Genomic DNA, 56,034 nt, shown 5'->3' on the forward strand with positions numbered 1-56,034 from the left:
TACCCTGCGGGCATCACAAGCATCTGAAGTCGACCAACATGCTGGAAAGACTCAATGAAGAGATCAAACGTCGGACATTGGTTGTCAGGATATTTCCCAATGAAGAAAGCTGCTTACGTTTGATCCGAGCCCTTGCGGTAGAGACGCATGAGAACTGGATCGAGGCAAACAGATACCTGGATATGAGCCTGCTCACAGAGTTAAAGAAGAAAGCATTGATGGAACTGGTTGCTTAATGGAGAACGCATCTGGCGACCTCCGACGAGCTCTGGGTGGGCCCATTCTCGGTCGCCAGCTGCTTGAGGTTACCCATCATGTCGTGGAAGAATTTGCAGAACTTGACGCACACAACTACGCGGCAATCCAGTTTTCACGATCTTTACTCGATGTAGGTCGGCGCAAGTCGAAGATGGATCGCGCGCTGCGCACGCGATGGCGGGGCATGTGTGATGATGCGCTCGGAGCGACGCTCGACGACGTCGGTGGACAGACAATTATAGCCTGGACGCTTTAACCGGATGAGCCAAAAAAAAAAGCCCCGGGAAACCCCGGGGCTTCGCGAGGGGAGATTCCCCTGAAGAGCCTAGTTGGCGCTGGCCTTGAATTCGTCGCGACGATTCTTGGACCAGGCGGCCTCGTTGGAGCCCTGCACGGCGGGGTATTCTTCGCCATAGCTGATGATGGACATCTTGGAAGAGTCCACACCCATCAGGACCAGGAACTCGTAGGCGGCGCGAGCTCTGCGTTCGCCCAGGGCCAGGTTGTATTCGTTGGTGCCGCGCTCGTCGCAGTGACCTTCGATCAGCAGGTTCAGGCCGGGAGTGGACTTCAGCAGTTCAGCCTTGTCCGTCAGGATCTGACGGGATTCCTGGCTCAGCTCGTTGGAATCGAAAGCGAAATAGATCCGATCCGCAGCGATCTTCTCGATGGCCTGACGCTGCAGTTCGGCCAGGCGCTGGGCCTCGAGCTGCTCGGCGGTCAGACCGCCCTGCGTGCCGTAGCCGTCACCGGAACCGGCAGCAGTCGCGCCGGCAGGAGTGGACGCCACCTTCTTGGAGCAGCCGCCGGCCATGGCCAGGCAAAACACCAACACGATCAATCCAAAAATACCTAACTTCTTCATAACTTCCTCCATTAACGAAAAAAAACCAAGCCTTAGCCACTATAATTTCCCCCAGGCCGGAGAGCTCGCCTCACCTGGCCCGGTTGGAATCAAAATAGGTTCGTCCCCGTGCTTCGTCGTCAGATAAATCTGCTTCGGTCCGGATCTGCTGGACGAAAACGCGATGAAATACCCGTCCGGGGACCACGTCGGATCTTCATCACTGCCCCCTCCAAATGTCAACTGGCGTTCCTGCCCGGAGATCAGATCTGCAAGAAATAATTTATGAACTCCGTTGACCATATGGGCGAAGACGACCTGCGTGCCGTCCGGGCTGATGCTCGGACCGGTGTTGTACTTCCCGGTCATGGAGACGCGTTTGACCTCTCCGCTGCCGAGATTCTTCAGGAAAACATGCGGATTCCCCAATCTGTTGGAAACAAAGACCATTTTCTGCCCGGAACGATCGAAGTCGGGACTGACGTCGATGCCCCAGTTCTGTTCCAGGGGCCTGCCGACGCTGTAGTCGGGCTTGAGCTCGTAAATCTCGGGGTTTCCGCTCATGTCCAGGCTGATGGCCACGGAACCGGACTTGGTGAAGGCGGGCGCGATCAGCGTGTTGCCCGGCAGCCTCTTCTTCTCCAGCGACCTGGTCTGGCGATCCCAGACGCACAGGTTGTGGAACTGCTTGTCCAGGAAGACGAACACGAGCTTCTGGCCGTCATGGGACCACGAGGGGCTGACGCAGATGCCGTCGAGATTGGTGACCTTCTGCAGGTTCAGGCCCTGGGCCGTGCACATGTAAATCTGCTTGCGGTTGCCCTCCTTCTTGACGAAGGCGATGTTGGACCGGAAGAAGTCACCCTGGCCCGTCAGGGCCTCCATCAGGTCCGCGCAGAAGCGGGCCGCCACCTCAGGCACCTGCTGGTTCGTGTTGACGCTGTAACCTTTGCCGACGATCAGGCGGCCCGTGTAGACCTCGTAGGCCCGCAGTTCGACCTCGCCCACTCCGCCGGGTCGCGGCGTCCAGGCCGCGGTGACCAGCACGTCGGCGCGGGAGAGCTGGAACTTCTTGAGATCGAGGTTCGGCGTCACGTACCCGCCCGGATTGGGCCCACCGACGATGTCCCTGCCCCCGAGCATGTTGAAGAAGGGCAGAAAGGCGCAGTTGGCGTGAATGCGCTGCTGCAGTTCAAGGGGAGCGTTGCCCGGGATGGCTCCGAGAGGCCCGACGCTGTCCTTGGACAGCGGGTCGGCCACGAACAGGTTCACCCTCGACTGGCCCGGACCGAAGATGTCGATGCTCATCACGTCCGCGCCCCAGACCGGAGCCGCGACGACGCACAGGAGCACCACAAGCAAAGAGAGTTTTCTGATCAAGACCGTCTCCTACCCGTTTTCCGTATTGTAAAAAGTTATCCTGAACGTTGTCGGCAGCGTTTCGGGAAGCTCCGGCAGTTTCCTGGTGTCTTCGATGGCCCGCATGACGGAAGCGTCGAAGTCCGAGCGCCCGGAACCGTTGACCATGCGCGAGCCGAGAATCTCGCCGCCCTTGTTGACCCGCAGTTCCACGGTCGTGGCCAGGACCACGTTGGACAGGCGGGGGAATCTCCAGTTCTGGCGGATGACCTTGATGACCTGGGACGCGTAGAAGTCCTCCAGGCTGCCCGTGGATTCACCTTCACCCTCGCCGTCCTCGGCCGTCCCGTCACCGCTGGTACCCCGTCCCGAGACCTCGCGGCCGGCATCGGCCAGGGCATCGGCCAGGGCGTCCTTGGAACCGCCCTTGGTGGAACCCTTGGCCGCACCCTCGGCACCGGGTCGAGTCTGCTTGGCGGTCTTAGACACGTCGCCCAGGGCCTCGGCCAGGATATCCTCCTTGCTGGGCGCCTTCTTGGCCTTGTCGTCCTTGGCGTCCTTCTTGGGTTCTTCCTTCTTGCCCTCGTCCTTTTTGGCTTCGTCCTTCTTGGGCTCTTCCTTCTTCGGAGCCTCCTTTTTCGGCTCCTCTTTCTTGGGTTCTTCCTTCTTGGGCTCCTCCGGCTTGGCCTCGGCCACCGTGGCGTTCTCTGTCGGCACGGGCTTGGCCGTTTCCGATGGGACGGCCTTTTTCTCGGGCTTCTTGGGTTCCTCGGGGGCCTTGGCCACCGGAGCTTCCTTCGGGGCCGCCTTCTGCGGCGCGGACTCGGGCGTCACGGCCTGTCTGGGAGCGCTCTTGGCGCCGGGCTTGCCCTTGTGCGGCGGCCCGACGAGATTCACCTCATACATCCGCTTGTTGAGGTTGAGTTTGATATGGGAATCGGTGGAAACGTAGACTCCTCCGATGAACACTGCAAGGTGCAGGGCAATAGAGAAGACCCAACTCAGATGACGCAGGGAATACGACACGACAACGCCTTGAGCTTAGAGCTTCTCTTCTTCAGGTTCCGCAACGACGCCGAGTTTCTGCACCCCGGCGGCCCTGACCTCGGCCATGACCTTGACGACCACGCCGTAGGCCACATCCTTGTCCGCCTGGAGATACAGCAATTTACCCTTCTGCATTTCCATCCGTTTGAGATGGTTGCCTAAATCCTCGATCTTGACCTCGTACTTGTCCAGCTTGATGGTCCCATCCTTGAGGACGTGCAACACGACCGTGTCGCTGTCCTCAGGCAGGGTTTCCACCGCCTTGGTTTCCGGAAGGTCGACTTCCACTCCCTGGGTCAGCATGGGCGCCGTCACCATGAAAATGATGAGCAGCACCAGCATGACGTCCACAAAGGGCGTGACGTTGATCTCGGCAAGGAAGCCCTTGCCGGAGTTTAACTGCATGCCCATGGCCTATTCTCCCCGCTTGTTCATCCAAGGCAGTTCGAGCTGGGCGCGATTGAGGAATTCGCTGGCAAAGCACTCCATCTCCGACTGCACCGTGTTGATCATGCCCAGAAAGGTGTTGTAGGCGATGGTCGCAGGAATGGCGACGCCCAGGCCGATGGCCGTGGCCACCAGGGCTTCGGAGATGCCGGGGGCGACGGCGGCCAGAGCCGCGGTCTTCATCTGCCCGATGGAGTGGAAGGAGTTCATGATGCCCCAGACCGTGCCGAAGAGGCCGATGAAGGGGGCGGAGTTGGCGCACGTGGCCAGGAAGGCCAGGGACCGGGACATGTCGCCCAGGCTTTCGGTCACGCCCTGCTCGAGCACGCGCCGCAGGTTGTCGCCGGCCACGCGGAACTTGAGGTTGGGATGGATGACGGACTGTTCCAAACGGCGGAACTCCTGCAGCCCCTTCTTGGCGATGGGGTACAGGGCCGAGTTGCCCTGCTCGCGCAGGGTCTGCACGCCGTCGGCCAGGTTCGTTGCGTTCTGGAACAGGGCGCGCTCCTGCAGAGCCTTGCGCCGGCCAAGGTTGATCTGGATTATCTTGAAGAAGATGATCGACCAGCTGATGAGCGACATCAACGCCAGGAGCGTCATGACGCCCTGCACCACGACCGTCGCGTTGGCGATCATTTCCCAGAAGCTGAACTGCGGCATGCCGCCGAGTTGCGTCGCGGCACCCAGCTGCTGCATTGAATCCAAGGACTGCGTCATGTTTATCGGGTCAACAACGCCTGTCTGCGCTACTGCATCCATAAGTTTCACCTTTTTGAACTACGAAAGTTTTCGACGAAATAACAAATTTTGATTCACTACTGCGAAAGGCACCGGGACACAAGAGCCCAGGCATGGTCATCCGCGGCGCGATATTCCTCTTCCGACATGCCGCACCCCAAGGCGATCCGGCGGCGCAGATCCGCCCCGACGAGGTCGCGGGGCTCGTGGGCATCGTTGTTGAGTACGAACCGGGCCCCGAAGGCGCGTGTCAGGGCCAGGACATGGCCGTTGGCGTACCCGTGTCCGGCCCTGGTAGTGATTTCGAGGAGCACGCCTTTCTGGGCCGCCAGACGGACCTCCTCGGGGGTGATCAGTCCGGGGTGAGCCAGCACGTCGACCCCGGCCTCGATGGCGGCGAGATTGGTGCCCCGCTCCACCGGCTCGACGATGGTCTCGCCGTGGGCGACCACGATCTGCGCCCCGAGGGTCCTGGCGCGCTCGACCTCCTGGGCCATGAGGGCCGCGGGCACGTGCGTCAGTTCCACGCCGGGGACGATGGCGATGTCCATGTACACGGAATACTCCCTCGCCATGGCGGCCAGTCGCGGCACCACGAGGTCCATGTTCGACGCGTCGGCGTGGTCAGTGATTGCCACGGCGCGGTATCCCGCAACTTTGGCGCGTCGCGCCAGTTCTGCCGGAACGAGGACCCCGTCGCTGAAGATCGTATGGGTATGCAGGTCGATCACGGACGCGTCACATCTTGTACTTGATGTCGTCGAGGCTGTACTTGGAGAGGATGTCCGTCCACTTCTCGCTGTCCTCGCCCTTGACCACCTCCTGGAACACGCCCTTCTGCAGGGTCTTGTTCAGGGCGATGACCTCCTTGGAGACCCGGATAGGCACCTCGGCCCGCAGGGCCAGGGCAATGGAGTCCGACGGACGGCAGTCCACGCGTCTCTCCCCGCTTTCGGAGCGCAGCACCAGTTCGGCGTAGTACGTGCCCTCGTGGATCGACACGATCTCGACGGCCTCCAGCCGGGCGGCCAGCTTCTCCAGGATGTTCAGGATCAGGTCATGGGTCATGGGCCGGGGCACGGGCACCTTGTTCAGGGCCATGGAAATGGACATGGCCTCCATGGCTCCGATCCAGATGGGGAAAATGATGTCCTCCGTCGTGTCCTTGAGAATGAGGATCGGCATCTGCGAATCCTCGTCCAGGGCCAATCCGAATACCGTCATTTCTACCACGGTTCACCTCGGGTCTCCCCTGTGAGGGAGTGTTTCTTCGCAGCCAGGATGCGCACGCGAATCATTTTGCCCGTCAGGTCGGGCAGGGGCGAAGGAAAGTTGATGATGCGCCCCCCGCCGTCCCGGCCACGCCAGAAAAGGGCCGCGCCGTCCTGCATCCTGCTCGTGCCCTCCACCAGGACGTCGACCTCGGCGCCGACCCGGGACTCGAGCTCCTCGGCGGTGATGCGGTTCTGCAGGTCCTGCAGCACGGCCAGCCGCCGGGCCTTCTCCTCCTCGGGCACCTTGAAATTCATCTTCTCGGCCCGCACCCCGGGCCGGTCGGAGTACTTGAACGAAAAGCTCGACTCGTAGCGGACTTGCCGCATGAGTTCCAGGGTATCCTCGAAATCCCGTTGCGTCTCGCCCGGGAAGCCGACGATGATGTCCGTGGTCAGGGCGATGTGCGGGCAGGCCGCGCGCAGATCCCGGACGATACCCAGGTAGCGCTCCCGCGTGTACTTGCGGCCCATGGACTTCAGCATGGCGTCGGAGCCGGACTGCACGGGCAGGTGCAGTTGCGGGCTCAGGTTCGGCAGTTCGCCGAAGGCCGCCACGACCTCGGGAGCGATGTCCTTGGGGTGAGACGTCGTGAACTTGAGCCGCGCCAGGCCCGGAATGGCCGAGATGCGGCGCAGCAGGGAGGCGAAGGTGGTGCCGTCGCCGTGCCCGTCCTGGCCGTAGCTGTTCACGTTCTGCCCCAGCAGGGTCAGCTCCCTGGCCCCGCGCCGCACCAGGGACTCGCACTCAGCCGCGATGGCGTCGGAAGAGCGCGACTTCTGGCGGCCGCGGGTGAAGGGCACGATGCAGTAGGCGCAAAAATTGTCGCAGCCCTGCATGATGTTGACGAAGGCCTGGGCGCCGACGCGGCCCTCCTCGGGCTGCTCGCGCTCGGGGTAGTGGTCGAGGAAGTCCAGCAGACTGACGCGCAGGGCCGGGTCCTCGACGAGGCGCTCAAGCGCCTGCGGCACCATGGCCGTGCCGTCGGTGCCGAAGACCAGGCGCACGAAGGGAAAGCGGTTCCAGAACTCCTCGCCGATCTGCTGCGCCACGCAGCCGCCAACGCCCACGAAGACGGCAGGATCGCGGTCGGCGTAGCCCTTGAGGCGGCCAAGCAGGGAATAGACCTTCTGTTCGGGCTTCTCCCGCACGCTACAGGTGGTGACCAGGAAAACCTGGGCGTCTTCCTCCGCGGATTCGGTCCATCCCCGCGAAATCAGAGCCTGGGACAACCAGTCGGAATCGGCCACGTTCATCTGGCACCCGAACGTCAAAATGTGAAACCTCACGAAACCTCTTCTCCTCTTCGGATCATGCGTTGCGCATTGCTATGAACGAATTTTTTGCCCAGTCAACTCATTTCATGGGCTCCGCCGGCCGCCCCCGTCTGTTCGTCGATCCAGCGCAGGAAGGGGGCGTGTCCGCGGTCGATGTCCAGGGCCACGATACACGGAAGTTCATAAGGATGCATCCCGAGAACGCAAGCTTGCAGGCGCTCGTAGAGATCCCCCTTTGTCTTGACCACAAACGCCGTCTCGACCTCGGACTGCACGGAGCCGTCCCACCAGTACATGGACTCGATGGACGGCAGGATGTTGACGCAGGCTGCCAGGCGCCGCTCCACCAGGGTCCGGCCGATGCGGCGCGCCGTTTCCAGGTCCGGGGCCGTCATGTAAACCAGGATTTCGCTCATCTCGCGCCTCCGTGCAAAAAACTTGAGGTTGCGGAAAAAAACTGTCAGGCACGTTCACTCGGGGTCCGACATCCGCACGAGGTATCCGCCATGACCAAACCGAACATCCCCGCCAGGGCCGAGGCCATCCGGGAACGGCTGGCCCGCCGCTACCCGGTCCCCAGGACCGAGCTGCACTGGTCGTCGCCGTGGGAACTGCTGGCCGCTACGGTGCTTTCCGCCCAGTGCACCGACGCGCGGGTCAACCAAGTCACTCCGCATCTCTTTGCCACGTGGCCGGACGTGGAGCAAATGGCAAATGCCGAAGTGGGGGAAATCGAGGTCGTCATCCGCTCGACGGGCTTCTTCCGCAACAAGGCCAAAAACCTGCGAGCCGCCGCGGCCAGGATCGTCGAGACCTACGGTGGCCAGGTCCCCCGGACCATGGAGGACATGCTGACCCTGCCCGGCGTGGCGCGCAAGACGGCCAACGTCGTCCTGTCCAACGCCTTCGGCGTCCAGGCCGGCATCGCCGTGGACACGCACGTAAGGCGCATCTCCTTCCGCCTGGGCCTGACCCGCGAGACCGTGCCGGACAGGATCGAGCGCGACCTGATGAAACTTTTCCCCCAGGACGACTGGGGCGCCGTGAACCACTACCTGGTCCTCTTCGGCCGGGAGGTCTGCACGGCCCGCAAGCCGGCCTGCCCGGTATGCGAACTCGAGGACCTGTGCCCCAAGGCGGGCCTGGACACCAAAACCGCAACGAAACGAAAACCGAAATGAAACCAGGAACATTCACCATACACCACACCGACGGCGCGTCCCGGGCCGGAGAACTGCACACGGCCCACGGCGTCATCCCCACCCCCATCTTCATGCCCGTGGGCACCCAGGGGACCGTCAAGGCCGTCTGCCCCGAGGACCTGAAAAACCTCGGCGCGCGCATCATCCTCGGCAACACCTACCACCTGTGCATGCGTCCCGGCGACGAGATGATCGCCCGGCGCGGCGGCCTGCACAAATTCATGAACTGGGACCGCCCCATCCTCACGGACTCCGGAGGCTTCCAGGTCTTCAGCCTTTCGGGACTGCGCAAGCTGACCGAGGACGGCGTTGCCTTCTCCTCGCACCTCGACGGGTCCAAGCACTTCTTTTCGCCCGAAAAGGCCATCTCCATCCAGCGCAACCTCGGCTCGGACATCATGATGGTCCTCGACGAGTGCGTGCCCTACGGCGCGGACTACGACTACACCAAGAAGTCCCTCGGCCTGACCACCCGCTGGGCGGAGCGCTGCCGCAAGGCCTATCCCCAGGGCAGCGGCGGGCAACTCCTCTTCGGCATCGGCCAGGGCGGCTTCTTCAGGGATCTGCGCGAGGAGAGCATCCGCCAGCTCATCGACATCCCCTTCGACGGCTACGCCCTGGGCGGCCTGAGCGTGGGCGAATCCAAGCCCGAGATGATGGACATCCTCTATCACAGCGCCCCTCTGCTGCCCGCGGACAAGCCGCGCTACCTCATGGGCGTGGGCACGCCGCTGGACATCATCCGCGGCATCGACGCTGGCATCGACATGTTCGACTGCGTGCTGCCGACGCGCAACGCCCGCAACGGCACCCTGTTCACGTCCCTGGGCAAGGTCAACATCAAGCGCGCCGAGTACACCGAGGACGACGGCCCCCTGGACCCCGAGTGCTCCTGCTACACCTGCCGCAACTTCAGCCGCGCCTACCTGCGCCACCTTTACCAGGCCCAGGAGATCCTGTCCTACCGCCTGAACACCATCCACAACCTCGCCTACTTCCTGCAGGTCGTGACCGGCGCCCGCAAGGCCATCGAGGACGGGACGTTCCAGGCGTACAAGGCCCGATTCGAAAACATCTACGACACGTGAGGAGGCACACATGCTCAAGGACATCGTCGCCGCCAGCCGCAGCTACCGCCGTTTCGACACCAGCGTCGCCATCCCCATGCAAACCCTCGAAGATCTGGTCGGACTGGCCAGGCTTTGCCCGTCCGCGGCCAACAGGCAGCCCCTGCGCTTCATCCTGTGCAACGCGCCGGCCGACAACGAGGCCGTCTTCGCCTGCCTGAAATGGGCGGCCTACCTCAAGGATTGGGACGGGCCCGCGCCGTCCGAGCGTCCGGCCGCCTACGTCATCGTGGTCAACACGGCCCATGACTGGGACATGGCCAGGATCGACCTTGGCATCATGGCCCAGACCATGCTGCTGGGCGCGGTGGAAAAGGGTCTGGGCGGATGCATGCTCGGGGCCATCGACCGCGACCGGCTGCGCGCGCACCTCGGCCTGGCGCCGGAACTGGAGATCAGCCTGGTCCTGGCGCTGGGCAAGCCTGCGGAGGACGTAAGCGTCGTGGACGTGCCCGCGGACGGCTCCATCAGGTACTGGCGGGATGAAGCCGGAAGGCACTTTGTGCCCAAACGCCCCATGACGGAGCTCATTCTGGGGAAAAGAGAGGGATAAGGAGGAGCCGCTTCCCGAAGGAAGCGGCCGATCTGGAGGCTGCCGAGCGGTGGACCTCAGCCCTTGCGGCTAATCAGCTCGCCGAGGCGGTAGGAGTCGAGGGTGTTCATGAGGACATTGCTGGCCTCGATCCACACGAACTGGGTCACGCATTCCCCGGCCAGGGAACACTCGCCGCAGATGGGCTCCCCTTCGGCGCACTGGGTCAGGGCGACCTTTTCCTCCAGGGCGCGCACCACGTCGCCGACTGTGATGTCCAAGGCGGGCTTGGCCAGCTTGTGCCCTCCGAAGGGGCCGCGCTTGCTCTTGATGAGCCCGCCGCGGCGCAGGCCAGTTATCAGCTTCTCGATGTACTTCTGCGATATGTTCTGACGCCGGGCGATATCCGTCGTGTTCACCCACCCTTTGTCCTCGTTGAGGGCAATGTCCAGGAGAAGTCTGGTCCCGTAGCGGCTTCGCGTTGTCAAACGCATGCGTTCCTCCGAATATTCATGTCCACGCCCCTAGGACCCCGCCTTGAACTGGCCATTGTCGCCGTTTGGTGCGGGCTGGTCTTTCTTTACATATTTGCGCGGCAGCTCGACGCGAAATTCAGTTCCCTCGCCGACAGTGGAATCGACGACAATCTGTCCCCCATGCTGATGCACCACATCATTGGCGATATAAAGGCCAAGCCCGGTACCCTTGCTGCCCTTGGAGGAAAAGAAAAGGGAAAACATCTTCTCCTGGGTGGCCCTGTCGATGCCCGGCCCGTTGTCCCGGATGACGAAGGAAACCTTGTTCTTGTCGCCTTCGACGATGAACGTCACCACGTGCCGATCCTTGGACTCGTCTTCGATGCATGCGTCCACGGCATTTTCCAGGATGTTGACCAGGCCGGCGGAGATGACCTCCGGGTCGATCTCGAACCGGCCGAGATTGCCATGGAATTCCTTCTGAAAACGGATATCGTGCTTAGTGGCCTTGGGCTCCACGAAATTGGCCACGCCGTCGCCGAACGTCTGCACGTCCAGGGTCTGGATGTTCAGATCGCGGTCCTTGGAGTAATAGAGCATCTCCAGGACGGAATTGCGAATCCGCGAAATCATCAGCTTGACCCGCTCCGCACCGTTGGCGACCAGGTCCATGTCGTTGTTCTGGATTCCCTTCTCAAGCCTGTACAGCCCGCCGTCCAGTGCGGTCAACATGCCGCGCACGCCGTGGGAGATGGAACCGATGAACAGCCCCAGCGACGTCAGGCGGTCCTGCAGCTCGCGGATCTGGGTGATGTCCGTGGCCAGTTCCATGACCTCGTTGATCTCCCCGTGGTCGTTTTTCAGCGGGGCCGTCAGGGTCAGCACGATTTTCTGCTGCCCGGTGCGCGTGGTGACCACTTCCTCGGTCTGATGGACCATGCCGTCGCGGAACGTCTCTTCCACCGGGCATTGGGGGCACGGGTGCGTGCGGTGCTTGTAGATCTCGTAGCAGCGCTCGCCGAGGCAGGACCCGAAATCGAGCTTGAACTGCCTGTTGGCGCGCACGATGCGTCGGTCCTTGTTCTGGACCGAAATGTAGCACGGCACCTCGTCGAAAAGCTGTCGGCAGAGCTGATGGCTTGATTCGAGAATTTTGCTCTTCTCGACCAGAAGGTCCCGGTCCCTCCGCATCTCGATGAAGGTCAGGGCACGGTCGAGGGCGATGCGCAGCGCCCGCTCCGAAACGGGCTTGAACAGGAAATCCGACGCGCCTTCCTCAAGAAAATCGAGCCCCATCTGATACTCATCCTCCGGGACGAGCACGATGATGCGCACTTCCGGAAAGCTCGTTCGTATCTTGCGCAGGACGCCCTGTCCCAGCCTGCAATCGCAGATTCCGAGCACGGCCAGGCGAGGCCGGACCACGCTTACGGTCACAAGGGCGTCATCGTAGTCGCAATTCGATGGCTGATACCCGTATTCGTGGAGGATATGCCCCAGAACCCTGCCGTGCTCGGGGTCCTGGGTGATGATCACGATGGATTCGGAAATGACGATGTTGTGCATGGCGCAAAGAAGGCGTCCTTGTCCGTGTTTAGACGGGACAAGGACGCCTGCGGGTTGAGTTTGGCGTTACCCGATGTTTTCCTTGATCGCCTTCAGCAGCTCCTCGCGGTCGAAGGGCTTGGTGAAGGAGGCGACCGCCTTCTGGATCGCGTACTTGTTGCCGGCCAGTCCGCTGATGACGATGACAGGAATGTTCTTATACTCGTCTTCCTGGCTCAGCTCGCGGTAGAAGCGCGGGCCCCATTCTTTGGGCATTTCCAGGTCCAGGGTAATCAGATCGGGCTTCTCCTGCTTGACCACTGCCAGGGCGTCGGCGCCGTCGGTGGCCTTGCAGGTCGAGTAGCCCGCATCCTGGAAGATATCTTCCAAGTAGGTGACAATATTGGGATCGTCGTCAATGATCAGGATTTTCTTGGCCATCATACACCCCCAACAATGATAAAGAGTTACACGTTTTGAATCTTATCCGGACGGTTGACCGATGCGACAGGGCACGTTGCGCGCAGAAGCACCTGCTCCAGGGTGTGGCCGAAAGCCGACTCCTCATCGCCCACATCCTTGGAATGGTGGGCCATGATGATCAGGTCGGCCTGCTTCTCGCGCGCATACTTCACGATTTCGACATACGGGATGCCTTCCCAGATGTCGGCCGACACGTTCTTGAAATCCCCGGTCTGAATGAGATATTTCCGGCGCATCCGATCCCTGGCCTCGATCATCTGGTCATCGAGCTGCTTCTGGGAGATCAGGCTGTGCGTGGAACCGATGTCGATGGCGTGGAAAACGTGCAGCTTGGCGTCCAGTTCCTTGGCGGTCTTCAGGGCGAACTTGAAGGCGTGCTCGGAAGCCTTGGAGAAGTCGGCGCCGAAGACGATGTTGGTGAAGCCGCCCCAGAAGGAGGCCACCGGACGGTTGACTACCAGGACAGGAGCCTTGGAAGCCTTGGCCACGCGCTGCAGGGTGGAGCCGGCGAAGTGACGCTGGTAGGCGTCGGCGTCGGCCTCGCAGCCAGTGGTGCTGGCGCCCATGACGATGAGGTCCACGTCCTCCTGCCGGGCCTTGCGCAGCACCTCGCGGTGCGGGATGCCGACGGCCGTGTCGATCTCGCAGTCCACGCCGCTCTTCATCTGGCGGTCATAGGTATTCTTGAGCTCATCCTTGACCCACAATGCGTAATCCTCGTCCAGCTCGACCTTCTCGCCCGTGCGTACGTCGACCACCACCTGGCTGAACCCGCGGCTGGGTACGCCAAGGACATGGTAGACGAAGAGTTTGGCATTGTAGCGCGCGGCCAGATCGAAGGCGACGCGAGCGGCGGCATCGCAGCAGGGAGAGCCGGAGGTGGCGAACAGAATCTTTGTAAACATGTGTTAACTCCCGTTCTGTTTGCGGCCTGCCGTGCATGGCACGGCAGGCCGATGACTCGTCAGACCTATTCCTGAGGCAGGAGGTGTTCGGGCACCTCGACCATCTTGAGCAGAAGGGGCTTCAGGAAGCTCCAGCGGATGCCGATTTCGAATTCCTCTTCCAGGTCGCGGATGGCATCCCAGCAGTTGTGGCAGGGGGCGATGACGAACTTCGCGCCCGTGGCCAGGATCTGCTCGCGCTTCATCTTCAGCGCGACGTTGCGCTGCTTGCGATAGCGGCCGATACCATTGAAGCCTCCGCCACCGCCACAACAATAGTTGTGTTCCTTGTTGGGCGCCATCTCGCGGAAGTCTTCGGCGATGTGCTTCATGATGATGCGCGTGCAGTCGCGCAGGCCGGCGTTCCTGACGTAGTTGCAGGAATCCTGAACCGTGACGGGCTCCTTGATTTTCTTGGCGGGGTCGATCTTGAGCTTGCCCAACTCAAGGGCTTCGGCCATCCACTCCACGTAGTGAATGCACTCCACAGGCGGCTTGCCGTCGGGGCGTCCGGCCCAGTACGGGCCTTCGATGACCGTAGCGCGGTAGGCGTGACCGCACTCGGTGGCGACCATGCGCTTGGGGCGCAGGCGCTCCATGGCTTCATAGACCGTCTCGACCTGCATCTTGCAGGCCTCCCAGTCGCCGGCGAACATGGACAGGCTGGTCATTTCCCAACCGGAGGACGGCATGGTCCAGTTCTCGCCTGCGATGTGGAAGAGGATGGCCGCCTCGACGATGTCCTCTGGGTAGTGTTTCGCCTCGCGGGCGTTGATCATGTAGACGATGTCGGCGTCTTCCTTGTCGATGGGTATCTCAAGGCAGGGCCACTCTTCGAGGGCCTCGTCGACCATCCATTCGCAGGTGTCGACGAACTCCTCGACGGTGACGTCCATCTGAGCGCGGAACAGGCGGTGCATGCCCGAGCCGATCTTCAGCTCCCACGGCACGAAGCCCTGGGAGTGCAGCAGGCCGCGCAGGTAGCTGAACATGACACCCATGTCGATGCCGTAGGGGCAGAAGGAGCCGCAACGGTTGCAGCAGGTGCACTTGGACCAGGCCGTGTCCATGCACATGCGCATGAACTCGTTGGACACCTTGCCTTTCTGCTTGACGATCTCGCCCAGGGTGGACTGGATCTTGTAGGACGGCACCTGCTTGGGGTCGCGCTCGTTGACGCTGTACAGGAAGCAGCTGTCGGCGCACAGGCCGCAGTGGGCGCAGATGTCGAGCCAGGTTTTGGTTCTGGACTTCATGGTCTTCTGGATGGTCGCCCACAATGCGTCAGCGTCCACGTCCAGCTGTTCCATTTCCGCATAGTATTGTCTGCCGTTGCTGTCGGAGAGGAGCGCATCCAGCTCCTCGCGGCAGGAAACGGGCTTCTTATTGCAAAGTTTTCCTTCGGGCATGTTGTATTCCTCTTGGCTTACCAGTCAAAATTGGACTTCATTCCGCCGCGCTTGATCCCGAAATCCATGCCCAGCTGGATACGCGTGCAGAAAAAGAGCGCGATGTGGGCCAGCTTGGTGAAGGGTGCGGTCAGAAGCACGATCACGCCGCACAGGATGTGCAGGTTGATCCAGAACGAATACGTGTCGGTGTGGTACGAGGCCATGATGCCGGAGGCCAGCAAGGTCAAGGTCAGGACCAGCAGCATGACGTCCTTGAAATCCGTCAGGATGCGCACCTCGGGCAGCAGGAACCGACGCACCGCGATGCCGATGCCGCCCATGAGCGCCGCGATGGCCAGCACGTCGGCCAGAATCTGCGGCATGGACGGCCAGTCGATGCCCAGGCCGTTTCGGATCATCACGGCGTGGCCTTCCAGGAAGATGGGCACGATGACGAGCCCGATGTGGAAGGCGAAGAACATGATGGTGAAGATGGGCTTGGCGCGCCAGCTATGGGTGCCGAAGGGCAGCAGCCAGCGGTACACGGAGCGCACGGCGCCCTTTATGCCGTAGTTCATGTGCGGCTTGTAGGCCACGCGGTCCAGCCGCCAGTCCAGCCCCTTGAAGTAGAGCACCACGCGGGCGGTCAGGCCGACAAAGAATACCGCAAAGGAAATCCAGAGCAGCGGACCAGTCAATATCTCATACATACGAATACTCCTTCATTGGTCGAAACGGACCGAGCCTATTCCTCTTCCTTGTCAGCGAACCTGTCCTCGTCCCGTTCGGTCACGAACAGCCAGAAGGCCAAGAACGCCACCAGACCAAGGCCCATTCCGACATAGGCCATGCCCTTGGTCCAGAACATGAAGTCATGATACGTCATGAATTCCATTGTACGCCTCCTTTAATGGGCTTCCTTGAATTCGGGGTGTTCGTGCAGGATCGGCAGCTTGCTCAGGCAGAAACGCAGGACCGTGATCTCCAGGGTGACGATGAACACGGTGATCATGATCTCTTCCCAGGCAGGAACGTAACGGAATTCGGACGGCAGCTGCCAGTTGAAGGCCACCAGGGAGATGTTCAGGCGGTTCAGGACGATGCCCAGGACCGTGACGATGGACGCCCAGAAGGCCAGCTTCTGGTTCTTCTCACGGGCGGCCACGGCGTACATCAGGCAGGGTACCAGCACGAAGCCGATGACCTCGACCAGGAACCAGGCGCCCCAGCCCGTGGCCAGATAGTGCCAGTTGTCGTCAATGGCCACGCCGATCCACTTCAGGTTGAAGTAGCCGAAGAGAACCACGGCCGCGGCCTTGGCGAAGCCCAGCGTCACGCCGGGCGCTTCGTCGATGTGGGTCTGGTCCATCTTGTGGTGCAGGAACTTGTGGGACAGGCCGCCCTCGAAGATGACCATGGACAGGCCGGCCGGGATGCTCGAAACGAAGAAGAACAGGGCCAGGTAAGGCGAGTACCAGAGCGGATGCAGCTTGGAGGGGGCGATCAGGTACAGCCCGCCCAGGGAAGACTGGTGCAGGGTCGACAGGATGACGCCGAAGATGGTCAGGACCAGGGTCAGGCTGTGGGCATAGTGCCGCATCTTTTTCCAGCGCAGGGTCTCCCAGACCGCAGGCGAGAACTCGATGGCCAGGACCGTCAGGTACAGGGCCACGCACAGGCCTACCTCGAAGAGGAAGGACGTGGGGCCGGGGTAGATGGTCAGGGGGTACGGCAGCCGGTAGTAGCGACCCAGGTCGTACAGCAGGGCGAAGACGACGAAGGCGTAGCCCAGGAAGGCCGTGGTGATGGCCGGACGGACCGCCGAGTGATACTTCTTCATGCCGAAGAGGTACACGGCCGCGGAGGTCGTGTAGCCGCCGGCGGCCAGGGCGACGCCGCAGAGCAGGTCGAAGCCGATCCAGATGCCCCATGGGTTGTCGTCGGTCAGGTTGGTGACGGAACCGATGCCCATGGTGAAGCGCTTGACGGTCAGCACCAGGCCGACGGCCAGGATGATGGCCGTCAGGATGTTGGCCGGGGTCCAGAATTTCTTGTCGGGTGTGGTGTGGTGAGACATCGCCACTCCTCCTTATTGCTCGCCCGCGTCGGCGGCTTCGGCTTCTTTCTTGCGAGCCTCTTCCGCGTCCTTCAGGGCCTTTTTCACTTCACGATCGACGGCTGCCTGCTTGTCGCGCTCCGCCTTGTCCATGGCCGCCTTGAGCTTCTTGGCCGCTTCGGCCTGGGCGTCGGCCACGGCTTCCGCCACGGCGTGGTGCTGCTCTTCCTCGGAGATCTTCTCCTTGCGCTTGGTCAGCGCGTAGGCGCCGGTCAGGAACACGGGCCACAGGCCGACGATGGCCGGGACCACGCCCAGGGGACCGGAGGTGAACTGCGGAGCGGGCGTGATGCCCAGATCCTCGCGCAGGCCGATCTGGGAGAAGGGAGCGCCCGAGATGTAGAGCCAGCTGGTGCCCCCCATCTCGTTCTCGCCGTAGATGTGGTTGATGTACGTGTCGGGGTGCTTGCGGATGCGCTCGCGGGCGATGCCCAGCAGATCCTCGCGGCGGCCGAAGACCAGGGCGCCCTTGGGGCAGTCCTCGACGCAGCCGGGGAGCTTGCCTTCCTCGATGCGCGGCTGGCACATGGTGCACTTGCGCACCCGCGGCGTGACCGGGTCATGATACTCGTACGTGGGAATCTCGAAGGGACAGGCGATCATGCAGTAGCGGCAGCCCACGCACTTGGAGGCGTCGTAGCTGACGGCGCCGGTCTTGTCCTTCTTGAAGGCGCCGACGAAGCAGGCCGAGGCGCAGGCCGGTTCGAGGCAGTGGTTGCACTGCTGCTTACGGTAGACCGGCTTGTCGCCGACCGCGTACTTGTTGACCACCGTGAAGGTGTCGTGGTGTGTGCGGCGACGCTTGTCCATGACCGTCAGGTCGTCGAAGGGCACGGGCTGGGCCGGCAGTTCGTTGACCTTGTTGCATGCGGCTTCGCACTTTCTGCAGCCGATGCATTTGGTGCTGTCAAAGAGCACCCCAAAGCTCTCGGGATATCCCGTGAAATGATGAGTTCCACCGGCACTGGCCGAAGACGCCGCCAAACAGGCCCCTGCGCCAGCCAGCATGCCAATGAATTTTCTGCGTTTCATAGTAGCTCCTCGTTATTGCGACCTTGCAGGCAGGTTACTTTTTCGCGGCGTGGCATTCGGTGCAGGCCGTGGCCGCCGGCTTCTCGATGCCCATCTCCGTGTGGCAGCCGATGCACTGCTGGTGATAGGCGGTCTTCAGATCTGGCTTGGCCTCTGTCAGGGGGCCGGCGCCCTTGCCGTGACAGCTGACGCACTTGGGCGGGTTGGCCGAAGCGGGGCTGTTGTGGTGACAGCCGGAGCAGACGGCGTTGGGGCTCGCGTGGAAATACGCAGCCATGGCGTCGTCCTTCATGCCTTCCATGATCTTCTGCACGATCTTGCGGTGCGGGAACTTGCTGGCCTGGTATTCATTGGCCAAAACGCCGATCTCGATGTTTTCGGGGATCTCGTCGATCTTCACGACCGTGTCGGACTTTGCACGGGTATCAAAGAGCATGGCCGCGGTGTTGACCTGCATGGTCTTGTCCTGAGCCATTTCGGGGCCGGCCGTGATGCTGACGTGGCACTTGGCGCAGCTGGCCTCGGTCTTCTGGCCCGTGCGGCCCATGAAGGTATGGCAACCGGCGCACTGCTTCTTGTCCTGGGCCTGGGCGTGGCAGCCCACGCAGCTGGCCTTGGCGGTCACGCGGTGCATGGCCTGCTCGGTGGTGATGAAGGCGCCCTCTTCCTTGCCAAGGGAGGTGTGGCACTGGGAACAAGCCACCACGCCCTTGGTCGAGGAGGTGTGATGACAGACCGAGCAATTCTCGTTCGTTTCTTCGTGCTTCTTGTGGTTGAAGGGCACGGCGTTGACGAGGGCCGGCTCTGCGGAAGGCTTGGCGGGTTCGGCCATGAGCAGGGCGAAATCGGACTGGCCGGCTTCGAGCCTGGGCGCGTCGGCGACTTTCTTGAACGTGGCGCGAACGGTCGCGTCATGGCAGCCGGAACACTCCACGGGGCCGCTGGGCTGCTTGGCCTTGGCTATCTCCATGTGGCAGGACACGCACTTCTCGTGCGACTGGTCCTTGTTTTCGGCAAAGGAAAGATTGCGTTTTTCGGGCTTGTCCTGGGTGTGGCACTTGGAGCAGTTGTCCTTCTGGCCGGCCGGGGCGGGGACCATCTTGGACGACTGGTGCCTGTAGTGCAGGGACTTGTCGAAGGTCGGCAGCGTGCGGGACGTTTCCGCAGGCCCGGCATGACATGTCCGGCACTGTCCGCTCTCGGGCCCGCTCTTCTTGCCGGCCTTGGACGTGTCGGTGTGACACTTGATGCAGTTGTCGTGGTAAACGGCCTTGAGTTCGGCTGCGGTCGTGTCTGCCTCGCGCTTGAACTTGGCCGTGACCGTGTTCCCGGTCACCTTGTGGCAGGATTCGCACTTCCCTTCGACGGCCTTGGTGTGCTTGTCATGCTCGAACCGGACAACTGGGTACTCGAGATCACCGAACTGCTTGAGCGTATCGATGGTGACGAGATCGGCGCCCAATTGCTTCGTAGCGACCTGTTCCTGCTTTCCCCCAAGAGCGTTCAGACCGATTCCGGCCACTGCCATGCTTACGCACAGGATTCCGACCCATCGCAGCATTGGTCTTCCCTTCTCCATGTGAAAATTCCTTTGTTGAAATCCACTCCGGAAAATTCCGGCAACCACCCTCGCCAAGAGGCACCGCCTCCCGGCGCCCTCCTCTGTCCCGGAAAAAACCAGACCGCGAACACGTCCGCACGAAAGCCGGACAGGAAATTTGAAACAGACTGTTCAGGTATGATTTATTCCGACCTCGGAGGTATAGAATTCCGAAAATCTCGTCAAGGCTTAATCCATTTTTTCACAATCTAATCCAAACTTGGAAAGACCCCGCGCAATTCGAATTATAGCGCATAATGTCAATGACTTACAAATATGCAATGCGAACAAATACACAAAAGCACAATGCCGCACCGAAGCCCAAAGGCCCCCAAAACGGCGGTAAGAGGTATAAAAAAAGCCCGGTCTCCAAGGGGAAACCGGGCTTTTTGAACGGAACCGAAAAGAATTATTTCTTCACATGGCATTCGCCGCAGGCCACAGGGCCTTTCTTCTTTTCGACGTGACACGACTTGCACTGGCGGTGGTACGCCATGCGCAGGCCGGGCTGGGAGCCCTGGGCTTTCAGGGTATGGCATTCCGAGCAGGCCTGATCTTCGGAACTTTCGCCCTCCACGAGCTTGCCGTCCTTGTAGACGTGATGGCATGCGGCGCAATCTTCGATCGCCGCCTTCTCGTTGTGGGTGTCATGATCGAAGGCGCTGACGGGTCGTTCCAAGGTTCCGAAGGCCTCGACCTTCAGAACCGTGTCCTCCTGGGAAAAAGCCGGAACGCTGCACAGCGTGACGCAGAGCGCGACGAAGCAATAGATGGCGTATCTGTATAGTTTATGTCTCATCACTCACCCCTAGACAGCATTTGGTTTTTCCATGCAATCGTAGATAATCTCACCAAGGAACTTGAGCTGCATGTCCAGTTTGTACTTGTGGATAATATCCTCAAGTCCACCGTGACAGTTATGGCACGGGGCAATGCACACCTTGACGCCGGTGGCCTGAAGCTGTTCAGCCTTGACTCTGTTGCTTTCCACGCGGGAGTTCTTGAATGGCGGCCCGCAGTTGATGACACCGCCGCCCGCGGCGCAGCAGTAGTTGTGTTCCCGGTTGGGCGTCATCTCGATGAAGTTGGGGCAAAAGGCCCGCACCACTTCGCGCGCCTTTTCGTGCAGACCTCGGCCGCGCACGACGTTGCACGGATCGTGGAAGGTCACGGGCTCCTCGAACAGCTTGGCGACCTTGATCTTCCCTTCGTTCAGCAGGTCCCAGTAAAACTCCAGGGCGTGCACGACCGGAATGGGGGGCATGCGCCAGCCGAGAACGCGGTTGCCCGTATCGTATACGGAGCGGAAGGCGTGACCGCACTCGCCCATGACGATCTTCTTGACCCGCAGCCTGGCCGCCGTTTCGAAATGCAGGCGCTTCAGGCGTCCCATCATCTCGGAGTCGCCCGTGTACATGGCCATGTCGGAGTTGTCCCAGCCGGGGGTAGCCGGCATGGTCCAGTCCATGCCCGCCTCGTTCATGATGGCCGCGGCCTGGTAGATGAGCTGGGTCCGGAACTTGGGCTCGGGCCCGATGACCGAGTACATGATCTCGGCCCCTTCCTTCTCCAGCGGGATGCGCGCGTTGGGCAGTTCTTCGCGCATCTCGTCCTCCTGCCAGTGCAGGGCGTCGATCCACTCGTCGTCCTTGACCCACATCTGGTTCATGGTCGCAGAATGGGAATGAGCCGTATCCTGGATGTAGAGCGGCGTGATCTCCAGTTTGTGTGAAATGCGGCGCACCAGCGACATCATGTAGGCGATATCGATTCCGAAGGGACAGTACTGCACGCAGCGGCGGCACATGTTGCACTCGGTCTGCGCCACCTGCACGGCCTGCTTCATGAATTCGGTCGAGACCTTGCCCTTCTTGTCGAGCATCTCCCAGATGGTCTGCTTGACCTTGCCCACCGGCGAGAACCGGGGGTCACGGTCGCGGGAGAGGTAGAAATGGCAGGCCTCGGAGCACAGTCCGCAGTGAGCGCACGTCTCGACGTACGCCTTCAGGCGGGACCCGGCCTCATTGTCGAGCACCTGATTGATCGTCTTCTCGATCCTCTCGGGGGTCAGCTTTTCGGCCCCCCTTTCAATACCTTCGTCCTTTATCCAGACGCGTTCTTTCATAGCGTTCTCCTCTTTTTACCAATCCTTGACGTGGCGCACCATGCCGAACTCGGAACCGATGTATGCCCTGGTCAAGGGAGCCAGAAGCATGTGACTCAGACGCGTGAAGGGGATGGCCACGAGCAGGAGCTCGGCGCACAGCATGTGCAGGATGACCATGGTCATGTAGTCGCCCAGCTGATGGTAGGCGAGGACGCCCGTCACGAACGGCGAGGCCACGAGGGCGAGGAGGGCGAAATCCGTCCAGTCGGTGACATATTTGACTTCGGGCCGCACGACCCGGCGCACGCCGAAGAAGATGCAGGCGCCGATCACGGCAAAGGCGATGATGTCGGCCACGGCGTCGGGGATGGTCACCCAGCCGATGCCGAAGCCTTCCTCGATCATGATCTGGTGCGCGGACACGAAGATCAGCAACGCAAAGAAGGCGATGTGAAAGAAGAACGCCACGCCCGTGAAGACGGGGTGCAGCCTCATGTTCACGGTGTTGAACGGGATGGACCAGTTGATGATGGACCTGAGCCCGTACTTGAGGGAAACGTAGTTGAGAAGGACCTGGTCCTTCTGCCTGGCGACGCTCAGGGTCGACCAGATCTTCCAGATCGACCCCAGCGCGAAGATGGTCCACGCCGCCCAGGCCAAGGGGCCGGATACCAGCAAATAAATGTCCTGCATGTCGGGCCTCCTTATCCGATGATTTTTGCGACGGGTTCGACGATTCTCATGTACTTCCCGTCCGCGATGGCGCGAATGAGGACCTTGCTTCCATCCGGACTGAAGGTGGGATCGAAGCACTGGTCGAAGCCCTGGCCGTAGTCCTTGCCGTCCACCGCGATGGTGAACTTGCCCTTCTTCTCGACCCGGGCTGCGACATGCTTGCTGTCGGGGGAGAATACCGGGGCGAAGCACATGTCGTACTGGCCGCCCCAAGGCTTGTCGTCGGCGAAGACCGTCCACTTGCCGTCCTGCTTGCCCAAGGCGGCAAGGCGCTTTCCGTCGGGGCTGAAGGTCATGTCCATGACCATGTCGCCAAAGGTGGTGTTCCAGGGCTTGCCGTCCACGGCCAGGGTCCAGCGGCCGTATTCGGGGCAGACGATGGCGGCCAGCTTGTCGCCGGACGGGCTGAACTGCTGCTGCCAAGTCTGGAAGAACGACGGCTGCCAGATGACCTTGCCGTCCTGGGCCATACCCCATTTGCCGGACAGGCGCACCGGCGCCACCACCGATTTGCTCTTGGGATGGAACAGGGGCTCCCACACCTGGTTGAAGATGGCGTTCCAGGGCTTGCCGTCCACGACGATGGTGTAGTCGAACAGGTTCAGACGCACCTGCGCGGCCACGGACGAATTGTCGGCGCTGAAGCGCGGGCTCCAGGCGTTGACGAAATTGACGTCCCAGGCTTCCCCATCCACGGCCACGGAAAAGATGCCGTCCTTGAACTTGAAGACTTCGGCCTGCCCCAGGGGGATGGTCTGCACCACGGCGGCGGATTTCTTTCCGTCGGCGCTCAGATGAAAATTGTTGGCGTTGGCGTAGAGGTTTTCCCAAGCCACGCCGTCCACGACCATGCCGTACGTCATGGAGTCGGCGACGCAGCAGGCGATGACCGATCCGTCCTTGGAAAACATGGTGTTGAACAGGAAGCCGAAGCTTTCCTCCCACTGTTCGCCGTCGACGCACATGGTCCAGTCGCCCTGGTCGTTGGCCAGACCGGCCAGACGCCCGTCAGGTGAGTACCGCAGATACCAGATACGCTCATACCTGGGTTCCCAGCACGATCCGTTGACGCAGACGCTGAATTCGCCCTCGCCGGTCTTGACGACTGCACCCACCTGCTCGCCGTCCGGGCTGGCCTGGTTTTCCTCCCGCCACTCAACGTCGCAGTCACATTCGGTCAAGTCGGCCACGGTTCTGGAGCCTACGCCCCAATCCCAGGCAGAATAGTCACTCATACACACCCTCCTTACCAACTTGGTTACGCCCAAAACTTGTCACGGTCGCCCGATGATCACGGCAGAAATCCGTCCCGGGTCCCGTCATTTCCTGTTATGAAATTACCCCTCCAGCACTGCTTTACTACCCATTTTTTTTTGTGATCCCGCTATCATGGTAATCAGAGTCTGTAAACACCATTTTCATTTCAGACTCTTTGAGTCTACAACTTTTCGGATTCACCTTGTACGAATATAACGCCACAACAACGCTGAACGAACGAATTCCGACTGGGCATATCAATATTACATGCGATAGCAGCCAACAAACCAGAATTGTTGAACACGACAGTGCGTTCCAGACGAATTGAGCGTCGACGAACACGCGTTGAAATAAAACAACCCGGTCAAGCCGGGTTATTCGGAGGGCGGAAGGGCCGAAAGAAAAAAAGCGGGTTTGGTCCGGCCGCAGGCTGCGGCAGACCGGTCAGAGGGAGTCGGACTTGTCCTCCAGGATATCGACGGGAGGCGCTGAAGGCAGGCCCTTGGGCGTATCGGCGGTGACATCGATGGGCTTCGGCGAAACCACCGCGCCCTTGCTGTCGATCATTGTCCGTTCGTCGAGGATGGCGATCCCCAGACGGTCCATGACCTCGCGCTTGTAGTCGTATTCCATGTTCTTCTTGCGCAGCTTGTAGTTGAGCACCATGCGCACCACCCCGAAGATGGTGCCCGCGGCCAGCACGCAGCCAAGGCCGATGAGCAGGAACCGGGATGCGGCCTCGCCGAATCTGGCCAGAAAGTCCATGATGGCGCCCATGTTGTACACCACGCCGATCAGGGCCCCCAGGAGCAGAAGGGTCAGCAGAAAAGGCAACTGGAAACAGAAGTTTGCGGTTCTGGCCAGCTTCCCGGCGAACCCTTCGAGCCCGTCCTCCTTGAAGACCGCCTGACCGCGCTGGCCGTAGAGAAAGGAATTGAAGGCCACGACCACGATCCCGGTGAGGAAGGTCAGGGCCACCGGTGCGGCGAAGGACACCAAGAAATAGGCTTTCCAGGGAAAGGGTACGTCGACGGGCTTGCCCGTGACCGCCACCTCGTCGATGCCCAGCTGGTAGACCCAGCAGACGAGGAAGATGAGCACCTCGACCACGATCAACAGCTGGACGTACCTCCTGAAGAGGTCCTTGATCTCGTAGTCGTCGAAGAGCGAGGCGACTCCCTTTCTTCTACCGCCGCTCTTGGTCTTCTGATTGTCCTGCATTGTATCTCCGTGTTGCGCCGGCCGTCGGCGGGCGGCAACTTCGCGTCTGAAATCCGAGTGTTCCGGTTCCTGTTGCGGCTGGACCGCGCCGTCACCGCCGCATCCGACGGCGAGGCGCCCAGCTGGTTTCCGGCGCCAAGCCGCCGGACAGTCCTGAGGGTTGAGTTCCGCCCTGCTTCGGATTAGGCATGAGAGCTTCGTTCACGAATCCCAACAATAGCCTTAGCGGGTATTTCCATGAGCCATTTTGACATCATTGTCATCGGGGCGGGACCGGGCGGTTATGCCGCAGCTCTTCTCGCCAGTCAAAGAGGAAAAACGGTCGCCCTCATAGAAAAAGAACACCTCGGCGGGACCTGCCTGAACTGGGGCTGCATCCCCACCAAACTCTACCTCGGCGCCACTGCGCCCCTTGAGGGGCTGCACGCCCAATCCAGGCTGCGCCTGTGCAGCGGGTCCATCGCAGTTGATATGCCCGCGCTGAAAAAACGCAAGGGCGCCTTCGTCTCGGCCACGCACAAGGCCATGTCCTCCCGCCTCGAAAAGGACGGAGTGGCCCTGATCCGGGGCGCGGCCGAGCTGACCGGGGCCACGACCCTGCGTGTCGCCGACGAATCGGTGCGCGAGCTGTCCTTCTCTGCGCTCGTCATCGCCACCGGCTCCTCATCCAACTGGTTCCCCGGCCTTGAGCCGGACCACGAGCGCATCCTCGACTCCACGGACCTGCTTGATCTGGAAGAGGCGCCCGAAAGCCTGGCCGTCATCGGCGCCGGGGCCATCGGCCTGGAAATGGCCGACTTCTGGAACCGCCTGGGAACGCGCATCGACCTCGTCGAAGCCGCGCCGCGCATCGCCCCGGCCGAGGACGAGGAGATCGCCCAGACCCTGCACGGCATACTCAAACGCAAGAAGTGGAACATCGTCACGGGCAAGCGCGTGGCAGGCATCGTAAACGAAGGGGATGCGGTGCTGACCCGTCTGGAGGACGGCACGGAGATCCGCAGCGCCAAGGCCCTCGTGGCAGTGGGCCGCAAACCCAACACGGCCGGGCTCGGACTCGGGACCGCCGGAATCGACACGCGCGGAGGGGGCTGGATCGCCACCGATGATTGCCTGCTGGCCGCGCCGAATATCTACGCCATTGGCGACGTCAACGGCCGCACCCTCCTGGCCCATGCCGCCGAACACCAGGGGCACTACGCCGTGCGTCACGCCCTTGGCGAGTCGACCGCGCCCTACGAACCGGGGCCCATGCCGGGCTGCATCTACGGTTCCATCGAGGTCATGCGCGCCGGCGCCACCGCCGCCGAACTGATGGCCGCCGGCACGCCCGTCCAGGTCTCCCGCGCCAACCTCGGAGCCAACCCCATCTCCCAGGCCCACGGCCAGGCCCAGGGCCTAGTCAAGGCCGTATGGTCCGACGGCGTGCTGCGGGGCCTGAGCGCCGTGGGGTACGGAGCCTCGCACCTGGTCACCCTGGCCGAGATCATGGTCCGCGACGGCTGGACCCGCGCCACGGCCCACGAGCACATCTTCGCCCACCCGACCCTGGACGAGAGCCTGCGCGACGCCCTGACCGCCCCCCTGGAGGACAAGTGAGCCAGGGCCCGTTCCGCGCCCGCAGGCCCCTGGTCCTGGCCTCGGCCTCGCCCCGCAGACAGGCCCTGCTGGCCGGGCAGGGGCTGCATTTCGAGGTCGTCCCCAGCGCCGTGAAGGAGCCCGCGCCCGAACCCGTCGAAGCCCCGTCCGACTACGCGGCCCGCATGGCCCGCATCAAGGGCGCCGACATCGCCGCCCGCCACCCCGACAAGGTTGTGCTCTCGGCCGACACCATCGTGGTCCGGGGAACCGACATCCTCGGCAAGCCGCAGGACTGCCGCGAGGCCGTCGACATGCTTTCGTCCCTGTCCGGCGGCTGGCACGAGGTCATCACGGGTTTCTGCGTGCTGTGCGAACGCGACGCCCTGGCCGTCTGCCACACCGTGACGACCAGGGTGCACATGGCCGCCAACTCCCCGGAAATGCTCGCGGCCTACGTGGCCACGGGCGAACCCATGGACAAGGCCGGCGCCTACGGCATCCAGGGCATCGGCGCCTTCCTGGTGGACGAGGTGCAGGGTTCCTACACCAATGTAGTCGGTTTGCCCCTGCGTTCGATCCTGAACATCCTCCTGGAAATCGGAGCCATCGGAGTGGCCGATGCCTGAAACCAAACCCGAACCACTCTCCTCCCGACTGGCGACCCATCTGGCCACCCTCGGCCCGGCCGGGCGCATGCCCAAGGCCCCGGGCACGTGGGGCTCCCTGGCGGCCGCCGCCGCGGCCCCCGTTCTGTTCCTGCCCCTGCCCCTCTGGGCGCGCCTCGCGGTCCTGGCCGTCCTCTTTCCCGTCGGAGCCTGGTGCGCCGGACGGACCGAAAAGTGTCTGTGCTGCAAGGACCCGTCCTGCGTGGTGGTTGACGAACTGTGGGGGCAGTGGATCGCCCTGCTCCCCCTGGGCGCGGCCGAGCCGCTGTGGATCGTCCCGGCCTTTCTGCTCTTCCGCCTCTTCGACATCGCCAAGCCCTGGCCCGTGCGGGCCTCGGAGCGCTGGCTGCCCGGTGGCTGGGGCATCATGATCGACGACGGGCTGGCCGGCCTGTACGCCCTGCTCGTCCTGCTGGTCTGCCGCGCCCTGTTCTAGACCATGGCGTCCACGCTCCCGCCGCTACCCCCGCTGCCCATTGACGTAGTCCTGCCCGAGCTGTCTCATGCCCTGCGCACGGACACGGCCTGCGTGGTCCACGCCCCACCGGGCAGCGGCAAGACCACTCGCATCCCCCTGGCCCTCATGGACGCCCCCTGGGCCGCCGGGCGCAAGATCCTCATGCTCGAACCCAGGCGCCTGGCCGCGCGCGCCGCGGCCAGGCACATGGCGGGCCTACTGGGGGAGAAGGCCGGGGAGCGCGTCGGCTACCGCACGCGCCTGGACATCCGGGTCTCGTCCTCAACCCGTGTCGAGGTCGTGACCGAGGGCATCCTGACGCGCATGCTGCAGCACGACCCGGAACTCACGGGCTACGCCTGCGTCATCTTCGACGAATTTCATGAAAGAAGCCTCCAGGCCGACCTGGGTCTGGCCCTGTGCCTGGAAGTCCGCGCCGCCCTGCGGCCCGACCTGCGCCTGGCCGTCATGTCCGCCACCCTCGACGTGGAGGCCGTGGCCGCGCTCCTGGCCCCGTGCTGCATCCTGTCCTGCCCGGGACAGGTCCACGCGGTGGAGACCCGCTACCTGCGCCTGCCCGAACGCTTCGTCGAGGAACGCATGGCACGCGCCGTATCCCTGGCCCTGGCCACGGAAACGGGAAGCATCCTGGCCTTCTTGCCCGGTGCGCGCGAAATCCGCCGCACGGAGGAACTCATCGGCGCGCCATCCCCCGGCGTGGAGGTCCACCCGCTCCTGGGCGCCCTGACCGCGGCCGAGCAGGACAGGGCCATCTCCCCGCCCCCGGCCGGGACGCGCAAGGTCGTGCTGGCCACGGCCATCGCCGAAACCTCCCTGACCATCGAGGGCGTGCGCGTCGTCATCGACAGCGGCCTGGCCCGCCTGCCCCGCTTCGATCCCAGAAGCGGCATGACGGTCCTGGTCACGGAGCCCGCCTCCCTGGCCACCGTGACCCAACGGCAGGGCCGCGCCGGCCGCACGGGGCCGGGCGTGTGCCTGCGCCTCTGGGACCCGGCCGACGAGGTCAGCCGCAAACCCTTCCCCGCCCCGGAAATGCTGGAGGCCGACCTCACCCCCCTGGCCCTGGACCTGGCCCTGTGGGGTGCAGCCTCCCCCGCGGACCTCGCGTGGCTGACCCCGCCACCGACCGGAAATTTCCAGAGTGCCAGACGCCTCCTGCGGGAACTCGGCGCCCTCGACGACACAGGACGCATCACGGCCCACGGCCGCGACATGGCCGCCCTGCCCCTGCACCCGCGCCTGGCGCACATGGTCCTCGCAGCCAAACGCATCGGCCACGGCCCCACCGTGGCCCACCTGGCCGCCATCCTGGGCGAACCGGGCCGCATCATGCGCTCCTCCCCGGACCTGCGCGAAGCCGTGCGGCCGCGGGGGCTCTCCGACACGCTGCGGGCCTCCATGGAGCAGATCGCCCGGCTCGCCTCCGTCAAACCCGGGCCCGTCGACCCCGAATCCGTCGGACTGCTAACTTCCCTGGCCTACCCCGACCGCATCGCGCGCCGCCAGGAGGACGGGTCCTACCGCCTGACCAGCGGCCGCAAGGCCGTCTGGCCGGGACCCAGCACCCTGTCGGGCCACGAATTCCTGGCCGTGGCGCAACTGGACGGCAGCGCCGACAACGCCCGGATCTGGCAGGCGGCCCCGCTCTCCTGGCAGGAACTGCACAAACATTTCGGGAATCTCATGCTCTTCGAGGACGAGGTGCGCTTCGACCCGCTCCTCGACCGCGTGGTCAGCCGCCGAAAACTGATGCTCGACGCGCTCTGCCTGCGGGATGAACCCCTGGCCGCCGACCAGGATGCCGTGACCAGGACCCTCCTGGCCGGGCTCAAAGACGTCTCGCGCCTGCCCTGGGATGACCAGAGCCGCGCCCTGCGCGACCGCGTGCGCTTTCTGCGCAGCCTCGACGAGACAACCTGGCCCGACCTGTCCGACGCAGCCCTCCAGTCCTCCCTGACTGACTGGCTCGGACCCTTCGCTCCCGGCATGCGCTCCACGGCGGACCTCGCCCGGGTCCCGCTCCTGGAGGCCCTGAAAAACCTCATCGGATGGGAAAAACTCAAACTCCTGGACCGCCTGGCCCCGGAATACCTCGACGTTCCCTCGGGTGCCCGGCGCCGCGTCGACTACTCACCGGAATCCGGCCCCGTCCTGCCCGTCAAGCTCCAGGAAATGTTCGGCTGCGCCGACACCCCCACCCTGGCCGGCGGCCGCCACCCCCTCGTCCTGCACCTGCTCTCCCCCGCCGGCCGCCCCCTGCAGGTCACCCGCGACCTGCCCTCCTTCTGGAAGAACGGCTACCCCCTCGTGCGCGCCGAAATGCGCGGCCGATACCCCAAACACCCCTGGCCCGAAGACCCCGCCAACGCCATGCCCACGGCCAAGACAAAGAAGACCATGACGCCGAGATAAGAACGCCTCCGGCGGGTAGGGGACGCGCCCGCTGCACCCCATTCATGTCTTTCGCTTCTCACACCCTTCCGCCCCGCCTCAAGCGGTCCGTCGCGGACCGGGCAAGAGCCGTCGGCTGTCCGACCGAGCCAAGCACCATTTGCTCCCCGGCCGTCAAACGGTCAACGCGCCGCCCTCTGCCCGAAGCTCAAGGCCGGGAAGCATTACGAGGCCCTCAAGGAAGTTCCGGCAGTCCTTGCCCGGCCCGCGACTCCCGGAAAAGACAGCTCATTATACTGATAATGCCCAATACCACTCCCTAGCATCACGCATTACCTTCTCCGCTACAAGAATGTTTGACGCCCTCAGAGACGGGGGCAGGACACTGCTACGCAGGAGGTCAAATTGATGGAGGTCATGAATGCCTGCGGCGCGCTCCGACGTGTCGAAAACCCGGGTGCGCTTCTGCAGGAAACCCGCGACAAAGGGTGCGCGTTCTGGCTGATTCTGGACCCCCTGTGTCACCAGGAGGCCCTGGCCCAGCTGTACGACAATGAGCCCGACACGGAAAAAACCATCCTATTCCTGAAAACCACGCTGGCGGAATCAAGCGAGGTTTCACCCTGGCTTGCGGCCCTTTCCCTGAATTCCCCCATGGAGCGTTGGATCAACGAATCCAAGGCATCAGGATGGGGGTTCTATTTCACTTCGGACGCCCCCTTCTCCGAAATACTCGCCCATCTGCGCAGCCTGGTCTTCATCAAGAGGGGTGAGAAACGGGTCATCTTTCGCTTTTGGGATGGACGCATACTTACACGCATCTGCCAAGGCATACCCGAGGACATCCCCATGCTGCTGGGGCCCATCCGCCGCATCCTGACCCAGGACGAAGGGGACGGGTGGATCTGCATCGACAGGGACGGGGACGCGTACATGGAAGAAGCGCATCGTCCGGGAACGGTCCTGCCCAGCCCCTGGTACGCCTTCACGGACCGCCACGACCGGCTTTTCCACGGCAAGCGCCCCGGGATCGTCGCCAGGAACATCGTCGAGTCCCTGTTCAATGAAAAAATGGAGCATGGCCTCGCCCTGCCACCAAACGAGGCGCTCTCGGCCTTTGTCGCCCGCCACGTGAACCGTGGTCTGGCCCTGGGGCTTTGGGGGTTGGAGGCCCTGGAACTCTTTGTCCGCTGCTGCCTGCGTCACGGCGAGTGTTTCCCCGACGCGCAGGCCATGCCGGTCCTTTCCCCCCTTGCCCGCACACCGCTCGACGAGGACGCGGCCGTGGCCGTCATGCGCCGCTTCTGCAACCAGGGAGGTTCCCATGTCTGACCCAGGAATGTGTTCTGTCTGCCCCAAGTTGAAACGCGTCGGCTTTGCCCTGGAGACACAGGGCAGCGAGCCGCCCGTGCCCCTGCCAGGAGGGGTAATACATGCCTTCAGTGTCGCGGCAGAGGGCGAACGGCAGGAACTGGGCCTGTTCCAGACCGTGGTCTGGCTGGGCCCCGAGGACGACCCGCAGGCCACGACCGAAGGCCATCCCTGGCGTGACTACACCTACGCCCAGACCACGACGGTGCACCAGACAGACGACCTCGATTACATCCCCATACTGCCGCGCGGAAAAGGCGGCCGGCCATGACCCGGGGCCGAACAGCCCCCCGCAGCGGCTCCGCCGTCAGCGGAAGCCCCATATCCCGTGCGCAGCGTTGCGCACTGTGCTTCCTTGCCATCCTGACACTTCTTCTCGCCGGAGGTTGCAAAACCATGCAGCACACCACAACAAGCCAGCCCCCCCTGCCTGTGCCCCTCTACCCCGTGGGACGCTTCCTCTTCCCCGTGCCTCAGGGGCTGGAGTTCCAGGGCAGGATCATAAACATCAACGATATGTCCATCGAAGAAACGGACTGGAACTCCGGGGACCGCGCAAAGCAGTTTCGGGCCCTCTGGGAACCGGTCCGCGACGAGGCCAGGAAGCACTACGACGTGTACAAGAACACGCCCGTCGTCCGAGGCGGGTTCGTCCAGGAGGACGTCAGCGAACACTTCGGCCACCCGGCCGTCCTGCTCTGCTACTCGGCCCAAAACGGCGCGCACTGGATCGACACGTTCGTGGCCTTGCCGGACTGGATCCTGCGCATCAAGGAGGAAACTGCCTATGAGATAGGCAAGGAATGCTTGGGCGACCTGAAAGGGACGACCCTGGACTTTTTCAGGCACTACCGCACGGACAGGTCAGATCTCCCGGCGGACATGTTCTGGACGGGGAGGGGGTGGATGCGGGGGATGAAGACATGGGACGAGAGCGCAGATGCCTACGCACGGCGCGAAGAGACGGATACTGGGCCGAAAATATCGCTGAATCTAAGGACGTACACGATCTCGACTCCTGATGAACCGGCCAAATCGATCAAATCGATACGAAAAATTCTTGATGGAAATAAGATCGATCTCAAAATCCTGCGTTCACGCCACCGCACCTTCGAGGGCATGCCCGGTCTGGAGGAAGTCGTTATCCTTTCCGGGCATGAATGCGGCACACCAAAATCGACACTCTTTGCCAAGTGGGCCATCGAAGCAGAAGCCAAAAACCCGCAAAGACCTACGATCTACCTGGAGATGAGCTGCGACGCAGCAGCTCAGGACGATGCTTTGCGCTTCTGGGACGCGTCAATAAATAATTTTATATCCATTCAAGCATGGCACGCCAAGATGAGAGGAGGAAGATAATGCGCAACAATACACCCAAAGTACCCTACGACGATCCACTGCGACACAGGAAGACCCCGCGGGAAATGCTTAAGGAACCGATTTCCACAGAATGCGAGGCCTGCAGGGACAACATCATCCAGGTCCTGCGTGACACCATCGCAGTCATCTTCGTGCCCGGCATCATGGGCTCAAAGCTGAAAAATCCCAAGAATGCTCCCGCTTGGAATCCGGACGACCTCTCGTTCATGTCGGGTACATACATGTGGGCAAAGCCAAAAGATCGCTACAACCTTCTCATCAAAAATAAACCAAGCCTCTTGAACGAGATCACCGAGAAACACATCAACTACCCCAAAGCCGAAGAACGCGGCTGGGGCAGCGTGGCCTGGAGCTTTTACGGGGACCTGCTGACCTCCATCCAGGACTGGGCCACGCCCCTCAAGGTGCTGCTGGACCTGCCCGTCTACGCCTTCGGCTACAACTGGCTGGAGTCAAACCGCGTGTCCGGGGAGAAGCTGCGCGAATTCATCCACACCATCAAGGCCGAAAAGGTCATCCTCGTGACCCACTCCATGGGCGGTCTGGTGGCGCGCTGGGCCTTGGGAGGCGATGAAGCCGGGGACGTCGCAGCAAAGGTCCTCGGCGTCGTCCATGGCGCGCAGCCCGTGCACGGCGCCCCGGTGGCTTACCGGCGCATGATCGCCGGGCAGGAGGTGGACGGCTTCTTCAACATCCTGGGCATGCTCGGCGCCAAGGTTCTCGGGTCCGACGGCCCGTCCATCACCGCCATCTTCCCCCACGCCGAGAGCGCCCTGGAACTCCTGCCCAGCCAGCATTACCGCACCAACGACGGCAGGCGGGAATGGCTGCACGTCCAGGATCCAGGCTCGCCGGACGGGCTTCAGTCCTACCCCAAGGGCGACCCGTACCGGGAAATCTACGCCAGAAGCAGCCATCGCGACTTCTGGGGCATGATCCACGGCGGCTGGTTCCAGCCGGACCCTCTGGAGGAAGGGGCCTTGGGCCGCGTCTTCCATGGCGAGGCGACAGAGGCGGATCCCGACTCAGAAATTCGGGCCAGGATATTTCTGAACAGGCTGGAGGCGGTTCGGAGTTTTCACGCCACGATCGGCGACTACAGCCATCCGCGCACCATGCAGCTCTTCAGCAGCGGCGGCCAGGACACGTGTTCGGAAGTGAGCTGGCTGGCCAGGGACGTGACCCTGACCGTGGCGCGCCGCCCCGGCGACATGCGCGGGGACAGGGACATGAGGGACAGGTATTTCGCCCTGCGGCACATCCCGGGCATCCTGGAACGCAGCCGGGGCGAATACAGCGAGGTCCGCTGGGTCGAGGCCGACGGATCCCACGGAAAAACGGTGCCCTGGGACACGCCCTTTGCGGAACTGGACAGAGGAATCAGGGAAGGACGGCGGCTCATCCTGCTACGAGTGTCAGATTTCGGCGACACGGAACCGGGCATGGCCGACACATGCAACCTGGGCGACGGCACGGTGCCGCTCAGTTCAGCGACAGGCCTCCAGCCGGATTGCACCACCTGGGGCAACGCAACGCACACCCTTCCGTTCTGGCAAAACGCTTGGCACTCCATGATCGCCACCGGTTGTCCCACAAACGCGAACCATTCGGGATTCTTCGACCAGAGTTCCATCCAGGCCACCATCAACACCATCCACAACCTCTGTCTGGGATGGCTCCGGGAAGAGTACGACTAAAAGCACGGACTGCTTTCCTGCGCTGGACGATGGGACGAAGGAGATTGGAGTGCAGGGGGTGCACCCCCTGCACTCCATGCACCTCTTTCTTTCTCCACGCACTTCCGCCCCGTCTCAAGCGGTTCGTCGCGGGCCGGGCAAGGGCTGTCGGCTGTCCGACCGAGCCAGGCATCGTTTGCTTCCCGACCGTCAACCGCTCAACGATCCCCCTCTGCCCGAAGCTCAAGACCGGGAGGCATTACGAGGCCCGCGAGGAAGTTCCGGCAGGCCTTGCCCGGCCCGCGACGGATCGCGACTCCCTCCCACCAAAATGAAAAATCCCCGCCAAAGCGGGGACTCTTCACATCGCACAAACAAATCGGACCTAAACCATCACCTTTTGCGCAACTGCCTCTTGTCCCCGATGCGCATGGTGAGCTTCTCCTTGTCCAGGTACTCCAGAACCGGGATGGCGAACTTGCGGGTCAGCTCCGTCAGGTCCCGGAAATCCTGCGGGCCCATCTCCTGGTTGGATCCGAAGAAGCCCCGCACGCGGGCGATGATGTCGTCCATGGCCGTCTTGGCGTAGTAGAATTCCTCGCTGACCTTGATGAGCACGCCCTCTTCCATCAGCAGACGGTACATCTGGGCCACGTCCTTGGCGGCCAGCCCGTTCTCCTCCAGAAACGCCTTGGTGGTCGGCGGCATGAGGCCTGCCTGGACATAGGCCAACTCCATAAGCGCCCGCAGGCCCGACTGGTCCGAGGCCAGGGAGACCACGTGGCCCGGCAGGCGCAATGTGTCGCCTTCCAGGACCACCTGGCCGGACTTGACCAGCCGCTCCACCAGGAAGTGGACCAGCTTGGGGTGCATGCCCCGGCCAAAGCCCGAGAGGAGCTCGGCCCGGGACAGGCCCTGCCGCATGGGCTCGCGCCTGTGGTACTCGCCGAGGTAGGCCAGACACTCCGCGCCCAGGGTTTCGAGGACGTCGGCGCCGACATAGCGCTTGTCCTCGCGATCGAACTGAAAGGCGAGCTGCCGGCCGCCCAAGAGCTGCAGGGTCTTGTCCAGGAGCTTGGACTCCATGTCCGTCATGATGCGCAGTTCCGCCACGGTCAGGCCCGTGCGGCCGGCCAGGCGCAGCTGGGCCAGGAGGAGTTCCTCGCCGCCCATGGCGCCCAGGGAGTTCAAGGTCTCAAGCTCGCGGGAGTGGCGTTTGACCTTACGGCCCAGGGGGTTGACGATGCGCCCGCCGGCAACTGTCTGCAAAGGTGAGAAGGAGCGCACGATGCAGCGGTCCCCGAACACGCCGGGCAGGGGCGTGGGGAATCGCACCTGGCAGACGGCCGTCTCGCCGGGCTCCAGCTTGTCGCGGTCGAGGAAGAAGAGGCGCGCCAGTACCTCGCGCGAGCCGTGATGGAAATGGACCTCGGTGCGGTGCTTGAGGGGATTGGGCGACGACGACAGGCAGGTCATCTCCACGTCCCAGACCAGAGACGGGAAGAGGGTCTGGGGATGGGCCAAGACCTCGCCGCGCTCAAGGTCCGCCACCTCCAGGCCGTAGAGATTCACAGCCGTGCGCTCGCCGGCCCGGGCCGTGTCCGTGGTCACGCCGTGGACCTGCAGGCCGCGCACCTTGGAGCGGTGGCCCGAGGGCACGATCTCGATCTCCTCGCCCAGGCGCAGGACACCGGAAATGGACGTGCCCGTGATGACCGTGCCGTGGCCCTTCATGGTGAAGACGCGGTCCACGGGCAGGCGGAAGAGGTCCGAGCGGCGGTCCGGAGAGAACGTCGTGGCCAGCTCCAGGATGGCGGCGCGCAGCTCGGGCAGGCCCGCGCCGCTGTGGGCCGAGACGGGCATGATGGGCGCGCCCTCCAGGAACGTGCCCTGCAGGTAGGCGCCGACTTCCTCGCGCACCAGTTCGAGCCACTCCTCCTCGACCATGTCCGTCTTGGTCAGGGCCACGAGCCCGGCCCGGATGCCGAGCAACGAGCAGATTTCCAGATGCTCGCGGGTCTGGGGCATGATGCCCTCGTCGGCGGCGATGACCAGCAGCACGAAGTCGATGCCCGCCGCGCCGGCCACCATGTTCTTCACGAACCGCTCATGGCCCGGCACATCGATGACGCCCAGGCGGATGTCCGGGGTCAGGTCCAGGTATGCGAAGCCCAGTTCGATGGTGATGCCGCGCTTCTGCTCCTCGGCCAGCCGGTCGCAGTTGATGCCGGTCAGGGCCTTGATGAGGCTCGTCTTGCCGTGGTCGATGTGCCCGGCCGTTCCCATGATGACAGGCATGCCGTCCTCCTAGCTGCGGTAGAATGCTGAGTAGGCCAGAACCGTCGCGTACAGGTCCGCCTTGGAACTGATCTCGAAGGGGCTGTGCATGGACAGCACGCCGGGGCCGAAATCGATGATCTCCATGCCGTAGACGGCCAGATCCTTGGCCACGGTGCCCCCGCCGCCCTCGTCGACCTTGCCCATCTCGGCCATCTGCCAGGGGATGTCCTCGGCCGCGAGCAGGGCGCGGAACCAGGCCACGTACTCGCAGTCGGCCTCGCTGGCCCCGTACTTGCCGCCGTGGCCCGTGAACTTGGAAAAGACCGGGCCATGGCCCAGGAGGGAGGCGTTGAATTTGTCGTGCACGTCCTGGTAGTCCGGGTCCAGGGGGCAGTGCACGTCGGCCGACACGGCCTTGGTCCGTCCCAGGACGTGGCGCAGGCGGGTCTGCGGCTCCCAGGCGTCGAGGATGTCCTCCAGGGCGTGCTCCATGAAGCGCGACTTGGCGCCGGTCGCGCCGTCGGAGCCGATCTCCTCCTTGTCGAAGAGGAGCAGAACCTGGGTGTGCTCCCCGGCCGAGGCGTCCAGAAAGGCCTTGACCGCCGTGAATACGCACAGGCGGTCGTCCTGACCGTAGCCGCCCAGAAGAGATCGGTCCAGGCCGACGTAGCGCGCCCGGCCCGAGGGCACGACCTGCAACTCGGCGCTGAAGAGGTCCTCCTCGCCGATGGCGTAGCGCGCGTGAAGGAGTTCAAGGACCTTTCGCCTGACCTTGGCCTCCTCACCGGTCGTGGCCGGTTCGTGGCCGAAGGCCAGGTTCAGCTTCTCGCCGACGAAGGCTTTCTCCACGGTCTCCTCACGCTGCTTGCGCGCCAGATGCGGCAGCAGGTCCAGGACCGTGAACACGGGATCGGAATCATCCTCACCGATGCAGACCGGGATGACGCGGCCGTCCAGGGCCACCACGGTGCCGTGCAGGGCGAGGGGCCTGGCCAGCCACTGGTATTTCTTGATGCCGCCGTAATAGTGCGTCTTCATGAGGGCCACCTGACACTCCTCGTGCAGCGGGTGCTGCTTGAGGTCCAGGTGCGGCGTGTCGGCGTGGGCGGTGATGAGCCGCAGGCCCTGCGCCATGGGTGCGCGCCCCCGCCGGGCCAGCAGCACGGCCTTGGAACGGAAGGGAATCATGGCCAGGCCGTTTGACAGCCCTGCGGAAAATCCCGCGACCGCGCCCTGCTCGAGAACCCAGGCGACGGTCTCCCGCTCGGTCTTGCACCGCGTCAGGAATTCGAGAAACTCATCGGCCAGCGCATCCATCCGCGCCCTGTCGCCGTCCGAACCGTAGCGCTCCCAGCAGTTCTTCGCCGTGTACTTCAAGACCTCGTCCATCGCGTTCTCCTCGAAAATCCATTCAACAGAAAAAAAGGGAGCGGAATCGCTTCCCGCTCCCCACGAACCCGAAAACCGTCAGCCCTCAGCCCATCTTCTCGAAGTATTCCTTTTCCGCACCGCACTTGGGGCAGACCCAATCTTCGGGCAGGTCTTCGAAAGCGGTCCCCGCCGGAATGTTGTTGTCGGGGTCGCCTTCAGCCGGGTCGTACACGTAACCGCACGGGCATTCCCATCGTTCCATGGCCATGGTCGCCTCCATCGGAGTTGAAGTGAACGGGTTGAAATCCTTAAATGACCTAGCTCTTCTTCTTCAAGGCCTTGGCCAGAACATCGCCCAGGGAGCCCATGTCACCGCCAGCCTGGGGCTTGTAACCCTTCCAGTCGGAGACCTCGTCCTTTTTCCCGGTGCCCAGGCTGATCTTGCGGTCGCGCAGGTTCACGCTCTCGATGCTGACCACGACCTTGTCGCCGGCCACGAGCTTGTCATACTTCACCTCGCCCTCGGCCTTGGCCATGACGGACTGGGGCAGAAGCCCGGTCACGCCCGGCTCCAGGTTGACGAAGAGTCCGAACTGCTGGCGCTTCTCGACGGTGCCCTCGAAGGTCTGGCCCACTGGGTACTTGTCGGCCACGGTCAGCCACGGGTCGCCCTCGGCGTCGCGCATGCTGAGCGAAATGCGCTGCTTCTCGACATCGACCTGCTTGATCACGGCCGCGACCATGTCGCCGACCTGGACTACGTCGCCGGGCTTGTGGATGCGTTTGGCGTAGCTCATCTCGCTGACGTGGACCAGGCCCTCGATGCCGGGCGCGATCTCGACGAAGGCGCCGAACTCCATGAGCTTGACGACCTTGCCCGTGACCTTGTCGCCTTCCTTGAAGCGCTCGGACACAGTCTTCCACGGGTCGTCCTGGGCCTGCTTGATGGACAGGGACAAGCGGGTCTCGCCGGGCTTCTTGCCAGCGCTGGTGCCGAGGTACTTGACCCGCACGCGGTCGCCCACGGACAGGGCCTCATCGGGGCTCTGGATGCGCGCCCAGGAGATTTCGGAGATGTGCACCAGGCCTTCCACGCCCGGCACAAGCTCGACGAAGGCGCCGAAGGCCGCCAGGCGGGTGACGGTGCCCTCGACCACGTCGCCGGGCTTGACGCCGTCGAAGAACTCGGCGCTGGCCTGCTGCTGCTCCACCTCAAGCAGGGCGCGGCGGGAGACGACGATGTTGCGTCCGCCCTCGGTCAGCTTGGTGATGCGGAACTGCAGGGTCTGCCCGACGTAGTCCTCGGGGTTGGCCACGTAGCGCGAGTCGATCTGGGACACGGGACAGAAGGCGCGGCGCTTCATGATCTCGACATGGAAGCCGCCCTTGATCTGCTCCTTGACCTTGCCCTCGACCGGAACTCCTCCCTCGTAGGCGTCCTGAAGCATGTTCAGCCCGCCGGCACCCGTCAGCGCCTTGGACAGACGCACGCTGTCGTCGGTCAGGCCCACCACGTAGAGCTCCAGCGTGTCGCCTTCGGCCACGGTCAGTTCGCCGGCGTCGTTCAGCAGTTCCTCGCGGTCCACAATGCCGTCCACGGACGCGCCGCAGTCGACGAACACCGACTTCTGGCCGATGGAGATGACCGTTCCGGATACCTTGTCCCCTGCCTTGAGGGCTGCCTTGCGCTGGGATTCGTAGGAGGCGAACAGCTCGGCAAAATCTTCGCTCATGTTTGATTACCTTACTTCAACGTCTTGCGTCATTCAAAACGGGTAATGGAGTTGATGGACACCTGGTCGGCGGGTGCGTGTTCGTGGTCGCCCTGGGCTTTGACCCGGACTTTTTCAATTTTCTTGACCACATCCATCCCGTCAATGACCTGACCGAAAACGCAGTAGCCGAACTCGCCCTCGCCCTGATGATCAAGGTCCGGGTTGTCGACCGTATTGATGAAAAACTGGGCGCAGGCACTGTGCGGGTCCGCGGTGCGGGCCATGGCCACGGTGCCTTCGAGGTTCTTGAGGCCGTTTGCGGCCTCGTTGGCGATGGGCGCCTTGACCGGCTTCTCGCGCATCATGTTGTCGAGGCCGCCGCCCTGGACCATGAACCCCTTGACGACCCTGTGAAACAGGGTGCCTACGTAGAAATCCTCATCCACATAACTCAGAAAATTGGCCACGGTCTGCGGGGCCTTGTCCACGAAGAGTTCGACCAGGAATTCCCCCTTGGTCGTGTCCACCAGGACCACCGGATTACTCATTCCTTCCTCCAGAAAATGGTCTCAACAAAAACGGAGCATAAAAATATACGGCTCCGGGCCGTTTGGCAAACCCTTTGCCGCTGTCCCCGAACGCCGGGCACCGCCCGCCAAAGCCGCATGGTGCCGGACCGGCCGCAACCCGCCGGGACAGCGGGGACCGCGTGCAAAACGCTTTTTCAGACGCGAAGGGTCATTGGGTCTTGCCCTTGCGATACCCGCTCTTGAAATCGCCGGCCGCGTTCTCGACGCTCTTGACCGTCTTCCCGGTCCATTCGCCCATGGTCGAACAGCCAGCGCCCAGGAAGGCAATCAGACACACCGCGACAATCCAGCATCTCCACATGGCGAACCTCCCGTCCCGTGCGCCGGCCGTATCGGAAGCGCAGCCCTTCATTTTTCCTCCTGCTGGCAGCGTCTGTCGCACAGCCCGCCCACCTTCCAGCCGTCAAAGGAGGCATGGTCCTCCCGCGGCTCAACGTGGATGGTGATCTGCGCCCCGGGCAGGACGGCGCGGATGCCTTCCTCCACGCCGCAACAGAGGTCGTGGGAATGCTGCACCGTCATGGAGCCCGGAACGAGCAGGTGGAAATCGACAAACCGCACCGCACCGGCCCTGCGCGTCCGCAGGGCGTGATATTGAGTCCCTTCCCCCGCCACCTGCCCGATGGCTTCGACAATGGCGTCGACTTCGCGGGGCGGGAGGCCTTCGTCCATGAGGCCCGCCACGGAGCGGCGCACGAGGGAAATGCCGGTCCAGACGATGTTGACGGCCATGACAAAACCCAGCACCGGGTCCAAGATCTGCCACGAGGGGGGCGCGAAGAGCATGACGCCCAGGGCGGTCACAAGCCCGGCCGAAGTCCAGACGTCCGTCAGCAGGTGTTTCGCGTCGGCCTCGAGCACGATGTTGTCGTACTCCCTGGCGGCGCGGAGCATGACCCTGGCGGCGATGAAATTCACGGCCCCCGCTGCGGTGGCCACGACAATACCCGTCCCAAGAGCCTCCAGGGGCTGGGGATTGAAAAACCGCTGCGCCGAGGCGTAGGCGATGCCCACCGCCGCGACGCAGATCAGCGCCCCCTCCATGCCGCTTGAGAGATACTCGGCCTTGCCGTGTCCGTAGGCATGGCAGTCGTCGGCGGGCCTGTGGGCCGTGACGATGGCCAGAAGCGCGATGACGCCGGCCGTCAGGTTGACCACGGACTCCACGGCGTCGGAGAAGAGGCCCACGGAACCCGTCAGGAAAAAGGCCCCGAACTTCAGGGCCATGGTCAGGACCGAAGCGCCGATGGAAAGATAGGCATATCTGCGGGCGTGGATCTGCACAGTTGGCCCCGACTAGATTTCCGGCGCCCCGGAAGGGATCAGGCACAAAAATGTCAACGGCGCCGAACCCGCGTTGCGGATCTGGTGCTCCTCCTCGCCCGGAACGAAAACCGCGTCGCCGGGGCCCACCGGCACCCATTCGCCCGCCCGGAAAACCTCGCCCTGGCCGGCGTGGAAGAAGATTTCGTGTTCCCAGGCATGGGTGTGGCGCGGTGTGTGACCGCCGGGGGCGAGGTCGAAGCGGCGCATGCAGAAATTCGCCGCACCGTCGCGGTGGCCGATGACCACCCGTCCGGTGACGCCGCTGGCCGGGCCGGAATTGAAGTGGACCGGTTCGGTGGCCGTGGTGGATACGATTTTCATTGTCGTTGCCGTCCTTAGATCAAGAAATTGTTTGCGTTCAGTAATTCCAGACGTCGAAGAAATTGAAGCCGATGAGCACGTGCACGTCCTTGCGGGCCGACAGAAGCACGCTCCCGCGCACCGGGCTGAAGGAGAACATGCCGTTGTCGAGCATCCAGAAATCGTCTGGCGCGTCCTGGACGATGGCGAAGGAGTGCCGCCGCCCGGCAAACTCCACCGAGACCACACCCAGCGCGTCGTCGGGAAAGCCCGCGTCGCGCAGCCGGTGCATGATGGCTATGGACTGGTCCAGGCTGATACCCCTGCCCTTGTCCAGTGTCACGGAGGACGGCCGCCACAGATCGCCCATCTCGTGCTTGATCTCCAGGAGCGTGCGGCGGTGGATGCGGCGCATGAGAGCCAAGTCCACGGTGCCTTTCAAGGCCTTGACCGGGCGGTCGTTCTCGAAAGTCATGGACTCCATCTGCGTCTTCTGCCATGTGCAGACGTCGTCGTACAGGGGGCTGTTGCGCACGCGGTCGTTGCGCACGAAAGGACGCTTCCCGGGCCGCAGCGCGTATAACCAGCCGCGAACCGTCGAGAGCGTGTATCCGAACCAGTATTTCAAAACATGCATGACGTTCTCCTGCCTGTCGGTGAACGCCTCTTATTCAGGATTGGGCCTTCCTTTGTCAATTTGCGCGGTCATCTGCGACGCCCCCCTCCTCGTTGACAAACAGCCCGGGCCCTCATATTGATTGGGTATTCAATTTAATATGTTACGACGAGCTCATCTCTCGGGCCTGTTCATGGCACCGGGAATTTGCCGCCAGCATCATCAGGAGAACGGGAACACACCATGGCCACCGGACCGACCAAGAAGGAATTGCTGCTCAAGGCCGCCAAGGAACTTTTCAGCGAACACGGGTATTCGGAAACGACCTTCAAGAAGATTTCCGACCGTGCCGGCGTCGCGCTGGGGTTGCTCACGCACCATTTCGGCAACAAGGAGAAGCTCTTTCTGACGGCCGGGCTCGACGTGCTGCACGAGCTCATCCAGACCATCAAGACCAACCTCCAGGGAGTGCCCAACGGCCTCGAAGCCGTCCGCATCTTCGCCAACACCTACTTCGACTTCGCCCGCAACCCCCGGCAGGACTTCATGGTCCTCGTCCGCTGCTCGCCCTTCAGCGACCTCAAGACCACCGAGGACAAGGAGTTCATGGTCCGCACCTTCTCGGAACTCTACGACGTCCTGCGGGACTGCGTGGAACTCGGCGTGAAGGACGGCACCATCCGCCCCGTCGACCCGCAGCGCGCCTCCGTGGTGGTCTTCTGCAACCTCGTCGGCGGCATCAGGCACGGCCTGCTCACGCCCTACGGCGACGACAACCTCTTCGACGACATCGTCGAATTCGTGATCTACGGCCTCAAGGCCCGATAGGCCGATCCTGCGGACGCGACTTTCCCGTGGCATTTCGGTTCACGGGCGTATATGGTGGGCGGGCATCTTCCCATCGACGGAAGATCGTCCCATGCGTCCAAAGCAGGAGGCATCCATGCCGGAAAAACGAAAATCGCAGCGAACCGCATGTCTCGAAGAGTGTCTCGTGCGGAGATATCCCGTCGACTCGGCGTCATGCCGGTCACGAATCCTGAACTACAGCCAGAGCGGCATCAAGATCGAGACCGAATGCCCGTTGCGCAACGACGAGCACATCAAGATATGCGGCCTCGGCATTGCCTCCGACGCGATGGTGGCCGGACTGGGCCAGCGTGTCGGCAAGGTGCGCTGGTGCTCTGCCGGACCGCCGCCCGACACGGGTCTCTATGAGGCGGGCGTCACGGTGATCGGCGGCGTTTCCGAGAATACCGACCGGCGAAACTCCTCGAAATAGCTCCGCCACGGCGGCCGTCCCTGTCCGGCCGTCTGCGACGCCGGTCCGGAAAACAAGTGCTTGAGCTTGGGCGCGGACGAAGCTAGGGTGCATGACTGTTTCGGCGGACGACGCAAAGATCCGTCCTCCTGACGGGCATCCGAGTGCCGCCCTCGCCAAACCTCAACGCCACGCAAGGACGCATGACCAGAAAGAGAAGAAACACCCACCGCAGGCAGTCCAATATCTTTCGCCAGCATTCCAAGAAGTCGTCCCGCGCTGCGCTGCCATTTCTCGCGTTCCTTGGAATCCTGATCATCGGCGGCGCCATCGCCTTCAACTTCCTGGCTCCCGAGGAAATCCAGTCGAGCATCGACTACAGCGCCATGGGCGTCGCTGCCCGACATGACGTCCAGCCCTCGGAAAACGCCGAGGCGCAACCCCTCGACCCGCGTGACCTCCCGGTGGCGGAAGCCCCGCGCGAACCTGAAATCACCCGCATGACCGGCATCATCAAGAACGGCGACACGCCGTCGTCCCTGCTCGAAGGCTGCATGGCCCTGCCGGAGATCTACAACCTCTGCAACGAAAGCAAGAGCGTCTACCCCCTGAACAACCTCAGGGCCGGGCAGCCCTGGACCATGATCTATTCCGGAGACGCCCTCGTCGGGCTGGAGTACGAAATCGACTCCGAGGAGCGCCTCGTCGTCTCCATGACGGACGGCGAATTCGAATTCCGCCGCGAGGCCATCCCCTACGAAATCGAGACCAAGACCGTATCCGGCGTCATCGAAAGCAGCCTCTTCGGCGCCATCGGCCAAGCCGGCGAGAGCGACGAACTCGGCATCCGGCTGGCGAACGTCTTCGCCTACGACGTGGACTTCACCCGCGACCTGCGCCAGGGCGACAGTTTCAAGGCCATCATCCTGAAGAGATACCGTGAAGGGAGCTTCGTCGGCTACGGTCCCCTCGTCGCGGCCAGCTTCACCAACCAGGGGCAGACCTTTTACGCCTACAGCTACACCGACAAGGGCGGGAACTCCGCCTACTACGACCAGAACGGCCGCCCGTTGCGCAAGGCCTTCCTGAAGTCGCCGCTGCCCTTCACCCGCATTTCCTCGGGCTACACCATGAGCCGCATGCACCCCATCCTGAAGTACCGCCGTCCCCATCAGGGCATCGACTACGCCGCTCCAGCGGGTACGCCCATCAGCACCGTGGCTGACGGCATCGTCGCCCAGGCCGATTCCAACGGCTCCCAGGGCAAGTTCGTGCGCGTCATCCACAGCAACGGCTACGAGACCATTTACAACCACATGAGCAAATTCGCCCAGGTCTCGAAAAAGGGGGCCAGGGTGAAGCAGGGCCAGGTCATCGGCTTCGTCGGCAGCACGGGCTACGCCACGGGGCCGCATCTGGATTTCCGCATGCGGCAGAACGGCAAGCTCGTAAACCCGCTCAAACTCAAGGTCATGCCTGCCGACCCCATCGCCAAAAAGGAAATGCCGAATTTCAAGGCCACCATCGCTGCCTGGAAATCGCAGCTCGAAGAACCGGTCCAGGCCGCCTCACTGAGTCAACCGACATCCACCGTGCAGTAACCCAGACTGCCCCGATCCGGCGCGCCGCCTAGACCGGCGCGCCCGGAACCACGCGGGCCAGGCAGACTTCCCTGCCGTGCTCCTCGCCCGACATGGCCACCCTCACTCCCCCCTGCCCGTCCACTTCGTGACGGATCGCAACACCGTCGCCTGCCATGACCTCGCGGGCGTGCCGGATGCGGACGAAACGCACGCAACGGCCGCCGATGCCGAACAGTTCGAGATGGTCGGCAATCCAGTCCACGTACCGCAGATTGTTCATGTGCCCGAGGGCGTCGATATCGCTGATGCGGACGATCCTGCTTTCCGACGGCGCGGTTTCCGCGGGCGCTTCCAGTTCCGGCAACGGCTCGCCGAAGGCCGGGGCGGGCAGAAGGTCCCACGGCAGCGAGAAAAAGGACTCGGCCTTGCGCGGTCGGCGGCTCTCGAGATCCAGCCCGAACCATGCGCTGGTCCCCAGGGCGACCACCCGCTCCTCGCCGTCGAGAATCCGGTAGTCGCGATGGCACAGCAGGCGCTCGGCATGCGTCGGCCAGGTCTGAATCCGCAGCGTCTCGCCCAGGGCCGGGAAACGCAGGACCTGCATGGCCTGTTCGCGCAGAACCCAGGCGATGCCCTGGCGCCCCAGGGTCGTAATGCCGAAGCCGAGGCGCTCGGCGTGGCGTCCCGCGCTTTCCTGCGCGAAGCGGCACAGGGCGGTGATGGTGCATTCGCCCGCAGGGCCTGTGTGGTGCAGTTGCACCGTCTTGTCGTGTTCGAAGAGATAGCCGTCGAAAGTCTTCATGGCATGTCCTTGCAACATTTTTTGTCCAGCGCAGGTAGCCCGTTTTATCGGCGGCGGCAAGAATCGAAAGGCATCTGCATGGCCTGAAGCCATGTTCAGACCTTTGCTCTTTGTTGCATGAAAAGACGAATGCGACTACATGATTGACGAGAACACACAGTCGGCGCTGCCCCCAGGGGCGGCGCCCCGTAGCGGCAACCTTCCAGGAGCGACACATTGTCCCACGCGCCCAGCAATCAGACGATCCTGATCGTCGACGATGAGCCCATCAACATCAAGGCGCTCCAGCTCGTCCTCGGGGACGAGCACAACCTCGTCTTCGCAACGACCGGGGAAATGGCCCTAGAGATGGCGGCCGGCGCCCCCCAGCCCGACCTCATCCTCATGGACATCGTCATGCCCGGCATGGACGGGTTCGAGGTCTGCGAGCGGCTCAAGAAGGACGAACGGACACGGGACATCCCCGTGGTTTTCCTCACGGCCAGATGGGAGACGAGCGAAGAGGCCAGGGGCCTGGAACTCGGGGCCGTGGACTACATTCGCAAGCCCTTCAGTCCGCCCATCATCAAGGCCCGTATCCGCAACCATCTGGAGCTGAAAAAGACCCGGGACCTGCTCGAAAACCTGTCCACCCTCGACGGCCTGACCAACATCCCCAACCGCCGCCGCTTCGATGAAATATTCGCCCACGAATGGAACCGGGCCGTCCGCAACAAGGCGCCCCTTTCCCTGCTCTTCATCGATATCGACCACTTCAAGAACTACAACGACTGCTACGGCCACCTGGCCGGCGACGACTGTCTCAAGGCCGTCGCCAGGGTCCTGCAATCGTCGCTCGGGCGCGCGGCCGACTTCCTGGCCCGCTTCGGAGGGGAAGAGTTCATCATCCTGCTCCCGGACACCAGGGAGAACGGCTGCCGCTACCTGGCCGAGACCATCCGCGGCGCCGTGGAAAAGCTGAACATCGAGCACAAGGCTTCGCCCGTGGCGAACCACATCACCGTGTCCATCGGCGCGGTGACGTGCGCCGACGTCACGAGCTGCGACCGCGACCGTCTGCTCGAACACGCCGACAGACTGCTCTACCAGGCCAAGCACGAGGGCCGGAACAGGGTCACGTCGCAGACCGTGCCCGCAGTGCCATGAAGACGCGGAGCCCGCGAGAACCCGGAACCGCATGGAGGTAAGATGGAACTTTCAGGAAAGCGTTTCGTCATTCTGGTCGACACCCAGTTCAACGACCACGAGTTCTGGTATCCGTATTTCCGCCTCAAGGAGGCGGGCGCCGAAGTGACCGTCGTGGCTTCCGCGGCGGGCAAGACATACGAAGGCAAGTACGGCACCCCGGCCAAGGCGGACAAGACGCCGGCCGAGATCAGCGTCGCGGACTATGCGGGCATCATTATCCCCGGCGGCTACGCCCCCGACCACATGCGCCGCGACCAGAACATGGTCAGCCTGGTGCGGGCCTTCGACCAGCAGGGCAAGGTCGTGGCGGCCATCTGCCATGCCGGCTGGATGCTCGTCTCGGCTGGCATCCTCAAGGGCCGCACCGTGACCTCGTTCTTCGCCATCAAAGACGACCTGGTCAACGCCGGGGCCACATGGCGCGACCACGAGGTCGTCACCGACCGCAACATGATCACCAGCCGCACGCCCGACGACCTGCCCGCCTTCATGCGGACCATCATCGCCGCCTGCAAGGGCTGAAACGTCGAAGAAGCCGCGGTCCCGGGACCACGAAAGCCATGGCCGGAGGCGGCCATGGCTTTCGTTTGTGTGACGTAGGGGAAGCGGCTCAGTGGACCAGATTTCGATGCAGGATGAGGCGCGAAATCTCCTGAAAGAGTTCCTGCTCGCGCACTACCCCGATGATCCTGCCGTCGCGCTCCACGGCCACGCGGCGCCGGTTCTCCTCGCACAGGAGAAACGCCACGTGCATGAGGTTCGCCTCGCAGCTCACGACGGGAGACCTCGGGTTCATGATGTCGCGCACCTTCATGAATTCCAATTCGCGTGCCCGCGAACTGAAAAACCCTGTCCAGAACATGGGCGAGAACTTCGTGCACGGCAACAGGGCTCCGTCCTCGGACAGGAGGTGAGCCGGGGTCATGGCCTGGATGAGGTTGCGCATGGTCAGCACGCCGACCAGCTCGTCCCCGTCGAAGACGAGCACCGCGCGGTGTCCGGATTCCATGACGAGCCCCGATGAGACGAAATTCTCGAAGGACCTCCCCAGGGCCTCGATGCCCTCCCGGACCGTGCAGGAGGCCTGCACGCACGTATACCGCTCGATGGGGATCATGATCTCGGTGACCTTCCGTTCCCTGGACTGGCCGCTTTGAGGGGCGTTGACGGCGTCATGGATGCGGCCCACGAGGACATTCACGTCGCACGGCTTGCAAAGAAAGTCGAAGGCGCCTGCCTGCAAGGCCCTGCGCGCGTTCTCCTCCTCGCCGTGCCCGGTGAAGATGATCACCCGGATCCCGGGCTTCATGGCCAGGATGCGCGGCAGGGCCTCATCCCCGCTCAGACCCGGCATGCGGATGTCGAGGAGGATGACGTCCGGGCTCATGGTCTGCAGCAGTTCCAACACCTGTTCCCCGTTCTCGGCCTGGGTCACGAAGAATCCCTTGAGTTCCAGAATCTTTCCGATTGTCGCCCTGAAACGGGCTTCGTCGTCCGCGACGACGACATGCGGCCTGCTCACTTCTTCCCCCTGCACGTTGTTCCCGCAAAGCCACGACGCCTCACCGCCCCAGGACAGGCGGCGCACACGAAGGAGGCAGGCGGCACGATATGCCGGACAATCTACTCTTCCGCCAGGAGCTTAGCAATACGCCTCCGGCTGCAACCGGAATCGGAAGCCCCTGCAGGCAAGCCCCGCCGACACCCATGCCCACGCCACGTCGACGGCGTGTCGGCTCCGGAAATGCCCCTTCGGAATCATTGCGAGCCGCCATCCTTTTGTGTCAGAAGGTTTCCTGAACGTCGCGCCCCCAATGCCAACCGAATCGACGCCACCATTTCCGGAGCACGCATGAGCCTCATCCAACGCGTCAGAAACATCTTTTCTCCAGCGCCGGTGTCCCACGAAGCGGACAACGGACAGGAGGACATGTTCCGGGCCAGGTACCAGGCCTTTCGGCGCCTGCTCTCGGCCAACAACGGGGCTCTGGACTTCATGACGGAGCTTGAGGAGGCGGCCATGGGCCGCCGTCACTTCGGCATGCATTTCGTGCGCTCGCGGGTGACCGGCGCGACCGCCAAGGTCTTCAACATCGTCGAGAACCTTCTCTACCTCGCCCCCGGCAAGTACCTGACCCTGCACGACTCCCTGCGCGACATCCAGGAACGGATCCAGGAAAGCCTGACGACCGCCCAGTCCACCCGCCGCCGCGAGTTGGTCCTGGACCTGGCCGACATCGCGGCCGGCGACGTCGGCGACGTCGGAGGAAAAATGGCCAACCTGGGTGAACTCAGGAACACCCTGCACATCTCCGTGCCCCACGGTTTCGCCGTCACCGCCCACGCCTACGAGTCTTTCATGCAGCACACGGGGCTCTGGGAGGAGATCAACTGTCTCGTCCTCGGCCACCCCATGGCCGCGCATTTCAGCGCCTGCCCCCTGCCGGAAACCGATTTGGACGACGAGGCGACAAACCAACCCATCGCGCTGCTGGAACTGTGCGGAAAAATCCGCGGCATGATCCTCGCGGCCGAGGTGCCCGCAGAACTGCAAAGCGCCATCCTCGGGGCCTACGACCGGCTGTGCGAGGAGGAGGGACGGCGGGTGCACGTGGCCCTGCGCTCAAGCGCCCTGGGCGAGGACAGCGCCGGCGCCTCCTTCGCCGGCCAGCACAAGTCCCTGCTGAACCTGGACCGGGACAGCCTCATCGACGGCTACAAGGAGATCGTGGCCAGCAAATATTCGGCCCATGCCATGACCTACCGCTACATGCTCGGCATCCGGGACGACGACGTGCTCATGTGCGTGGGGTGCCTGAGCATGGTGACCTCCCAGGCCGGCGGCGTGACCTACACGACCAACCCCCTGAACGCCGCGGACGACCGGATGCGCGTGACCGCAGCCTGGGGAGTGGCCAAGGGCGTGGTCGACGGCACGGCCACCACCGACGAATTCGTGCTTGAAAAGGCGCCCGAACCCCGGATCGTCGAGAGGACCGTGCCGCGCAAGGAATCGGCCCTGGTCTGTTCGTCCACCGAAGGCGTGTGCCGCGTCTCCCTTGACCCGGAACACTGCGAAAAGCCCACCCTGAACGATTCCCAGATTCTCGAACTGGCGGCCATGGCCATGCGCATCGAAGAGCATTACGGGCAGCCGCAGGACATCGAATGGGCCTACACGCCTGAGGGCGACCTTGTGCTGCTGCAGACGCGGCCCCTGGAAATCCGTGAACCTGAGCCGGCCTCGGCGCTGCTGCCCGACGTCCCCCCGCTGGTCCATGCCGGACGCACGGCCAGCCCCGGCGCGGCCTTCGGCGTGGTGCACATCGTGCGCAAGGACGTGGACATCCTCGTGCTTCCGGACAACGCCATCCTCGTCTGCGTCGAGGCCGCGCCAAAATGGGCCGCGGTTCTGAACAGGTGCCAGGGCATCATCACCGAGCAGGGCAGCGTGGCCGGGCACCTGGCCAACGTGGCCAGGGAATTCCGCGTGCCGGCGCTGTTCGGCGTGCCTTCCGCAACGTCCCTTCTGGCCCCCGGCCAGGAGATCACCCTCGACGCCGACAACGCCGCGATCTACCCCGGCCGCCAGGACGACCTGCTCGCGCGCAAGCCCGAGCGGCCCAACATGAAGGCCGACAGCCCCGTCTTCCAGACCCTCGAACGCGTCATCCGGCACATCGTCCCCCTGAACCTCCTGGACCCGGACGCCCTGGACTTCACGGCCGCCAACTGCCGCACCCTGCACGACATCACCAGGTTCTGCCACGAGAAGTCCGTGCAGGAGATGTTCAGCTTCGGCCGGGACCACGACTTTTCCCCCAGGTCGAGCAAGCAGCTCAAGACCGTGATCCCCATGCAGTGGTGGATCATCAATCTGGAGGACGGTTTCGAGAAGGAGACGCCGGGCAAGATGGTGCCCCTGGACAACATCGCCTCCGTGCCCATGCTGGCTCTGTGGCGCGGCATCGTGGCCTTCCCCTGGGAAGGGCCTCCCGGCCTCGACGGCAAGGGTTTCATGTCCGTCCTGTTCCAGTCCGCGACCAACGCCAATCTCGAACCGGCCAGGGCATCTCACTTCGCGGACAAGAACTACTTCATGATCTCGAAACATTTCTGCAACCTGCAATCCAGATTCGGCTACCACTTCACGTCCGTCGAGGCTCTGGCCGGTCCCAGGCCGCGCGAGAACTACATCCGCTTCCAGTTCAAGGGCGGGGCGGCGGACCAGCAGCGCCGGGTGCGACGGGCGCGTTTCGTGGGCGAAATTCTCGACGAGTTCAATTTCCGGACCCGCGTGCGCGAGGACGCCCTCTTCGCCCGTCTGGACGACTGCGACCAGCAGTTTGTCGAAGACCACCTCGAAATCCTGGGGCACATCCTCATCCACACCCGGCAGCTTGACATGATCATGAACCGTGAGGAAGTGGTCCAGTTCTACAAACAACGCATCCTGCGCCAGCTCCACGCGCTGATGGATGCCAAAAAAGGGGCCTAGGCCCGACAACAGGACAGACATGAGCGACAGATCTCAGGAAAACTCGCCGAGCCATGCCGTGCTGCGCGGCGTCATCGTCGGCGGCTCCATCGGCATGATCGCCAGCTGGTTCGGCTACGAGCCGGTCAAGGCCTTCTTCATGGGCATCGTCTGCGGCATCTTCGCCGCCTTCACCAGAATCATGGCTGACAGGTTGCGCAAGAAATAATCCTTGACTTTTTCAACTGCAGGACTATTACTTCAAATCAAGAACCACCGCATGCGGACTGAACAGGTTCTTGAATCCGTGGCGATGTCTTCAAGGAAACTGACAACAACATCTCTTCGACAGAGGCGTGTTGCAAGGTAACTTGGAAAAATCCTCGAAACACAGGTGTGTAGGCAGTCAACACAATCAGGGAACATCTTTCCGAATCGAAAATCGAGGCGCGTTGGTTGGAAACCGTGAACCAGTAATGTGGTCATGGCGCGTTGGAAGGAAACCCCGAAGTGAACCAGGAAACAGACTTTTGAGGCGTTTATTCCGGTAAATCCGTACAGGAGTACTCGTGGCGTCGGCCCCAATCCGGCGCAAAAACGGTTCACAAGCATCACATCGCATCTGGTTTAACGACATTCCGGTTGATCGGGGGCGGAAGAAAAGACTTCTTCCGCCCCTCTCTTTTTTCCTGCAGGCGAACATGATCATGCGTTCCTGCGTCCATCATGGCCGCGTGCGTCCGCATCGCCGGCTTCCTCCCCCGCCTCGGCTTTTTCTCTTTTCGGGAAGGATCAAGCGGCTTGCATAAGAGAAGCTTTTCGTTATAGACGTCCAAGTGCAAACATGAACCAATTCCAATTCAGGACACGCCATGTACTGTAAAAAATGCAAATTTCACTCCTTCGACCATGTCGCGGCCTGCCCCAAGTGCGGAGCGGACTGGGAAGAGACCCGCAAGGCCCTCTACCTGAACTGGATCACCGCCAGCGGCGTCAGTTGGGTGGCTCCGGTCGCCGCTCAGGCCGCCCCGGCGGCTTCCGCGGTCTCTCCCGCAATGGCCATGGACGTCTCCGGCGGCGAAGACGAACTCTCCCACCTCATCGCCCCGGCCCCGACGCCGCCGTCCTCCAAGGACGCCGACATCGACGTTTCGCTCTTCGCTGAATTGGATTTTTCCGCCGAAGGACCGGAAGCCAAACCATCGGCCCCGGCCGCCGCGAAACCGGCGCCCAAGCCGGACGAGGATCTTTTCCTCGATTCCATGCCCGTGGAGGACATGCCCGAGTTGGACTTCAGCGCGTCCTTCGATGCGCCGGCAGAACCCGCGCCGCCCATCTCGAAGCCCAAGCGCGAGGATCTCTTCATCCCCGAACTCGAGGAAATGCTCGCGCCCCTGACGGAAGAGCCGCGGCAGAACCCGGCCCCGGCCAAGAAAGCCCCCGTGGCCGATGAAACGGAGATTCTGCTCGATTTCGGCGACGGCTCCTCCACGGGAACCGCGGCAGAGGATGTCCCCTTCCTCACCCTGGACGACACGATCAAGCCCTCGTGACCTCGGGCTCAGCCCAGGCTCCCCACGAATCCGAGAACCAGGGCGCTCACCGAGGCCCTGGTTTCTTCGTGCGTGACCAGCAGATGCCCGCTGGTGAGGCTTTCGCGCATGGACAGGAGATGAAGTTCCCGACGCGCGCTTGACACCCGCGACAGGATGTCCCAGGCGTTGTCGGGGTGAACGGCCCGGTCCCGGACGCCGTGCAGGACCAGGATCGGCGCCGTGACGCGACCCAGCCCCCGCCGCACCCTGCCGGCCGCGATCTTGAAGGAATGCAGGGGGCGCACGAAGTGCGTGCCCTCGTACCCCTGCCACGGCGCGATGCGTCTGGACTCCGGCTTCGGCGCCGAGGCCGCCGGCCGGGGATGGCAGAAGCGCAGCAACCCGCTGCAAAACAGCAGAGGGTCCGGCGAGAAATAGGGAAAGAGCCGGCACAGGAAGACAGGGGCGGCGATGGTCGCGACGCCAGCCAGCTCATGCCGCTGCGCCAGCGCCAGGGCGAGGGTGCCGCCCATGGAGAATCCGGCCACGAAAACCCGCGGGCACCGCGCCCGCAGGGCCGAAAGCGCCCTCTCGGCCCCGGCCAGCCAATCCTCGAAACGGCTGCGCTCGAAGGCCTCGGTGTCGCCGTCGTGCCCGGGCAGGTACGGGACGTCGACCGCGTACCCCGCAGAACGCAGGTCGGCCGCCAGAAAGCTCATTTCAAAAGGCCGTCCGGCATAGCCGTGCAGCAAAAGACAGCCGGTCAGCAGATCGTTCATGGTGACCCCGCAACGGTGAAGGATACGATGCCTGTTCAGCAAATGCGCCAGTTGCATGGGGAAAAAAAGTCTTGACTTTTGTCAGTCATTCGAAAAAGAAGACGAGTTTCCGGTGATTCGCGAACAGCCGCCGTTTCCACCGGGCAAAGGCGCGGCAGCATTTCAGGTCAAAATTATGGAGGAGCCTCATGGCAGTAGATTTCAGTAATGCCGTCAAGACCGACGAAGGCGTTCAGGTTAACGGCGTTGTCATGCAACAGATTGTGGAACAGTGCGAAGGCTGCGAGCGGATCAAGGAATTCGAGGGCGGCAAGTACTGCGGCAGCTACCCCCAGCCCGCCGTGAAGTGGAGACTGGGCAGCTGCAATTTCGCTACCCACACCAAGTCCGCGCCCGCCAAGGGCAAGGCCAAGGTCAACCCCCTCAAGGCTTCCAAGCGCGCTGCCAAAGGCCGCTAGGTCCAGCACCAGAGTTCACGCACAAGGCAGGATCATCCTGCCTTTTTTTTCCTCAAAATTCCGGGCAATGCGCCCGGAGACCAGCAAGGAGCACAGCCATGCTCAAGGCCACTCTCGACATCATCGACCGCAGCGCCGACGAGCTCGTCCGGCTCCAGACCGCGCTGGTGGGCATCCCCGCCCTCGGGCCCACAAACGGCGGCCAGGGGGAGGCGGCCAAGGCCGAATGGCTGTCCGGATACCTGTCCGCTTTCGAAGGCGTCACGGTGGAGCGCATCGACGCTCCGGACGCCAGGGTCGAGAGCGGCGTCAGGCCGAGCATCGCGGTGCGGCGCCCCGGCAGAAGCCCGCGCACCCTGTGGCTCATCGCCCACACCGACGTGGTCCCCACCGGCGACCTGTCCCTGTGGCAGTCGGACCCCTTCGTCCTGCGCCGGGAAGACGACCTCATCTACGGGCGCGGCGTCGAGGACAACCATCAGGGTCTGGTCAGCGCCCTCCTACTTCTGCGCGCCCTGGAACAGGCCGGGGCCGAAACGGAACTGTCTCTAGGCATCCTGCTGGCCGCCGACGAGGAGACGGGCAACGCCCTGGGCATTGAGCACATCCTGCGCGAGCGGCCGGATGTCTTCTCCGCGGACGATCTCGTCGTCATCCCGGATTTCGGGACAAAGGACGGCGCGGCCATCGAGGTGGCCGAGAAGAGCGTCCTGTGGCTCAAGTTCACGGTCCTGGGCCGGCAGTGTCACGCCTCGACCCCGGACGAGGGCGTCAACTCCCTGGTCGGGGCCTCAGCCCTGATCCTGGCCCTGGGGCGTCTGAACGACGTCTTCGGACGCACCGACGCCCTCTTCGACCCGCCGACCTCGACCTTCGCGCCGACGAAAAAGGAAGCCAACGTCCCCAACGTCAACACCATCCCCGGCCAGGACGTCTTCTACCTCGACTGCCGCGTGCTGCCCGACTACCCCCTGGACGACGTCGAACAGGAGATCCGGCGCATCTGCGACACGGTCGAAGCCGAACACGGCGTACGCATCGCCTTCGAGCGCGTGGTGCGCGAACAGGCCGCGCCGGGCACCCCGGCCGACTGCGAGGCCGTCACCCACCTGGCCAAAGCCCTGCGCGAAGAACGCGGCATCGACCCGCGCGTCATCGGCATCGGCGGCGGAACCGTGGCCGCGGCCTTCCGCAAGCGCGG

At 63.1% G+C, this 56,034-nt stretch carries 58 protein-coding genes (1 of these 58 only partly in view); 22 read left to right on the plus strand and 36 right to left on the minus strand.

Annotation, left to right across the window (positions count from 1 at the left end; all coding sequences use genetic code 11):
• Window positions 1-236 (plus strand): IS256 family transposase (locus G394_RS19405; protein WP_043776128.1); only part of this gene is annotated, 236 nt, incomplete at its 5' end.
• A gap of 347 nt (window positions 237-583) precedes the next feature.
• Here the strand turns inward: G394_RS19405 and pal are convergent.
• The 9 genes from pal to cutA form a co-directional block, all read right to left on the minus strand.
• On the minus strand, window positions 584-1,123 hold the full coding sequence (gene pal, locus G394_RS0114420) for a peptidoglycan-associated lipoprotein Pal (RefSeq protein ID WP_028578257.1): 540 nt from the start codon (window positions 1,121-1,123) through the stop codon (window positions 584-586).
• A 39-nt stretch (window positions 1,124-1,162) separates the two neighbouring features.
• Window positions 1,163-2,482: a PD40 domain-containing protein gene (locus G394_RS0114425; protein WP_028578258.1), complete on the minus strand. Its 1,320-nt coding sequence runs from the start codon at window positions 2,480-2,482 to the stop codon at window positions 1,163-1,165.
• 9 nt (window positions 2,483-2,491) lie between these two features.
• Complete coding sequence (gene tolA, locus G394_RS0114430; RefSeq protein WP_028578259.1) at window positions 2,492-3,487, minus strand: cell envelope integrity protein TolA; 996 nt, start codon at window positions 3,485-3,487, stop codon at window positions 2,492-2,494.
• Window positions 3,488-3,502: 15 nt separating this feature from the next.
• The gene (locus G394_RS0114435) at window positions 3,503-3,919 is read right to left on the minus strand and encodes an ExbD/TolR family protein (protein WP_028578260.1); all 417 of its coding nucleotides are present in this window, start codon (window positions 3,917-3,919) and stop codon (window positions 3,503-3,505) included.
• Between the two features lie 3 nt (window positions 3,920-3,922).
• Window positions 3,923-4,651 carry a MotA/TolQ/ExbB proton channel family protein gene (locus G394_RS0114440; protein ID WP_245578349.1) on the minus strand — a complete coding sequence of 243 codons (729 nt, stop codon included), beginning with the start codon at window positions 4,649-4,651 and terminating at the stop codon, window positions 3,923-3,925.
• A 119-nt stretch (window positions 4,652-4,770) separates the two neighbouring features.
• Window positions 4,771-5,424 carry a histidinol phosphate phosphatase domain-containing protein gene (locus G394_RS0114445; RefSeq protein WP_028578262.1) on the minus strand — a complete coding sequence of 218 codons (654 nt, stop codon included), beginning with the start codon at window positions 5,422-5,424 and terminating at the stop codon, window positions 4,771-4,773.
• 7 nt (window positions 5,425-5,431) lie between these two features.
• Window positions 5,432-5,926, minus strand: a complete 495-nt coding sequence (locus tag G394_RS0114450) for a bifunctional nuclease family protein (RefSeq protein WP_028578263.1) — start codon at window positions 5,924-5,926, stop codon at window positions 5,432-5,434.
• Complete coding sequence (gene miaB, locus G394_RS0114455) at window positions 5,920-7,254, minus strand: tRNA (N6-isopentenyl adenosine(37)-C2)-methylthiotransferase MiaB (RefSeq protein WP_028578264.1); 1,335 nt, start codon at window positions 7,252-7,254, stop codon at window positions 5,920-5,922. Before miaB ends, G394_RS0114450 begins: the two co-directional genes overlap by 7 nt.
• A 62-nt stretch (window positions 7,255-7,316) precedes the next feature.
• Window positions 7,317-7,658 carry a divalent-cation tolerance protein CutA gene (gene cutA, locus G394_RS0114460; protein WP_028578265.1) on the minus strand — a complete coding sequence of 114 codons (342 nt, stop codon included), beginning with the start codon at window positions 7,656-7,658 and terminating at the stop codon, window positions 7,317-7,319.
• 90 nt (window positions 7,659-7,748) lie between these two features.
• Here cutA and nth point away from each other — a divergent pair, with 90 nt between their 5' ends.
• From nth to G394_RS0114475, 3 genes are read left to right on the plus strand one after another with little or no spacing between them, the layout of a single operon-like run.
• Window positions 7,749-8,423: an endonuclease III gene (gene nth, locus G394_RS19410; protein ID WP_043776132.1), complete on the plus strand. Its 675-nt coding sequence runs from the start codon at window positions 7,749-7,751 to the stop codon at window positions 8,421-8,423.
• Complete coding sequence (tgt, locus tag G394_RS0114470) at window positions 8,420-9,532, plus strand: tRNA guanosine(34) transglycosylase Tgt (protein WP_028578266.1); 1,113 nt, start codon at window positions 8,420-8,422, stop codon at window positions 9,530-9,532. The genes nth and tgt overlap by 4 nt, the downstream gene beginning before the upstream one ends.
• Window positions 9,533-9,542: 10 nt before the next feature.
• The gene (locus G394_RS0114475) at window positions 9,543-10,124 is read left to right on the plus strand and encodes a nitroreductase family protein (protein ID WP_028578267.1); all 582 of its coding nucleotides are present in this window, start codon (window positions 9,543-9,545) and stop codon (window positions 10,122-10,124) included.
• Between the two features lie 56 nt (window positions 10,125-10,180).
• Here G394_RS0114475 and G394_RS0114480 read toward each other — a convergent pair whose 3' ends face one another.
• The 15 genes from G394_RS0114480 to G394_RS0114550 all read right to left on the minus strand — a co-directional run bounded on the left by G394_RS0114480 (window position 10,181) and on the right by G394_RS0114550 (window position 25,010).
• Window positions 10,181-10,597 (minus strand): RrF2 family transcriptional regulator, encoded by a 417-nt coding sequence (locus G394_RS0114480; RefSeq protein ID WP_028578268.1) that lies wholly within the window; start codon window positions 10,595-10,597, stop codon window positions 10,181-10,183.
• Between the two features lie 30 nt (window positions 10,598-10,627).
• Window positions 10,628-12,145: a hybrid sensor histidine kinase/response regulator gene (locus G394_RS19415; protein WP_051307223.1), complete on the minus strand. Its 1,518-nt coding sequence runs from the start codon at window positions 12,143-12,145 to the stop codon at window positions 10,628-10,630.
• 66 nt (window positions 12,146-12,211) lie between these two features.
• On the minus strand, window positions 12,212-12,565 hold the full coding sequence (gene divK, locus G394_RS0114490; protein WP_028578269.1) for a DVU0259 family response regulator domain-containing protein: 354 nt from the start codon (window positions 12,563-12,565) through the stop codon (window positions 12,212-12,214).
• A gap of 26 nt (window positions 12,566-12,591) precedes the next feature.
• A complete protein-coding gene (locus G394_RS0114495; RefSeq protein WP_028578270.1) occupies window positions 12,592-13,512 on the minus strand; it encodes a universal stress protein in 921 nt (306 codons plus the stop codon).
• 65 nt (window positions 13,513-13,577) lie between these two features.
• The gene (hmcF, locus tag G394_RS0114500; protein ID WP_028578271.1) at window positions 13,578-14,960 is read right to left on the minus strand and encodes a sulfate respiration complex iron-sulfur protein HmcF; all 1,383 of its coding nucleotides are present in this window, start codon (window positions 14,958-14,960) and stop codon (window positions 13,578-13,580) included.
• Between the two features lie 17 nt (window positions 14,961-14,977).
• Window positions 14,978-15,652 carry a sulfate respiration complex protein HmcE gene (gene hmcE / locus G394_RS0114505; protein ID WP_028578272.1) on the minus strand — a complete coding sequence of 225 codons (675 nt, stop codon included), beginning with the start codon at window positions 15,650-15,652 and terminating at the stop codon, window positions 14,978-14,980.
• Window positions 15,653-15,687: 35 nt separating this feature from the next.
• The gene (gene hmcD, locus G394_RS0114510; protein ID WP_028578273.1) at window positions 15,688-15,837 is read right to left on the minus strand and encodes a sulfate respiration complex protein HmcD; all 150 of its coding nucleotides are present in this window, start codon (window positions 15,835-15,837) and stop codon (window positions 15,688-15,690) included.
• A 12-nt stretch (window positions 15,838-15,849) separates the two neighbouring features.
• The gene (gene hmcC, locus G394_RS0114515) at window positions 15,850-17,019 is read right to left on the minus strand and encodes a sulfate respiration complex protein HmcC (RefSeq protein ID WP_028578274.1); all 1,170 of its coding nucleotides are present in this window, start codon (window positions 17,017-17,019) and stop codon (window positions 15,850-15,852) included.
• Between the two features lie 12 nt (window positions 17,020-17,031).
• Entirely contained in the window at window positions 17,032-18,090 is a 1,059-nt protein-coding gene (hmcB, locus tag G394_RS0114520; protein WP_028578275.1) for a sulfate respiration complex iron-sulfur protein HmcB, read from the minus strand.
• Between the two features lie 34 nt (window positions 18,091-18,124).
• Complete coding sequence (gene hmcA, locus G394_RS0114525) at window positions 18,125-19,651, minus strand: sulfate respiration complex hexadecaheme cytochrome HmcA (protein ID WP_051307224.1); 1,527 nt, start codon at window positions 19,649-19,651, stop codon at window positions 18,125-18,127.
• Window positions 19,652-20,099: 448 nt separating this feature from the next.
• Complete coding sequence (tmcA, locus tag G394_RS0114530; protein WP_028578277.1) at window positions 20,100-20,489, minus strand: acidic tetraheme cytochrome c3 TmcA; 390 nt, start codon at window positions 20,487-20,489, stop codon at window positions 20,100-20,102.
• Window positions 20,490-20,498: 9 nt separating this feature from the next.
• Window positions 20,499-21,815, minus strand: coding sequence for an electron transfer complex ferredoxin TmcB (tmcB, locus tag G394_RS0114535; RefSeq protein WP_028578278.1), 1,317 nt, complete (start codon window positions 21,813-21,815; stop codon window positions 20,499-20,501).
• Window positions 21,816-21,830: 15 nt separating this feature from the next.
• Window positions 21,831-22,490, minus strand: coding sequence for a TmcC family electron transfer complex membrane anchor subunit (gene tmcC, locus G394_RS0114540; RefSeq protein ID WP_028578279.1), 660 nt, complete (start codon window positions 22,488-22,490; stop codon window positions 21,831-21,833).
• Window positions 22,491-22,501: 11 nt separating this feature from the next.
• Window positions 22,502-23,767 (minus strand): electron transfer complex subunit TmcD, encoded by a 1,266-nt coding sequence (gene tmcD / locus G394_RS0114545; protein WP_028578280.1) that lies wholly within the window; start codon window positions 23,765-23,767, stop codon window positions 22,502-22,504.
• Between the two features lie 466 nt (window positions 23,768-24,233).
• The gene (locus tag G394_RS0114550; RefSeq protein WP_028578281.1) at window positions 24,234-25,010 is read right to left on the minus strand and encodes a hypothetical protein; all 777 of its coding nucleotides are present in this window, start codon (window positions 25,008-25,010) and stop codon (window positions 24,234-24,236) included.
• 237 nt (window positions 25,011-25,247) lie between these two features.
• Here G394_RS0114550 and G394_RS0114555 point away from each other — a divergent pair, with 237 nt between their 5' ends.
• The 8 genes from G394_RS0114555 (at window position 25,248) to G394_RS0114590 (ending at window position 34,573) form a co-directional block, all read left to right on the plus strand.
• Window positions 25,248-26,609 (plus strand): dihydrolipoyl dehydrogenase family protein, encoded by a 1,362-nt coding sequence (locus G394_RS0114555; protein ID WP_028578282.1) that lies wholly within the window; start codon window positions 25,248-25,250, stop codon window positions 26,607-26,609.
• Window positions 26,606-27,217: a Maf family protein gene (locus G394_RS0114560; protein ID WP_028578283.1), complete on the plus strand. Its 612-nt coding sequence runs from the start codon at window positions 26,606-26,608 to the stop codon at window positions 27,215-27,217. Before G394_RS0114555 ends, G394_RS0114560 begins: the two co-directional genes overlap by 4 nt.
• On the plus strand, window positions 27,210-27,692 hold the full coding sequence (locus tag G394_RS0114565) for a phosphatidylglycerophosphatase A family protein (protein ID WP_028578284.1): 483 nt from the start codon (window positions 27,210-27,212) through the stop codon (window positions 27,690-27,692). The genes G394_RS0114560 and G394_RS0114565 overlap by 8 nt, the downstream gene beginning before the upstream one ends.
• Before the next feature lie 3 nt (window positions 27,693-27,695).
• Window positions 27,696-30,146 carry an ATP-dependent helicase HrpB gene (hrpB, locus tag G394_RS0114570; RefSeq protein ID WP_028578285.1) on the plus strand — a complete coding sequence of 817 codons (2,451 nt, stop codon included), beginning with the start codon at window positions 27,696-27,698 and terminating at the stop codon, window positions 30,144-30,146.
• A gap of 387 nt (window positions 30,147-30,533) precedes the next feature.
• Entirely contained in the window at window positions 30,534-31,457 is a 924-nt protein-coding gene (locus G394_RS20390) for a DUF4123 domain-containing protein (protein ID WP_028578286.1), read from the plus strand.
• Complete coding sequence (locus G394_RS0114580) at window positions 31,450-31,767, plus strand: hypothetical protein (RefSeq protein WP_156902631.1); 318 nt, start codon at window positions 31,450-31,452, stop codon at window positions 31,765-31,767. The genes G394_RS20390 and G394_RS0114580 overlap by 8 nt, the downstream gene beginning before the upstream one ends.
• Window positions 31,768-31,892: 125 nt before the next feature.
• Entirely contained in the window at window positions 31,893-32,855 is a 963-nt protein-coding gene (locus tag G394_RS0114585) for a T6SS immunity protein Tli4 family protein (protein WP_028578288.1), read from the plus strand.
• Window positions 32,855-34,573, plus strand: coding sequence for an alpha/beta hydrolase (locus tag G394_RS0114590; RefSeq protein WP_169725576.1), 1,719 nt, complete (start codon window positions 32,855-32,857; stop codon window positions 34,571-34,573). Before G394_RS0114585 ends, G394_RS0114590 begins: the two co-directional genes overlap by 1 nt.
• 372 nt (window positions 34,574-34,945) lie before the next feature.
• Here G394_RS0114590 and selB read toward each other — a convergent pair whose 3' ends face one another.
• The 9 genes from selB to G394_RS0114635 form a co-directional block, all read right to left on the minus strand.
• Complete coding sequence (gene selB / locus G394_RS0114595) at window positions 34,946-36,850, minus strand: selenocysteine-specific translation elongation factor (protein WP_028578290.1); 1,905 nt, start codon at window positions 36,848-36,850, stop codon at window positions 34,946-34,948.
• Window positions 36,851-36,859: 9 nt separating this feature from the next.
• On the minus strand, window positions 36,860-38,221 hold the full coding sequence (locus G394_RS0114600) for an aminopeptidase (protein ID WP_028578291.1): 1,362 nt from the start codon (window positions 38,219-38,221) through the stop codon (window positions 36,860-36,862).
• A gap of 85 nt (window positions 38,222-38,306) precedes the next feature.
• Window positions 38,307-38,465, minus strand: coding sequence for a rubredoxin (locus G394_RS0114605; protein ID WP_028578292.1), 159 nt, complete (start codon window positions 38,463-38,465; stop codon window positions 38,307-38,309).
• A 55-nt stretch (window positions 38,466-38,520) separates the two neighbouring features.
• On the minus strand, window positions 38,521-39,936 hold the full coding sequence (locus G394_RS0114610; RefSeq protein ID WP_028578293.1) for a 30S ribosomal protein S1: 1,416 nt from the start codon (window positions 39,934-39,936) through the stop codon (window positions 38,521-38,523).
• A gap of 29 nt (window positions 39,937-39,965) precedes the next feature.
• A complete protein-coding gene (locus G394_RS0114615) occupies window positions 39,966-40,466 on the minus strand; it encodes a peptidylprolyl isomerase (RefSeq protein WP_028578294.1) in 501 nt (166 codons plus the stop codon).
• 190 nt (window positions 40,467-40,656) lie between these two features.
• Entirely contained in the window at window positions 40,657-40,860 is a 204-nt protein-coding gene (locus G394_RS19425; RefSeq protein WP_043776139.1) for a hypothetical protein, read from the minus strand.
• Window positions 40,857-41,792, minus strand: coding sequence for a cation diffusion facilitator family transporter (locus tag G394_RS0114625; protein ID WP_028578295.1), 936 nt, complete (start codon window positions 41,790-41,792; stop codon window positions 40,857-40,859). The genes G394_RS19425 and G394_RS0114625 overlap by 4 nt, the downstream gene beginning before the upstream one ends.
• Before the next feature lie 12 nt (window positions 41,793-41,804).
• A complete protein-coding gene (locus G394_RS0114630) occupies window positions 41,805-42,155 on the minus strand; it encodes a cupin domain-containing protein (RefSeq protein WP_028578296.1) in 351 nt (116 codons plus the stop codon).
• A 37-nt stretch (window positions 42,156-42,192) separates the two neighbouring features.
• On the minus strand, window positions 42,193-42,771 hold the full coding sequence (locus G394_RS0114635; protein WP_028578297.1) for a hypothetical protein: 579 nt from the start codon (window positions 42,769-42,771) through the stop codon (window positions 42,193-42,195).
• A 222-nt stretch (window positions 42,772-42,993) separates the two neighbouring features.
• Between G394_RS0114635 and G394_RS0114640 the strand changes: the two genes are divergently transcribed.
• The 3 genes from G394_RS0114640 (at window position 42,994) to G394_RS0114650 (ending at window position 45,612) form a co-directional block, all read left to right on the plus strand.
• Window positions 42,994-43,578 carry a TetR/AcrR family transcriptional regulator gene (locus G394_RS0114640; protein ID WP_028578298.1) on the plus strand — a complete coding sequence of 195 codons (585 nt, stop codon included), beginning with the start codon at window positions 42,994-42,996 and terminating at the stop codon, window positions 43,576-43,578.
• A 115-nt stretch (window positions 43,579-43,693) separates the two neighbouring features.
• Window positions 43,694-44,032 (plus strand): PilZ domain-containing protein, encoded by a 339-nt coding sequence (locus tag G394_RS0114645; protein ID WP_028578299.1) that lies wholly within the window; start codon window positions 43,694-43,696, stop codon window positions 44,030-44,032.
• Window positions 44,033-44,214: 182 nt separating this feature from the next.
• Window positions 44,215-45,612 carry a M23 family metallopeptidase gene (locus tag G394_RS0114650; protein ID WP_028578300.1) on the plus strand — a complete coding sequence of 466 codons (1,398 nt, stop codon included), beginning with the start codon at window positions 44,215-44,217 and terminating at the stop codon, window positions 45,610-45,612.
• Window positions 45,613-45,640: 28 nt separating this feature from the next.
• On the opposite strand, the gene G394_RS19430 is transcribed toward G394_RS0114650, so the two are convergent.
• A complete protein-coding gene (locus tag G394_RS19430) occupies window positions 45,641-46,396 on the minus strand; it encodes an acyl-[acyl-carrier-protein] thioesterase (protein ID WP_051307225.1) in 756 nt (251 codons plus the stop codon).
• Window positions 46,397-46,612: 216 nt separating this feature from the next.
• Here G394_RS19430 and G394_RS0114660 point away from each other — a divergent pair, with 216 nt between their 5' ends.
• Complete coding sequence (locus G394_RS0114660) at window positions 46,613-47,542, plus strand: diguanylate cyclase (protein ID WP_028578301.1); 930 nt, start codon at window positions 46,613-46,615, stop codon at window positions 47,540-47,542.
• Window positions 47,543-47,584: 42 nt separating this feature from the next.
• Entirely contained in the window at window positions 47,585-48,106 is a 522-nt protein-coding gene (locus G394_RS0114665) for a type 1 glutamine amidotransferase domain-containing protein (protein ID WP_028578302.1), read from the plus strand.
• Between the two features lie 88 nt (window positions 48,107-48,194).
• Here the strand turns inward: G394_RS0114665 and G394_RS0114670 are convergent, their stop codons facing one another.
• Window positions 48,195-49,106: a CBS domain-containing protein gene (locus G394_RS0114670; protein ID WP_028578303.1), complete on the minus strand. Its 912-nt coding sequence runs from the start codon at window positions 49,104-49,106 to the stop codon at window positions 48,195-48,197.
• Window positions 49,107-49,436: 330 nt separating this feature from the next.
• On the opposite strand from G394_RS0114670, the gene G394_RS19435 reads away from it, so the two are divergent.
• The 3 genes from G394_RS19435 to G394_RS0114685 all read left to right on the plus strand — a co-directional run bounded on the left by G394_RS19435 (window position 49,437) and on the right by G394_RS0114685 (window position 53,614).
• A complete protein-coding gene (locus tag G394_RS19435; RefSeq protein ID WP_043776143.1) occupies window positions 49,437-52,082 on the plus strand; it encodes a PEP/pyruvate-binding domain-containing protein in 2,646 nt (881 codons plus the stop codon).
• A 19-nt stretch (window positions 52,083-52,101) separates the two neighbouring features.
• A complete protein-coding gene (locus G394_RS0114680; RefSeq protein ID WP_028578304.1) occupies window positions 52,102-52,290 on the plus strand; it encodes a hypothetical protein in 189 nt (62 codons plus the stop codon).
• A gap of 643 nt (window positions 52,291-52,933) precedes the next feature.
• Window positions 52,934-53,614, plus strand: a complete 681-nt coding sequence (locus G394_RS0114685; RefSeq protein ID WP_028578305.1) for a hypothetical protein — start codon at window positions 52,934-52,936, stop codon at window positions 53,612-53,614.
• An 8-nt stretch (window positions 53,615-53,622) separates the two neighbouring features.
• Here the strand turns inward: G394_RS0114685 and G394_RS0114690 are convergent, their stop codons facing one another.
• On the minus strand, window positions 53,623-54,375 hold the full coding sequence (locus G394_RS0114690) for an alpha/beta hydrolase (RefSeq protein WP_028578306.1): 753 nt from the start codon (window positions 54,373-54,375) through the stop codon (window positions 53,623-53,625).
• Window positions 54,376-54,563: 188 nt separating this feature from the next.
• Between G394_RS0114690 and G394_RS0114695 the strand changes: the two genes are divergently transcribed.
• On the plus strand, window positions 54,564-54,833 hold the full coding sequence (locus G394_RS0114695) for a PxxKW family cysteine-rich protein (protein ID WP_028578307.1): 270 nt from the start codon (window positions 54,564-54,566) through the stop codon (window positions 54,831-54,833).
• A 98-nt stretch (window positions 54,834-54,931) separates the two neighbouring features.
• Window positions 54,932-56,034 carry the 5' portion of a M20 family metallo-hydrolase gene (locus G394_RS0114700; protein ID WP_028578308.1) on the plus strand. 127 nt of this gene lie beyond the right edge of the window, so only the first 1,103 of its 1,230 coding nucleotides appear in the window; it begins with the start codon at window positions 54,932-54,934; the stop codon falls past the right edge of the window.

Source organism: Desulfomicrobium escambiense DSM 10707, from assembly GCF_000428825.1.
GTDB lineage: Bacteria > Desulfobacterota > Desulfovibrionia > Desulfovibrionales > Desulfomicrobiaceae > Desulfomicrobium > Desulfomicrobium escambiense.

Excerpts from the sequence above, each read along its gene's own strand:
- hmcB (WP_028578275.1), bottom strand. The coding sequence starts at position 18,090 with ATGAAACGCAGAAAATTCATTGGCATGCTGGCTGGCGCAGGGGCCTGT.
- G394_RS0114565 (WP_028578284.1), top strand. The coding sequence starts at position 27,210 with ATGCCTGAAACCAAACCCGAACCACTCTCCTCCCGACTGGCGACCCAT.
- G394_RS0114585 (WP_028578288.1), top strand. The coding sequence starts at position 31,893 with ATGCAGCACACCACAACAAGCCAGCCCCCCCTGCCTGTGCCCCTCTAC.
- G394_RS0114600 (WP_028578291.1), bottom strand. The coding sequence starts at position 38,221 with ATGGACGAGGTCTTGAAGTACACGGCGAAGAACTGCTGGGAGCGCTAC.
- G394_RS0114495 (WP_028578270.1), bottom strand. The coding sequence starts at position 13,512 with ATGTTTACAAAGATTCTGTTCGCCACCTCCGGCTCTCCCTGCTGCGAT.
- G394_RS0114440 (WP_245578349.1), bottom strand. The coding sequence starts at position 4,651 with ATGCAGCAGCTGGGTGCCGCGACGCAACTCGGCGGCATGCCGCAGTTC.
- G394_RS0114615 (WP_028578294.1), bottom strand. The coding sequence starts at position 40,466 with ATGAGTAATCCGGTGGTCCTGGTGGACACGACCAAGGGGGAATTCCTG.
- hmcA (WP_051307224.1), bottom strand. The coding sequence starts at position 19,651 with ATGCTGCGATGGGTCGGAATCCTGTGCGTAAGCATGGCAGTGGCCGGA.
- hmcC (WP_028578274.1), bottom strand. The coding sequence starts at position 17,019 with ATGTCTCACCACACCACACCCGACAAGAAATTCTGGACCCCGGCCAAC.
- G394_RS0114640 (WP_028578298.1), top strand. The coding sequence starts at position 42,994 with ATGGCCACCGGACCGACCAAGAAGGAATTGCTGCTCAAGGCCGCCAAG.
- tmcA (WP_028578277.1), bottom strand. The coding sequence starts at position 20,489 with ATGAGACATAAACTATACAGATACGCCATCTATTGCTTCGTCGCGCTC.
- hmcE (WP_028578272.1), bottom strand. The coding sequence starts at position 15,652 with ATGTATGAGATATTGACTGGTCCGCTGCTCTGGATTTCCTTTGCGGTA.
- tmcB (WP_028578278.1), bottom strand. The coding sequence starts at position 21,815 with ATGAAAGAACGCGTCTGGATAAAGGACGAAGGTATTGAAAGGGGGGCC.
- G394_RS0114680 (WP_028578304.1), top strand. The coding sequence starts at position 52,102 with ATGAGCGACAGATCTCAGGAAAACTCGCCGAGCCATGCCGTGCTGCGC.
- G394_RS0114580 (WP_156902631.1), top strand. The coding sequence starts at position 31,450 with ATGTCTGACCCAGGAATGTGTTCTGTCTGCCCCAAGTTGAAACGCGTC.
- hmcD (WP_028578273.1), bottom strand. The coding sequence starts at position 15,837 with ATGGAATTCATGACGTATCATGACTTCATGTTCTGGACCAAGGGCATG.
- tmcD (WP_028578280.1), bottom strand. The coding sequence starts at position 23,767 with ATGAGTGACTATTCTGCCTGGGATTGGGGCGTAGGCTCCAGAACCGTG.
- G394_RS0114590 (WP_169725576.1), top strand. The coding sequence starts at position 32,855 with ATGCGCAACAATACACCCAAAGTACCCTACGACGATCCACTGCGACAC.
- G394_RS0114555 (WP_028578282.1), top strand. The coding sequence starts at position 25,248 with ATGAGCCATTTTGACATCATTGTCATCGGGGCGGGACCGGGCGGTTAT.
- G394_RS0114435 (WP_028578260.1), bottom strand. The coding sequence starts at position 3,919 with ATGGGCATGCAGTTAAACTCCGGCAAGGGCTTCCTTGCCGAGATCAAC.
- selB (WP_028578290.1), bottom strand. The coding sequence starts at position 36,850 with ATGCCTGTCATCATGGGAACGGCCGGGCACATCGACCACGGCAAGACG.
- G394_RS0114690 (WP_028578306.1), bottom strand. The coding sequence starts at position 54,375 with ATGAACGATCTGCTGACCGGCTGTCTTTTGCTGCACGGCTATGCCGGA.
- G394_RS0114480 (WP_028578268.1), bottom strand. The coding sequence starts at position 10,597 with ATGCGTTTGACAACGCGAAGCCGCTACGGGACCAGACTTCTCCTGGAC.
- G394_RS0114645 (WP_028578299.1), top strand. The coding sequence starts at position 43,694 with ATGCCGGAAAAACGAAAATCGCAGCGAACCGCATGTCTCGAAGAGTGT.
- hmcF (WP_028578271.1), bottom strand. The coding sequence starts at position 14,960 with ATGCCCGAAGGAAAACTTTGCAATAAGAAGCCCGTTTCCTGCCGCGAG.
- cutA (WP_028578265.1), bottom strand. The coding sequence starts at position 7,658 with ATGAGCGAAATCCTGGTTTACATGACGGCCCCGGACCTGGAAACGGCG.
- nth (WP_043776132.1), top strand. The coding sequence starts at position 7,749 with ATGACCAAACCGAACATCCCCGCCAGGGCCGAGGCCATCCGGGAACGG.
- G394_RS19435 (WP_043776143.1), top strand. The coding sequence starts at position 49,437 with ATGAGCCTCATCCAACGCGTCAGAAACATCTTTTCTCCAGCGCCGGTG.
- G394_RS0114630 (WP_028578296.1), bottom strand. The coding sequence starts at position 42,155 with ATGAAAATCGTATCCACCACGGCCACCGAACCGGTCCACTTCAATTCC.
- G394_RS19430 (WP_051307225.1), bottom strand. The coding sequence starts at position 46,396 with ATGAAGACTTTCGACGGCTATCTCTTCGAACACGACAAGACGGTGCAA.
- tgt (WP_028578266.1), top strand. The coding sequence starts at position 8,420 with ATGAAACCAGGAACATTCACCATACACCACACCGACGGCGCGTCCCGG.
- G394_RS0114685 (WP_028578305.1), top strand. The coding sequence starts at position 52,934 with ATGTACTGTAAAAAATGCAAATTTCACTCCTTCGACCATGTCGCGGCC.
- G394_RS0114610 (WP_028578293.1), bottom strand. The coding sequence starts at position 39,936 with ATGAGCGAAGATTTTGCCGAGCTGTTCGCCTCCTACGAATCCCAGCGC.
- G394_RS0114635 (WP_028578297.1), bottom strand. The coding sequence starts at position 42,771 with ATGCATGTTTTGAAATACTGGTTCGGATACACGCTCTCGACGGTTCGC.
- G394_RS0114475 (WP_028578267.1), top strand. The coding sequence starts at position 9,543 with ATGCTCAAGGACATCGTCGCCGCCAGCCGCAGCTACCGCCGTTTCGAC.
- G394_RS0114550 (WP_028578281.1), bottom strand. The coding sequence starts at position 25,010 with ATGCAGGACAATCAGAAGACCAAGAGCGGCGGTAGAAGAAAGGGAGTC.
- hrpB (WP_028578285.1), top strand. The coding sequence starts at position 27,696 with ATGGCGTCCACGCTCCCGCCGCTACCCCCGCTGCCCATTGACGTAGTC.
- G394_RS20390 (WP_028578286.1), top strand. The coding sequence starts at position 30,534 with ATGGAGGTCATGAATGCCTGCGGCGCGCTCCGACGTGTCGAAAACCCG.
- G394_RS0114650 (WP_028578300.1), top strand. The coding sequence starts at position 44,215 with ATGACCAGAAAGAGAAGAAACACCCACCGCAGGCAGTCCAATATCTTT.
- G394_RS0114695 (WP_028578307.1), top strand. The coding sequence starts at position 54,564 with ATGGCAGTAGATTTCAGTAATGCCGTCAAGACCGACGAAGGCGTTCAG.
- G394_RS0114605 (WP_028578292.1), bottom strand. The coding sequence starts at position 38,465 with ATGGAACGATGGGAATGCCCGTGCGGTTACGTGTACGACCCGGCTGAA.
- G394_RS19425 (WP_043776139.1), bottom strand. The coding sequence starts at position 40,860 with ATGAAGGGCTGCGCTTCCGATACGGCCGGCGCACGGGACGGGAGGTTC.
- G394_RS0114665 (WP_028578302.1), top strand. The coding sequence starts at position 47,585 with ATGGAACTTTCAGGAAAGCGTTTCGTCATTCTGGTCGACACCCAGTTC.
- divK (WP_028578269.1), bottom strand. The coding sequence starts at position 12,565 with ATGGCCAAGAAAATCCTGATCATTGACGACGATCCCAATATTGTCACC.
- G394_RS19415 (WP_051307223.1), bottom strand. The coding sequence starts at position 12,145 with ATGCACAACATCGTCATTTCCGAATCCATCGTGATCATCACCCAGGAC.
- tmcC (WP_028578279.1), bottom strand. The coding sequence starts at position 22,490 with ATGCAGGACATTTATTTGCTGGTATCCGGCCCCTTGGCCTGGGCGGCG.
- pal (WP_028578257.1), bottom strand. The coding sequence starts at position 1,123 with ATGAAGAAGTTAGGTATTTTTGGATTGATCGTGTTGGTGTTTTGCCTG.